A 43,706-nucleotide genomic window follows, 5' to 3' on the forward strand; every position below is an offset into this window, starting at 1 on the left:
CGGGCGGGGCCGGGGCCGGGGGCGTGGGCGGGGCTGGGGGGTGGTGGACCGGGTTGCGGTGGGGCAGCGTCGCGCGGCGGAACGAACAGCAAGGTCGCGTTCGCGCTTGTCGGGGCAGCTTCGCGCAAGAACCCCGACAGCTCGGCGTGGATCGTTGCCGCGTCGCTCACTCGCTGTTCGGGCGCAGGTGCCAAGATACGCAGGATCAAGCTCTGAAGCCCCGGCGGCAGCTCGCGGGCGATCGCCTCGGGCAGCGGCGGCACGCCTTGGCTCAGGCGATCGATCGCGCTGCGCAGCCCGAGCCCAGCGAATGGGCCACGCCCGCACAACAGCCGATAGAGCAGCAGCCCGAGCAGCCAGCGGTTGGAGCTCGCGTCGTCGGGGTGACCGGCCGCGGCGGCTGGCGTCAGCCATTCGCGACGCAGCTCCGCGCTTGGAGATGGATCGTTGGGTGCGTCGACGCGCGGGTGAACCAGCACCTCGGCGAGCACCCACACGCTCGGCTCGATGACCACGTTCGTGGGTCGCAGCAAGCCAGGGAACAGCCCGCGGGACTCGGCGCCCGCCAGCGCGCGGGCCAGCTCGGCCACCAACACGACGACCGGTCGCCACGTCAGGGGCAGACCTTCATGGGTCCCGAGCAGGGCGGGCAGCTTGGTCTCGATCCGCGCCCGGACCAGCCACGCCGTCCCGTCTGATGGGTCCCGCCCGCCCTCGATGAACCCGCCGATCCCCGCGCGCCCGAGCTCGAGCAATTCATCGGCCGCGGTCTGGTGGCTGAGGGGGAGTCGCCACAATTCACGCCCGTCCGCGCAGGCCGAGCGCTGGGCCACGCGGATCGGCTCGAGCGAGCGCTCGCTCACGGGGGGCGGGGCCACTGGTCCACCGTGCCCGAGCTTGTCACCGTTCGGCAAGCCATCATCTGTGCTCATCGGGCCAGCCAACGCCAACGGAACGACGATGCTTTCGAGCGGTGCAAGCCGATCACTGGCAACCGGCGTTGGGCCCCCCGCATGGCGCCCCGCCCCGCCCAGACCACCTCCCCAGGCTCAGCCGAAGCCGCGGGAGCCTTGACTGTCACCAGTCCGCGGGCTGCGCTCGTGGTGTACAAAGGATCGGGACCCGAGGTCGACACGGACCCGGATCACGCCATGCCCGAAGCCGATCCCGAGCGCCGCACCCTCGCCTACGCTGGGGCTGACAACAGCCCAGCTGCCACCTCCGACCCCGGCTCCGACCCCGGCTCCGACCCCGATTCCGCAGGCCCCGAGCCAGCGCTGGCTCGCGCGGGAACGGGGGGCGCGCTCGAGCCCGAGCCCCGTCGGATCGGTGATTTCCTGGTCCGCCGCCTGATCGGCGAAGGCGGCATGGGCAAGGTCTACGAGGCCGAAGAGCGCCTCTCCAAGCGCCGGGTCGCGCTCAAGGTGCTGCGCAGCGAGCTGTCCCGCAGCGAGGTCGGTCGCCGGCAGTTCGTCAACGAGATGGGGATCCTCGCCAGCCTCGACGATCCGCACGTGGTCCGCTGCCTGCACTGCACGGAGGTCGACGGCGAGCTGATCATGGCGCTCGAGTTCCTCGAGGGCGAGACCCTGCGCGAGCGAATGCTCCGCGATCGCGCGCTGGCGTGGGACGAAGTGGTGGCGATCGCCTGGCAGGTGGCCGCCGCGCTCGAAGCCGCGCACGCGGGCGAGCAGCCAATTATCCATCGTGATCTCAAGCCCGAGAACGTGATGTTGCTCGACGGCGGGCGCGTGAAGGTCATGGACTTCGGGATCGCCAAGATCGTCCAGGCCGCGGCCGGCAACACCACCCACAGCGTTGGCACCCTTCAATACATGAGCCCCGAGCAGATCGACGCGCGCCCGCTCAGCCCGCGCTCGGATCTGTACGCGCTTGGCCTCGTGATGTGGGAGCTGCTCGCCGGGCGTCCGCCCTTCGAGGCCGAGTCGCCGCGGGTGTTGCTCGACAAGCTGTGCACCGAGCCAGCCCCGCAGCTGCCAGCCGAAGCCCGGCGGGGGCTGCCGCGCGGGGTCGAGCAGCTGGTCATGCAGCTGCTCGAGAAGGCCCCCGAAGCGCGGCCGGCCAGCGCGAGCGTGGTGCTCGAGTGTCTCGAGCCGTTTCGGCCGGCCGAGCTGTCTACCGCGAGCGCGCCCCGATCCACGACTCGCCCGGGTCGCAGCGTGTCCAGCGAGGTCGCGCAGCCAACCCCGGCCCCGGTGAGTGCGGCCGCGAGCAGCCCCAGCAGCCCCAGCAGCTCGGGCGCGCAGGAGCTCACGCCCAAGCGCTTCGACACGGTCGCTGTCGTCGAGCAGGCGGCGGCCGCCCGCGAGATCCCGACCAAGCTCGCCGCCACGATCATCGTCAGCCTCTCGCTCGCCGCCGGTCTCGTGACCTGGCTGGTCCGTCTCCTCGCCACCTGAATTTTGCAGCCAAACCCAGGAAGTCAGCATGCGCGTCGCAATCGTCGGAGTCCTCGCAGCCCTCGGAATGTCCCTCACCAGCACCGCGGTGTGGTCGTTGACCGCTCCGGGGCAGCGCGACGCCACGAGCGCGTCCAACCCCGTGAATCAGGGCGACACGCCGCGTTCCAATGATCCCAAGCCCGAAGATCCGCCGCCGCCCAAGCTTGTCGACAAGTCGACCTTCGTGACCGGCAAGACCCTCATGGTCGAGGGCCGGCTCGGTCACAGCCGCATGCTCGCCGACGCCCGCGGCGAGACCTTCTTGTTCGTCGACGTTCGTAGCGAGCTCGATCAGGTCAATCAGGCCGGCGCACGCTCGGGCTTCGAGCCGCTCAACCTCGCGGTCGTCATTGATCACTCGGGCTCCATGAAGGGCCAGCGCGAGCGCAACGCCATTGACGCCGCCGCTGGCATGATCCGGCGGCTGCGCGACGGTGACACGGTCTCGGTCGTGTCCTACGCCGAGCAGGCCAAGGTGGTGATCCCGGTCACCACGATCTCGAGCGCGAGCCGGGAACGCCTGATCCGCGAGATGCTCGACGGCGTCAACGATCCCCCCAGCGGCAACACCTGTATCTCGTGCGGTATCGATCTGGGCATGCGCACGCTCTCGGGTCGGCGCGCGGGCATCGATCGGATGTTGCTGCTGTCCGACGGCGAGGCCAACCGCGGCGTCCAAGACGAGGGTGGCATGCGGGTCGTCGCTCGCCAGGCTCGCAACCGCGGGGCCACGATCTCGTCGATCGGCGTCGACGTCGACTACAACGAGCGCCTGATGTCGGCGATCGCCCGCGAGGCCAACGGCCGTCACTACTTCTCGGAGACCGGCGAGAACCTCGAGCAGATCTTCGACGAAGAGCTGGACTCGTTGGTCACGGCGATCGCCAAGGACGGCAAGCTGGTCGTCGAGCTCGCGCCCGGCGTGCGGGTGGCCGAGGTGCTCGATCGCAGCTACCAGCAGGTCGATCGGCGCGTGATCGTGCCAATGGGCACCTTCGCGGTCGGCGAAGAAAAGACCTTCTTGATCCGCCTCGAGGTCCCGCCAAGCCCGGTCGGCGAGCGGCCGGTCGCCGCGGTCACCTTCAGCTATGACGATCTCGCGGGCCGCGAGCCGGGCGAGTGCTTTGGTGAGCTCGCCGCCAACATGACCGCCACGCCCAGCGAGGTGTCGCCGCTCGACGCGATCGTGCTTGGCCGCTTGAGCCGCAGCGAGACCGCGCGCACCCTCGAGCAGGCCAACGTCTTGTTCGCGCAGGGCCGCACCGCGGAGGCCCAGGCCACCGTCGACGCCCACCTGTCAGAGATCAAGGAGCGCCGCGAGGCCGCGGGCTTGCTGACCAAGGCCAAGGACTTCTTCGATCCCTTTGGCCGCGATCTCGACGACGAATTCAACAAGCAGGCGGGCGTGCTCGACGAGGCCAACGCCGGCTTCGTCGAGGCCGAGTCCGCGCCCGAGCCGGCGGCCGCGAGCCGTCCGGGCAAGGCCCAGGTCAGGCGCAACGCCGCGCAGGCCGACGCCTTCTCGCTGTGACAGCGCCGGGCCGGCCGTGGTCGGCCGTGGTCAGCCGTGGTCAGCCGTGGTCAGGGGATCGGTGCAGCGCCGCGTCCTCGAAGGCCGGCACCGAGTCATCGAAGTTGATGCACGCGGGCAGCCAACCGGCCCCGAGCCAGGCTCCAAGAAACCGACGGGTACCGGGCCCCGTGCGCGGGAGCGAGGCGTGCCAGGTCCGCTCCTCGACCAACACCGCGGTTCCGGGTGGACCCGAGAGGGCGACTTGTCCGGGCCACTGCTGGTGCAGATCGTTGGGAAACGGACACTCCAAGGGGTCGCTGAGCTTGCGCGGATAGACCAGCAACGAGCCGGTCTCGGGTCCGAGCTCGTGAAGGTAGATCAGCAAGCTCAGCCGACCGATCCGGTCTGGATCAACCCGGCCGGGGCGCTCGGCCTCTGGCATGTCCTCGTCGGGACCGCCGATGTGGCGATGCCAGGCATGGATCGGCCGCGTGTCGTCGGAGATCGTCGCCCCCGTGGTCTCGATGCGCAGGTCGTCGCCGAGCACGTGACGGACCGCGTCGAGCACCTTCGGGTGAAGAAACCCCGAGGTCAGCGTGGGCGCGTGCGCGAGCAGCTTGGCGAGGGTCACCCCGACCGGTGTCGTGAAGCCGTTCACGGTGGGGTGTGGGTGTTGGCGGCGTCCCGAGCAGCTCATGGGTGGGCGCCCGAGCTCGCTGTACAGACGATCGAGCTCGGCCGTGGCCTGGCGCAGGTAGGCTTCGGAGTAGACGCCCGGTAGCACCGCATAGCCCACATGGCGCAGCGCAGCCTCGTATGCGGCGGGATCGCTCACGGGCGGATGGTAGCTTCGGACCGCTGAGGGGTCCATGGTCGGATCAGGCGCTAGCTCAGGGATCGGGGAGCGCCCAGGCTTGGCGTAGGTCGTCTAGCGTGGGGCCTGGCAGGCTGACGATCACGGCGCCCGGTTCGAGCCACGCGGCGAGCTGCTCGAGTCGATCCGCGGCCATCGCCGTGCAGCCGGTCACCGGGCTATCGGGGTCACTCCAGCGGTGCAAGAAGATGCAGCTGCCGGCTGAAGCGACGCGCGCCCGATTGTGCTCGACCACGATCGCCAGCTCGTAGTAGCGGCGCATGGGCTCGGCGCTGCTCCAGTCTTGGGGGGTCGTCGCGCCGTCGACGATCTCGTTGTAGTGGGCAGACGCGGGATCGTCGACGCAGCGCAAGGTAGCGGACTCGCTGGCGTAGGGCAGCTTGGTGGTCGCGGTCTCGGACCGACCCCAGGCCCCGCCGATCCTGAACACGCCCGCCGCCGACCGCCCGTCCCCCTCTTGCTTGGTCGGCCCGCGTGACCCGAGGGGCGGCCCGTCACCGTGGAGCCCGCGACCCCAGCCCAGGCCGGCGTGGCCAAGCACGATCGGGAACGCGTCACCAACCCTCTGCCATGGACCGCCGACGGTGTCCCGCTGGTATCGCTGGGCCTGCCCGCGAAAGCTGTCCCAATCCTCGCCCCGGACCACCAGCAGCTGCCGGACCTCGGCCGCGATCGGACCGGCGTGCTCGGGGCTCGGCGGCACGCGAAAGCGATCGGTGAGCTCGACGTGACCAAGCAGCTCCATGAACGAGGTTTGATAGCCGTCCGTCCAGTTGTTGGCGACGAGCAGCTGACCGTCAGCGGCCCGGCGATCTCCAATTACGCCGATGTGATCGGGCCCCTTGCGGCTGGCGATCGTCTCCATGAACACCACGTCACCCGGCCGCGGCGGCTGCGTGGCGTCGAGCTGGGTCCAGTGCGCGCGAAACCACGGCAGCAGCGTGCGGACCCGGCGATGATCGATGTCGGCGTTGGCTCGCTCGACCATCGGGTAGCGGTGGGGGGCGCGGGCGATGTCTTCGTGGATCTCGGCCTGCAGATCGATGCCCGCGTTGCGCAGCGCTCGCACGATCACGTCGGTGCAGGCGCCGAGTTCGCGGGGGACGTCGCCGCCGGGAAACGGGATGCTCACGTAGCTCTGGTCGTAGCGCGCAGCGTTGAGCGTCGTCTTGATCGCGCCGATGTCGATGTCGAGCGGATCGGGAATTCCGTCGTCGTCGAGGTCGCCCGGGCCAGGCTTCGCGGCTTGCGCGAGTGCACGCAATTGCTCGGGCGTGCGCACCAGCGGGGCCAGCTCGGCATGATCACCGCGCCGCAATCGCACGCTGTGCTCGCCCACGCTCAGCTCCTGACCGCCCGCCTCGAGCAGCGGATAGACCTTCGTTGGCCAGCCGTCGACATGAAGCACGAGGATTGCGTGACGCGGATCGACAACGGCCAGGATCACCTGGTCGGGGCCAATATCGGCGGGTAGATCAATCTGCACCCGCGCGTCGAGGTCCTCGAACACGCCCCGATCTGCGACGGCGAGGGCCGACTCCGCGCTCGCTAGATCACCGGTGTGAATTGGGTCCGCGTCCGGGCCAGCGTCGGGCGGTGCTGCGCTTGGCGCTGGTCGGATTGCGGAGGTCGGCTGCTGCTGGTGTGGCTGCTCGTGGGCCCGCCGACAGCCAAGCGCGAGCAAGATGGAGCTCAGCCACAGCACGCGCTTCGATGGCGGTGACCACATTGAAATAGCCTAGCAGCCCGTGGTGCTAGCAGTTCACGCGAGGCCCGCGCGTCGATTGATTGACCCAGCATGGTCATGGGCAGCTCGCGCGTCGCTGTAAATTACCAACCCGCAGACAATCGGCGTTATTGTCCGATCCTCACGACGCTGGACTACCGTCCCCCGCTCCAAGGACCTGACCTGACATGAATCGACTGCACCTCGATCGCTCTTTGATCTCTCTCGCCACGCTCGGCCTCGTGCTGATGCCGCTCGCCTGTACCGGCGACGCCGACGATGGCATGTCGCAGTTTTCCAGCCTGACTTACACGGGCGGCAGCGCCAGCGGAGACGGCGACGGTGACGAAGACACGGACACGGACACGGGTACGGACACGGACGAGCCCCCGCCCAACTGCGGCGACGGCATCGTCGACACGGGTGAGGAGTGCGACCTTGGGCAGGCCAACAGCGAGGGTGGCCAGTGCACGACCCTGTGCACGATCGCCGCGTGTGGCGATGGCTTCGTGTTCGAGGGCTACGAAGAGTGCGACGACGGCAACGCGAGCAACACCGACGACTGCACGAACGAGTGCCAGACCGCGGTGTGCGGTGACGGCTATGTCCACGACGGCGTGGAGATCTGCGACGACGGCAACGACGACGAGTCGGACGAGTGCACCAGCGCGTGCACGAACAGCACCTGCGGCGACGGCGTGGTCCAGGTCGGTGAGCAGTGCGACGATGGCAACGACAACGACGCCGACGACTGCCCGGGCTCGTGCCAGTTTGCGTTCTGCGGCGACGGCTACCTGCGCGCTGGCGTCGAGCAGTGTGACGACGGCAACATGGACAGCGACGACGCTTGCATCGCCGGAACCTGCGTGGACGCGTTTTGCGGCGATGGCTACCTCTACGAGGGCGTTGAAGAGTGCGACGACGCCAACATGGACGACACCGACGCGTGCCCAACCAGCTGCATCCCGGCGTTTTGTGGCGACGGCTTCACGTTCGTAGGCATGGAGGAGTGCGATGACGCCAACATGGTCGACGACGACTTTTGCATGAACGACTGCTCGTCAAATGGCTGGTACGACGACTTCGAGTCCAACAACCTGCTGACCTTGCCGTGGGCGACCAACGGCAGCGCGAACTGGGCAACCAGCGGCACCCAGCCGCACGAGGGCGCCTACGTGGCCGCGAGCGGGACGATCACGCACAACCAGAACACCAACCTCGAGGTCACGCTCATGGCCCCGCAGGCTGGTGAGGTCAGCTTCTGGTACCGCGTGAGCAGCGAGAACAACTTCGACTACTTGCGCTTCTATATCGACAACGTTCAGCAGGGCAACGGCTGGTCAGGCGTCGTGGGGTGGACCAAGGCCGTGTACCCGATCGGCGCTGGCAACCACACCTTCCGGTGGACCTACAGCAAGGATGGCTCGGTCAACTCCAACGAAGACAAGGTCTACATCGACGAGGTCTACGTCGGTCCTCCTCCGTGAGGGGTGCCTCGTCACGGCTGCGGCGGGCAGGGGAACTCGGCCTCGAGCTCGCCTGCGTCGAACAGCGCATCGCATGAGCCATTGCACAGCTCGATGCTATCGAGCGCGCCGTTCGGGTCGGTAAACACCCACCCGTCCCCGTCGGCGCAGCTGTCGACTCGCGGGATCGTTTGACCGCCGATCACGATCGTCAGCTCGTCGATGCTCGCCGCTTCCATGTCGAGCTTGACGGTGCAGCTGACCGCAGATGCGATCTCATCGAGCGCGGCCAGCAGCGCGGTCGCGTCGGTCGCGTCGTAAAAGCCGACCTCGCCATCGAGCGCGACGCCGCCGACCTGCGCGACCTCGTCGAGCTTCATTCGCGGGTTGGTGGCGGGCGAGATGCTCTCGGACTCGATATCGATGCCGATCACATAGGTGGGGATGTGGGCGCGATCCCACGCGTCGGCGACGACCAGCGGCAGGTTCTCGTCGTAGACGCCGAACCGGGCGTCGCCTGGCTGGGATAGGTCGCAGTTGGCGGCGCCGTCGGTGACCAGGATCATCGCCGCGGGCAGCTCACCCAGCGACTCGAGTGCTGCCAGCGCCGTCGAGATCCCCGCGGCGGCCGGCGTCGCGCCGTATAGGCCGAGGTCATCGGCAGCGGGAATTGACGCGAGGATCGCATTGGCGTTGTCCAGCGCAGGGGCGACCTCGGGCTGGTCCGATACCACGCACGCGCTGTCGTAGCTCGAGGTGGCGTCGATCGAAGGAAACAGCGTGAGGCCGAGCTTCATGCCGTCTTGATACTGATTGGTGATCGCGGCGACGGTCGCGTGGAGGCTGTGCCAGCGGGTGACCTTTGGGGTGTCCGAGTTGTCGTCGTCGTCCCATTTGTGGTTGACCATGCTGCGAGACTTATCGAGCACCAGGATCACGTTTGGCGGTATATTGGATGCGATCGCAGTGGTCGATTCACAGCTTGGGCCGCTGTCGTCGCCGCCGTCGTCGCCGCTGTCGTCGCCGTCGCCGTCGCCGCTGTCGTCGCCGTCGCCGCCGGGCAGATCAGGCGGCAGCGGCTCGGTGTCGCCAGATTCCTCGATGGCGATGCCATCGCCGTCGAGCGGTGTGTCATCCCGTTCCTCATTGCACGCAGTGATCAGCGTGGCTCCAGCGAGGGCGAATAACGATGTGGTCAAACTGCGTGATAGATCTGGCATTGGGCCAATTCCTCTCGAACTCTAGCCATGGAAAAGCAAGGTCTGGGCCATCTTGCATTCCATCGTTGAATGCACTTCTCGTTCGCAATGTGATGGTGTCACTAGTCGCTCGCGCTTCGTTATTGCTCGGTTGGCAATTGCGGTCGCCACTCGACTGGCGAATGAAAACTGGACTAACCATGGTGGGAATTCCCGCCGGTTCTAGAGCGCGAGGAGACCGTGGTGGTGCAATGCATCGTGTCGCCTCGTGCCGGCGCGGTGGTCGCCCGCAGCCAAAGAGACCCACGTCGACTGGCGGTCACGGGTGGAGGCACTCATCTTGTCACTCAATGCCATAGTGAGCGGGGAATCGGCTGGCGGCCGCCGCCGCTCATGTGCTCGAGCACCGCGCAGACCACGAATTCCAGCTGATTTGCGGTTTTTGTGATCGGTTCAGCCCGATCTGACACTACCTGTCTAGTCACCGGCGTGCTTCCGTCGATGGCTGTAGGTGTTTGTCACCACGTTCGAGACACACAGAAGAGACGGCTTCGCGGCCGTCTCTTCACTTTTGCGTGCGGGCGAGTCCCCGGGGTGCTGGAAGGGTCATGGATACCCGCCAAGCAGCACGTGACGGTCGATCAGATCAGCGAGCGTCACGGCCGTGACCGCGAGGATCTCGTCATCGAGGGTCTCGCCCATGGCTTCGCACGCGCCGAACAGCGCCTCTCGCAGGGTCTTGCCCGCGATCAGCAGCTCGAGCATGTGCGCCGAACGTGGCTTGATGTCGACGAAGCGGGGCTGCTCATCGGCGTGGCGGTACGCGATCACGGCGTGCCCCTTGGGTGTCAGCTCGGGCTCGGCCTCGGGGTCGTACTTGGTCGGCAGGCGATGGACGGCCCAGCGATAGCGGACCAGCTCGACCGTGGCGTTGCAGACGATCGGCTGCTCGAGCTGGATGCCAACCTCTGTCTGGGGGTGGACCTCGCGCGGATCATTGCGGAGCGCGCGAATGCAGATCTGATGGGCGGCGAGCTCGCCAATCCACGCCGGAACCGATGGATCCGCGTCCCAGCGCGGGCGCGCCCAGCTCAGGAACTCGGCTGGGACGTCGCGCAGGTACACTGTCTTGGGTCCTGGATCGGCGATCCACGCGTCTAGATCAGCGCGCAGCCGGTCATCGCCGAGCCGCTGCGCGGCGCCGCCGATGAAGGTTCGAACGGTCTTGAACAGCCGGCCGTGGACCATGTGATGGTAGGCGAGCAGCCGCTGAGGGCCACAGGCCAACATGCCCGCGCGGGTCTGTTCGTCGAGTCCGAGCCCGGCGAGTGCAGCGCTGGGATCCTGGACGATGCGATCATGGATCGCGCGATCCCGGATGACCTGGCCGAGCGCGGACCGGATCTGATCGGGCTCAACCGACACTGGCGACCTCGGGCTCGATGCAGGCGCGGGCGCGGCGGGCGAGGGCGAGGTCGTAGCTGGCCTGCAGCGCGGCGACTTCATCGAGCAGCTCGGAGAGCGGCGGTATCTTCTTGTCGCGCTCGAGCAACACCGGCACCGGGCCCGTTCGCTCGACGACGAACGCCATCAGCTCGTGAACCGTGGGTTCGGCGGTCGCGCCGTGGTCGTCGAGGAACATGTCGAAGCGCTCCCAGTGGGTGTGGCCAGCGACGTGAAGCTGAACCACGCGGTCCAGTGGGTAGTCGGCGACCATCTCGCGCACGTCGAACCCAAAGTTCTTGGAGTTGACGTGCACGTTGTTGACGTCGAACAGCAGGCCGCAGTCGGCCAGTTCGCACACCATCGTCATGAACGCGGCCTCGCTCATCTGCGGCTGGCCCATCGGGAGGTAGTACGAGATGTTCTCGACCGCGAGCGGGCGCTCGAGGCGATCTTGCGCTTCACGGATCCGGTCAGCGACGCGGTGCGCGGTGGCTTCGTCGAGCGGGAGCGGCAGCAGATCGTGCAGCACGGCCCCCTGTTCGGTCGAGAAGCACAGGTGGTCGCTGTGCCAGCTGCCGCCGTGGCGAGCCAAGAACCCGCGCAGATCTTTAAAGTAGTTGGGGCAAAACGGCTCGATCGAGCCAAGCGACATCATGAGGCCGTGGGTGATCAACCGGTTGCGGGCCGCGATGTCCTCGAACAGGCGGACCATGCGGCCGCCGCGGTTCATGTAGTTCTCGGGGCTGACCTCGAAGAAGGCGACGCGGTCGTCGGCGAGCCCCTTTTGGACGTCGGCCATGAACTCGGCGCGCAGCCCCAAGCCGACGCCCGTTGGCGTGCTGGGGTTGTGAAGTCGTTCACGCATGTTGGTCATTGGCGGCAAAATTGAGAAAAGCGCCCGGGCCGAAACGACGACCACGGGCGCAAGTCAGCGGTCACAGACCGCGGTTGTCAAATCCAGTTGACTCAGGCAGCGCCGCTGCAAGAGGCTTCGTCCGACTCGCCGCTGCAGGAGGCTTCTTCGTCGCCACCGGCGCCATCGGCCGGGGCGTCTTCGCCGCTGCAGGAGGCCTCGGCGTCGTCGCCCTTGCAGGAAGCTTCGCCTTCGCCCTCGGCGGGGCCAGCCGAATCACCGGCCTCGACCTCGTCAGGGTTGGTGGTCTCGCCTTCCTTCTTGCAGCCAGTGAGGGTGAGGGTGCCTGCGCTAAGGATGGCCAGGGTGGCCACGATGTCCTTGAGGTTTGCCATTACGTTTGTCCTGATCCTTCGTCGATATGCCCGGGGGGTGAGTTGCACTCGAACGGAGTTCGTCGGTGGGGGTCCCCGGGTCGCTGAGATTGGGCGGATGCATATCATGGTCGCGGGCGTGCGTCACTGAACAACTGAATAGAAAATGTGCAAAAGCTCGCCTACCTGAGCCAAGGTTTTCGCGGTCGCGGCCAAACCGGCGAATTTAGTGCGCTGCTAGCCCTCTGGAGGATGTATGCGGGACCGCACGTTCGTTCATGGCTGTTGATTTTTGGAAGCGAACAGGCCCTCGCGGAGCCGGACATTGTCAATTGGGTTGGCGAGCAGACGTATATCGCTGGAGTCGATCTCGACCGCCAAGCGGTGCAGCTGCTCGACATCTGGTGGCGTGGACTTTGCTTGGAGGTGCCGAGCGACGATCTTGGACGGCGAGATCTCGCCGCGGAGCTCGCCTGCGGCACGCCAGCGCGCGACCTCGGCGTCCATCATCTCGAGCAACTCCTCGGCCGGCCAGCGCCGATGCTCGAGGGCGAGCTTCTGCAGCATCACGCACAGATCGTCGAGCGACCGCCGGCCACCCGATGCCGCGCGGATGCTGACGTCGAGATCGAAGGCGATCGCGGCGCCACCCCAGTACACGCGCCTGTAGCCGCCGCTGCTGCGCATGTTGTCGCTCGCGTGGGCGAGCGTGCGAAGCCCTCCACCGCCGCGGCGAAACCCGCGGGCCAGCGCGGCGAGGGCCAGACGGATCTGTTCGTCGTGGGCACGGTCTTCGCGGCTGTCAGCCGTGTTGGCGTTGTCCTCGGGCGGCGAAGACTCGCCGTCGCCGAGCAGACCTTGGCGCGCGCGAAGGATCTCTGTGTAGTAGGTGACGAAGCCCTCGGACATCCATGGGTCGGCGACCAACGGCATGCCGAGGTGCAAGAGCTCGTGGGTGGCGACCCACTCGCCTGGGAGCTCGGCATCGGTCGCGTCGCTGTTGAGGATCAGCATCACGCTGCCCCCTCCACCGCGGCGCGCCATGCCAAACATCACCGGGGCGTCACCCCAGCCCGCGGTGGGGACCACGACCACCGACACGCGCTCGCGTGGGAACCGACCATGCAGCTCGGCCGAGCTCAGCGCCGCGGTCCGCAACCACGCTTCGATGCCAGCGTCGCTGGCCGCTCGCTGGCCATCGAGGACGGCGACCTCGAACTCGCACTGCGCAACCGTGAACTCGATCGGTCGATACCGGCCCAAGGCGATCCACGCGTTCCAGCCGAAGGTGGTGTGATCGAGGCGCCGCCAGCCGTCAGCGCCGTCGGCCTCGCCAGCTGGTATGTGGGGCCACGGTACGGTGGCGGCGACGCCCTTGGGCAGCTCGAAGCGGGCCCGGGCGTTGATGTTGGCTGGGACCACGGCCGGGTACCAGAGCCAGCGATCGGGCGCGAGCATGATCGAGTCGCCGCGTCGTGTCGTGTCGCGTCCACCCGCGCGGACCGCTGCTTCGAGGTCGATCTCGAGATCGAGGCAGCCATGCTCACCTAGGGTCTCGACCACGAGATTCTGTCCGTCCCGCGCGAGCACCGGGCCGCCGCGGACCCGCGCGGAAGCCACAAACGACATCGCGTCACCCATGCTGCGCAGGCGGGTTGGCCGAGGGCCTTCGATGCACAGCCCCAAGTGCAGCTGCTCGAGCGCTTCGTCAACGCGGATCTCGTAGGACCAGCGGGCCGCGGCGCCCGTGCGCTCGGTGTCATCTTCCGCGGGTTGCGGGGGCTCGCTGGCCAGCTTGGGCGCGCAGCTGCACACGAACACGACGACCAGCAACAACAGCCATGAGGATGCGGCGCGGCAGGTGAAGCGCTGGGCTGAGGTCCACATTGGCGTGCGCCGCCGGAGTTTAGCAGCCGTGGCGCGCGAATCATGTGGGAGCATGCGCGCGTGAGCGGGACGACGCCCAGGCAAGTGACGCGCGAGCACGCGCTGGCCGTGCTGATCGTGCTGAGCGCGATCAACTTCGTCAACTACATCGATCGCTATGTGCTCGCGGCCGTGCTCGAGAGCGTGCGCGTGGACTTTGGCCTGGGCGACGCCGACGCCGGTCTGCTCGGGTTGATGTTCATGGTCGTGTACATGATCGCCTCGCCGTTCACGGGCTGGCTGGGTGATCGAAGCACGCGCAAGTACTTGGTCGCGGGCGGCGTCGCGCTGTGGAGCCTGGCGACGGTCGGCAGCGGCTACGCCGAGTCGTACGGGGAGCTCATGGTCTCGCGCGCGCTGGTCGGGATCGGCGAGGCTGGCTACGCGACCGTGGCTCCGGCGATGATCGCGGATCTGTTCGCGCCGCAAAAGCGCGGCCGGATGCTTGCCTACTTCTATTTGGCGATCCCGATGGGCTCGGCGCTGGGCTATGTGCTTGGTGGAGCTGTCGCCGGCAACTGGGAGGCCTTCGTCAGTCCCGAGCTGTTGCAGCTGCTGGGCTTGGCAGAGGCGGCAGATCCAGGCTGGCGGCTCGCGTTCTTGTTTGCCGGGGCGCCTGGGTTGTTGTTTGCGATCGCGGCCATGGCGTTGCCCGAGCCCGTTCGGGGCGGCATGGATGGCGACGCGGGCAAGGGCGAGGCCGGGCTCGACAATCCGTGGCTGGGGATCAAGCGATTGTTTCGCAGCCCAGGGTGGCGGGCGACGACCGGCGGCATGGTGCTGATGACCTTCACGCTTGGCGGGCTGGCGTTCTGGATGCCTACCTTTTTTCAGCGGGCGCACGGCATGGGCGCGGGCGAGGCGGGCACGGTGTTTGGTGGCGTCACGGTCGTGGCGGGCCTGATCGCGACCTTGGTTGGCGGGTGGCTGGGCGATCGAGCGTTCGCGCGCGGGCAGGGCGGGTACCTGCGCGTCAGTGGTTGGGGGCTGCTGCTCGGCGCGCCCGTGGTCCTGGGCATGGGGCTGCTGGGGCTGCGCGTCCCCGTGCTGGCGCTGACCTTCGTGGCCGAGTTCTTCTTGTTTCTAAACACCGGGCCGCTCAACGCGGCGCTGGTTGGGTGCGTGCCCGCGAACCTGCGCGCGAGCTCGATCGCCGTTAACGTGCTGATGATCCACGCGCTTGGGGACGCGATCTCGCCGTACTTGATCGGGGCCGTCTCGGAGGGGGTCGGGCCGGCGTTGGCGGGCAGCGTGTTTGGTGCCACCGCCGAGATCGCGGGCTTGCGCTTGGCCTTGATGGTGACCGCGGTGCCGCTGGCGATTGGTGGGTTGTGGTTGCTGCGTGGGGCGGGGGCGCTCGATCGCAACCCGCAGGGGCTCGCGGCGCGCGACTAAGGAGTTGGCGTCCAGGCCTGGTACTTCGCCGCTGGCTCCGGCCCCGCGAACACCTGCAGCCCGATCATCTCTGCGTCACCATTTTGAAAGCTGACCTCGGCGTTGGCCGGCATGTAGATCGTGGTGCCGGGCCCGAGCTCGTGGGTCTCACCGTCGATCGTCATGGTCCCGCTGCCCTCGAGCACGTGGATGTACTCCTCCGTTGGATCCCGGTGGACGGGAACGGCGGCGCCCGCGTCCATGCGCAGCCGGCCAAGGTAGGCGTTTTGGCCAAGCGCGAGGTGAGTGATCGTCGCCGTGCCGTTGGGCGCGACAAAGGAGGGCGCGTCGGCGAGCGCGACCACGGTGGCCTGGACGGCGCTCGGCTCGGCTGGCGCTGGATCGTTGGCGCCGCCGCCCTCCGCCGGGGCATCGGTCGCCGCCGAGGTCTGCAGCGCCACGCTGGTGCATGCGCCAAGCAAGAAAGTCAGGACCAGAGCGGCGGGGGACGAGGGGGAACGCATGGCGCAGCTTAGCGGCAAGCCCAGACGCTTGTCGCGGTATGGTGCGCCCGTGACGTTTCACCGCGCGACCCGGTGCTTGGGGCTGGCACTCCCGCTGGTGTGGGGGACGGCGAGCTCGGCGTTGGCGAGCCCGCCAGTGGACTCGCCAACGCCCCGCCCGCTGATCGCCGGTGGCGAGCAAGTCCCCACCTGCGGGTGGCCGACAGCGGTCGCCGTTGGGGGTGGGGGACAGTGCACGGGCACGTTGATCCATCCGCAGCTGGTCGTCTATGCGGCGCACTGCGGCGCGGGCAACAAGACCATCCGATTTGGTGAAGATGCGTTCGCGGGCGGCCGCGAGGTCGCGGTCGAGACCTGTCGGGTGTACCCGGGCTACGCGGGCGATCAGGATCAGGGCCACGACGTGGCGTACTGCAAGCTGCAGGCGCCGATCACCGAGTTCGCCGTGACGCCGCCGCTGTTCGGATGCGAGACCCAGCTGCTCGAGGTTGGCACCGAGGTCGCGCTCGCCGGCTTCGGCCAGGTCCTCGACGGCGATGGCAGCTCGGGGATCAAGCACTGGGGCGCGACGAGCTTGGTCGCCGTCACGCCAACCAAGAACACGACGCTGGTCGGCAACCCCAACCTCGCGAACACGCCGTCGATCTGCTCGGGCGACTCGGGCGGCCCCGCGTTCTTGCGGCTCGCCGATGGGGGCTGGCGGACCTTCGGGATCGCCTCGACGGTGGTCGGCCCGTGCGGCGGCTACGGGACCCACGCGAGCCTGCATGGGGCGATTGGCTGGATCGAACAAGACAGCGGGATCGACGTGACCCCGTGTCACGCGGCCGACGGCAGCTGGGCGCCCGGTCCTGCGTGCGCGGCCGCAAACAGCCAAGCACCCGGGGTTGGCAGCGGCAGCTGGGACGACTGGTGCAGCGGCACCCCAAGCGGGCCAGCGGCGACCACCTGCGGCCCGGCGTGGGATCAGTTCGACGCCAAGCTGCCGCCAAGCGTCCAGATCCTCGCGCCAAGCTCGGGCGATACCTTCTTGGAGGGCGCGGTGATCGATGTGCAGGTCGCCGCGGTCAAGCATCCCGACGGGTTCGCGGTCGCGCGCGTACATCTCGAGATCGACGAGGTCGCGAGCGTGACGGACGACAATGATCCCTGGTTGTTTGGTGGCGTGGGCTTGGCGGCGGGGTCCCACACGCTAGTTGCGATCGCCGAAGACTGGGCGGGCAACCGCGTCGAGTCGTCACCGATCACGATTGGGTTTGGCGACGTCGAGTGGCCGCCCGAGACCACGGACACCGACGCGGGCTCCGAAGACGACACGCCCGGGACCGACGGTGGGTCGGCGTGCGACTGCGCGACCTCGACGCGGGAAGATGTGCCGTTTGCGCTCTTGCTGTGGGTCTGTGTGGGTCTCGCGGTCCGTCGACGACTGGACAAGAACACGCGGTGAAATCCGCGTGGGCCTTGGTGCGCCCTGTTACGTGATAATTACAGTGTTTTGAGGTTGAGCCTCAAATACCCCATTATTCGCCGTAGCCATCATGCGTCTGCGTCCTACTCAACTACATAAACTCTCGTCGGTCGCGTTCCTCTCGTTCCTGTTGCTGCCCGTCGCGGCGCACGCAGGTGAACCGGAGATCGGAACCCCGGACCAGCCGCCGCCAAACCCCCATGTGTGGAACGGCGCCGAGACGGAGCCGTGCGCGTGGCCGTCGGTTGTGAAGGTGACCGGTGGTGGCTCGCTGTGCACCGGCTCGCTGATCCATCCCCGGGTCGTCATGTATGCGGCGCACTGCGGCGCGGAGGGCAAGACCATTGGCTTTGGTGACAGCGACAACAGCACCAAGAACAAGTCGACCGAGTACTGCAAGACCAACCCAAGCTACAACGGCGGGCAGAGCAGCGACTGGGCCTACTGCGTGCTCAACGAACCCATGACCGACGTCCCGATCACGCCGGTCGGGTTTGGCTGCGAGGTCGGCCAGTACTACGGTAACGGCGAGACGGTCGCCGTGGTCGGGTTTGGCAACAACGACGGTGACGACGGGGCTGGTCGCAAGCGCTGGGGCTGGACCTACATCTCGAACGCGAGCAACGGCCGGTTCGACGTGGGCGGCCAGGGCACCGAGACCATCTGCTCGGGCGACTCGGGCGGGCCGGCGTTCATTCGTTACGACGACGGGAGCTGGCACGTCTACGGCATCGCCTCGACCAAGAACGACAACACCTGCAGCGCGGCCAAGGGCACCCACTCGATGGCCGCCAACGCCGTCAAGTGGATCGAGCAAGACTCGGGCATCGACGTGACGGTCTGTCACGACATCAACGGCAACTGGGAGCCCGGTCCGCTGTGCGGGAACTTCTTCGATGGTGAGCCCGGCCTGTCGTACGGCTCGTGGAACACCTGGTGCGAGGACGCGACCGCGCTCGAGTGGAGCGCGACGTGCGGCTCGGACTTTGGCGAGACGGCGGAGCTCAACCCGCCCGTGCTCGAGGTCGTGGTCCCGTTTGATGGAGAGATCTTCGACGCCGAGCCGGCGATGTTCGACATCACGGTGACCGCCGAAGACGACAGCGGCCTGCCCGTTGACGTGCAGATCGAGATCGAGGGCATGCTGCAGGGCGCGGTCGTCAGCGAGAGCCCCGCGGTGTTCGCCGGCGCCGTGTTCTACTGCGGCGAGTACACGATCCTCGCCCACGGGACGGATTTTTGGGGCAACGTCAGCCAGTCGGAGCCGGTCACCTTCACGGTCGAGGGCGACTGCATGGACATGGGCGACGGCGACGGCGACGGTGATCCCGGGGACGGCGACGGTGATCCTGGCGACGGCGACTCCGGAGGGGAGACCGGAGCGGGTGACGCGGGCGGCGAAGAGTTCGGGGACACCGGGTTTGGGGCCGACGACGGGGGCACGATCACGCAGCTGACCTGCAGCTGTGAGATCGATCGCCGCGCGCCCGCGGGCGGTGCGTGGCTCGGGTTGGGGCTCTTGGGTCTCGGCCTGCTGCGTCGGCGTCGCTAAAGCGGTAATCTCCGCCGCCCCGATGGCTCCGTCCCCGTCACAGCGCGTCAACCAGCGCCTCGCGCACGCGTGCGACCGGCTCACCCCGAGCGACGGTCCACGCTGGGACCTCGGCTTCGATCTAGCCAGCGCCGCCGTCGGTGCGGTGGTCTTGCTGCTGATCGCCATGACCTTTGGTGACTACGGGATCACCTGGGACGAGACCTGGCACCTCAACTACGGGCGCCACGTGATCCACTGGTACGCCTCGCTGTTCGCCGACGAGGCCGCGCTGACCTACCGGGCGGACTACCTGTACGGCGGCAGCTTCGATGGCCTGGGCTACCTCGCCCGGCAGATCTCACCGCTGGGCAAGTACCCCACGATCCACCTGTTTGGGGCGCTGGTCGCCTGCTTTGGGCTGCTGGGGACCTGGAAGTTCGCGCGCTTGCTCGGCGGGCCCGCGGCCGGGTTCGTGGGCCTGGTGATGCTGGTGCTGACGCCGGTCTGGTACGGGCACATGTTCAACAACCCGAAGGACATGCCCTTCGCGGTTGGCTACGTGTGGGCGCTCTACTATGAGGTGCGGATCCTGATCAGCATGCCGGCCGTGCCGCGGCGCGAGTGGGCCAAGGCATCGCTGGCGCTCGGCGTCGCGATGAGCGTGCGCATCGCGGGGCTGCTGACGCTCTGCTACCTGTTCATGCTCGTGGGCCTGTGGGTGCTGTGGCGCGCCCGCGAAGCTCGGGACGCGCGGCTGATCCCCCGCTACCTGCTGCGCTTCTCGCCCAAGTTGATCGGGACCACGATGGGCGCGTGGGCGCTGATGTTGGTGTTCTGGCCGTGGGCGCAGCTGTCCCCGCTGCGGCGGCCGCTGATCGCCCTCTCGACCATGTCCGCGTTCAACCTGCACGAGCGCGGCATGCCCTTCGGCAGCCGGCGGATCTCTTCGTTGTCGCCGCCGGGTGACTACCTGCTGCGCTACTTTGGCTTCAAGCTGCCCGAGCTGGTGCTGCTCTTGGTGGTGGGCGCGCTTGGGGCGTTCATCGTGCGGGCGGTGCGGCTGCGCAAGCAGACCAAGCGCAAGCAGCAAGCCGCCGATTCCGGCGAGGTGGTCGAGGGCGCGAGCAAGGACGAGCGTCGGCGGGTCGCAATCGGCGGCTTCTTGGTGTTCGCGATCTTGTTCCCGCCGCTCTACACGATCGCCAAGCGCTCCCCGCTCTACGACGGCCTGCGCCACTTCTTGTTCTTGGTGCCGATCTTCACCGTCATCGCGAGCGTGACCTTGACCCGGCTGGTGCGGTTGCTCGCGGCGCGCTCACGGGCTGCGTCGTGGAGCGTGCAGGCGCTGGTGTTGGCCTACTGGGTGCGCATGATCCTCGCGATGGTGCACCTGCACCCGCACCAGTACTTGTTCTTCAACGCCTTCGTGGGCCGGTTGCCCGGGGCGTACCTGCACTACTCCACGGACTACTACGGCAACACCTACAAAGAGGCGTTCGAGACCCTGCGGGAGCACCTGTGGCGGACCGAGCGCGAGCGCTACTTGGCCGGGCCCTACGTGGTCTCGGCGTGTATGCCCGACTTCATCGCGCGCGAGTACTTGGGGTCGAATTTCATTCTTCACCAGAGCGGTGGCCCCCCGGCGGAGTTCTGGCTCGGCTACACCCGCAACAATTGTTACCTCAAGCACGACGAGCACCCGGAGCTCACCCGGGTCGAGCGCGAAGGCACGCTGCTCGTGTTGATCCGAGACTTGCGCAGCGATGAGCGGCGCGGCGAGGTCTCGACGTCACGGCCTGCGACGCGGGCCAAGCCCAAGCCAAAGCCGAAGCGGCCCCCCGCGAAGCGGCCGCCAGCCAAGTCCACGCCGAAGACCGCGCCGAAGACCGCGCCCAAGACCGCGCCCAAGCCAACCCCAACGACCGTGCCCAAGACCAAGACCAAGCCGAAGCCACAGCCCAAGTCGTCTGCTGACGCGGCGAACCAGGACCGCTGATGGGAGCGCCGATGGCCAGTCCCGCACAAACACCCGTCAAGCTCGTGGCGCAGCCTGGTTGGGACGAGCTGTGTCGCGCGGCCGACGACCTCCACGCGGCCGAGCTGCTCCTCGAAGATCCGCTCGCGCCCGCGCGCACGGCGGTTCCGCATCTCCAGGGGTTTTGGGAGGCCATGCTGGCGGCGGGTCGCGCAGCGCAGATCGGAGCCCCGAACGCGGCCGATCCCGGGGAGTGGCTGGGCGGCGAGATCGCTGGGCTCGACGCACGCACGCGCGAGCAGCTCGCGGCCCACTGGCGGGGCCTGTCCGCACAGGCCCCGGTCGCGCAGCTCGAGCGGCACGCTCGCGCGGCGCGTCAGCTGCTGCAGACCCTCGAGCCGGTCATTGGCGGCGGCCCGCTTCGCACCCGCAAGCGCAGGATCTTGTGGACCTGCGTCGGGCTGCTGATGCTGTTCACGCCGCTGGCGATCTACGTGGCGCTGACCGCCGAGATCGAGGGCGAGGGCCCGTGGCGGGCCAGCTATTTCGCCGACCGCAAGCTCGAGGGCTCGCCGATCCACCAGCGCGAGCTGAGCGTCGACCACGACTGGGGCAAGGACGCGCCACACGAGGCCGTGCCCCCCGACAAATTCTCGGTTCGTTGGGACACCTGCCTGCGGATCGACGACGAGCAGACCGCACCCGTGATCCTCCAGATCAACGCCAACGACGGGGCCCGGGTGTTCGTCAACGGCGAGTCGCTGATCGACGGATGGGAGCGCGACTCGGGCACGCGTCGACGCGGCATCGGGACCGGCGAGGTCACCCTGGCGCCCGGCCTGCATCACCTGCGGGTCGAGTACTACGAGAGCATGGGGTCGGCCTCGATGAAGCTCGCGGCGGCGTTTGACGACAACGCACCAGGGCCGCTGTCGCCGGATCGGCTCGTGTACCCCGGCGACGCGTTCGACGAAGACGACCCCTGCGCGGCGGTGGAGTAGGGGTGTCCGCGCGCGACCAGGATCCTCGTCGCCACCTGCTGGCGCTGTTGTTGCTGCTTGTGTGCGGGGCGCTGCTGTGGACCAGCGAGCGCGACCGCAGCGTGACGGCGGACGAGCAGCTGCACATGATCCGCGGTCACGCGTTTTGGTGGACCCACGACACCCGCCTGAGCTACGCCCACCCGCCGCTGGCCAACGCGATCACCAGCTTGCCCTACGCCGGCCGCGCCAAAGATCCGTGGGGTCTGGGCGTCCATCCCGACGGCGAGCCCCGTGAGCTCCGCGCGCGCTCGCTCGACCCCGAGCTCACCCACGCCGAGGCGATACCGCTGCTGTCGGGCTGGGATGACGAGCAGCCGCTGTACGTCTCGACCGGGTATTTTCGTCACGACTTTCCAACCGCCAGGGCCGAGCTCACGGGTGGCCGGCGGATGATGATGTTGTGGACCCTGGCGCTGGGGCTGTTCATCTATGTGTGGTGTGAGCGGCGCTGGGGTTGGTTGGCGGCGATCATCTCGCTTGGGCTCTACACCGTGCACCCGACGCTGCTTGCTCACGGGCGCTTGGTGACGACCGACATGCCGATGACCGCGATGGCCTTCGCCAGCGTCGCGGCGCTGATCGGCTGGATCGAGCGGCCGGGCTGGGATCGGGTCGCGCTGTTTGGTCTGGCGAGCACGCTGATGGTGCTGAGCAAGCACAGCGGGGTCGCGTTTGTGGTGGTCATGAGCGCGATCGTGCTGGGCGCGGCGTTGGGCGGCTTCGGTGGGTTTGCGCCCGCGGCCACGAGCAGCGCGGCGAGCGGGCGTGCCCGCGCGCGACGGGTCGCGCTGGTGGGCGCCCAGCTGGTGCTGGTCGCCGCCGTGATGATCTTGGCGCTCGACGCGATCTACATGTTCGACCGGGTTGGGCTCAGCGTCGCGCAGATCCTCGCCGAGCCGGAGCCGCACAATTGGATCAGCGACAAGTTCGACGACCAGATGCTCGAGCGCAGCCCGCTAGCGAAGCTGCCGTCGAGCTGGCGCCTGCCGTTTCCGTATACGTGGCTGGTGGGGGTTGCGACCGTGTCGGTCCAAAACGGGATGGGCCACGGCCACTATTTCTTTGGCATGCGGGCCCACGCCGGGCATCCGCTGTACTTCCCGGTGATGATCTTTGCGAAGACGCCAACCGGGCTGCTGGTGCTGCTGGTGGCGGGCGCGGGGCTGGTCATCGCGCGGGCGCGCGCGGGCCTGCGTCCAAGTCTGGGAACCAGCGTGCTCGTGCTGTTCAGCGCCGTCACGCTCGCGAGCGCGTGCGCGTCGAGCATCAACATTGGGGTTCGTCACGTGTTGCCGCTGATGCCGATCATGATCGTGCTCGCCGGCCGCACGGGGCAGCTGCTGATCGAGCGCGCTTCGGGGGTCCCCAGGTGGTTGGCGGCGGGTCGCCGGGCTCCGGCGTTGGTGCTCGCGTGCTTGCTGGGTTGCGCCGGCGGGGCAGCGTGGACCTTTCCTGCCTGGCTTGGTGACTTCAACGCGGTGGTTGGCGGGCCCGCGGGCGGGCACCGGATCAGCGTGATCGGAGAGGACTGGGGCCAGGATCTGGGCGACCTCGCGACCCTCGCGGAGCAGCAGGGCTGGACGCAGATCACCTACAACACGAGCTTCCCCCTGCGTCGCGAGGAGCTCGAGTCTCGCGGGTTGAAGGTGCGCAAGATCGGCTGCGACAAGCCCTACGCGGGGCCCGATCCGGTCGTGATCCATCTGAGTGACTGGGTCCGGCGGCGCCAGTGTTTCGCGTGGCTTGGTGAGCGCGCGCCGAGCTTCGTCGTCAACGAACACCTGCTGGTGTTCACGCCCGAGTGAGCCCTTGCGACGAGTACCTTAGCGAGTGCTGCGACGGCGGTGGGCCGGATGCCTCTCAGACCGGGAGGGTGCGGGCTCTGGGCGGGCAGGCAACGCAAAAAATAGGCGGCCGCCACCGGTTGGTGGGGCCGCCTCGCGTGGTTGGGATCCGACTCAGCCGAGCGGGTTGCCGTCGAAGTCGCCGATCTTCAATGGATTGGAGTGCTTGGACTCGGTGGGCTTGGGCTTGGGCTTGGGCGTCGATTTGGGCGTGGACTTGGTCGACTTGGGCGTGGACTTGGTCGACTTGGGCTTGGTCACCTTGACCGGCTCCGGCTCCGGCTCTGGCTCGGGCTCGACTTCCGGCTCTGGCTCCGGCTCCGGCTCCGGCGCGGCTTCCGGCGCCAGCTCGTCGACATTGTCAGCTTCACTCGCCTGCGCCTCAGTGACCGCGATGAGGTCCGCGGGGTCGGCAGCCCGGGCGACGGCGTCTTCTTCGCCGATGAAGGTGAACCCGAGGAACGCCACCAGCGCGGTCGCTGCTGCTGGGATGCTCCACTCGAGGAGCCGACGCCCGGGCCGCTCGACGACTGGCATGGACTCGATCGTGGCGAGCCGCAGGCGCTTGGCTTCGAGCTCGGCTTGGTAGCGAGCGAGCCGCTCGTGGTGGAGCGCTTGGGCCTGGGCGGTCATCTTGGCCCGGGTGCGCGCTTGGGTCATGCGCAGGTTGTCTTGCTGGCGCTGCACACGTGCGCTGGCTCGGGGGCGCTCGGCGAGCAGGCGCCCACGAAGGTTGTTGATATCGCTAGCTTGCTGGTCGAGGCGTCGCAGCGCGCCATGTTTGGCGCTGGCAAAGGCGGCTCGGTCGCGCTCGAGTCGGTCGAGCTCGGCGATTGCGAGCACGACCGAGCAATCTTGGGTGTCATGCTTCATCGTCATCGCATACTCCGACGGGTCGCAGTTCGAATCGGTTCAGATCAAATCGATATTGGTGGCTAATTCAAGCTACGAGCGCCGGTGTGTCTCGGTGCCGTTGGGAGCATGATCACGGCGTGTAAAGCGACCGGTTGATTCCCCTAATTCGTTGAAATTGGCTGCGCAGTGGATCTTCGGGGGTGGCTAGAGTATCCGCCGCTGGCCAGTGAAATGCGTCGGCGCGCGCGAGGGCCTGTCCTCATTGAAACCAATGACGGCTCAGCGAGCGCGCAATTATATACACATACCATGGCAGGCCTCGCGCCGCCCGAGCGCGTTCCCTCGCCGGGCAGAGTTGGGTACAACCGGGGCGATGTCCGTGGCCGACCCGCTCTCGATGTCCGCCCTCGAGCTCGCCGCTGCGATCCGAAGCCGGCGGCTGAGCGCGCGCGAGGCCGTGGGCGCCCACGTCGACCACGCGCGGGCGGTCAACCCCACCCTCAACGCGATCGTGGTGGATCGCTACGAGGCGGCGCTGCACGAGGCCGAGCTGGCCGACGCGCGCCTCGAGCGGGCGGGCGCAGACGTCGAAGCTCTGCCGCCGCTGCTTGGGGTTCCATGCACAATCAAGGAGTCCTTCGCCTACGCCGGCTTGCCGAACAGCTCGGGGCTGCTGCGGCGCCGCGACGTGATCGCCAGTGAAGACGCGACCACGGTCGCGCGGCTCAAGCAGGCCGGGGCGATCTGCATCGGGCTGACCAACGTGTCCGAGCTGTGCATGTGGATGGAGAGCAACAACCGGGTCTACGGTCGGTCCAACAACCCCTACGATCCGCGCTGCATCGTTGGCGGCAGCTCGGGTGGCGAGGGGGCGATCGTGGGCGCTGGCGCCTCGCCGTTTGGGCTTGGGGCAGACATCGGCGGCTCGATCCGCATGCCCGCGTTCTTCTGCGGCGTGTTCGGCCACAAGTCTACCGGCGGGCTCGTGCCGGGCACGGGCATGCATCCGCTGTCCGAGAACGAGGCGCTGCGCTACCTCGCAACCGGACCGATCACCCGCCGGGCCACGGATCTGATGCCCTTGCTGCGGATCCTCGCGGGGCCAGATGGCCACGACCACGGCGTGATGCCGCTCGAGCTGCGTGACCCCGAGTCGGTCGATCTGGGCGCGCTCGAGGTGTCTGTCGTCGAGGACAACGGCAAGACCCCCGTTGACCACGAGCTGCTCGAGTCGCTCGAGCAGGCCGCGGACATCCTCGAGGGGCTTGGCGCCAAGGTCCAGCGTCGGCGCATGCCGGAGCTTGGCCGCGGGTTTGATCTGTGGTCCTCGGCGATGGCGCTGGCCGCGGACACACCCTTTCGGGAGCTGCTTGGTGAGGGGCAGGCGATCCCGGTCGGGCGCGAGCTGCTGCGCTGGGTGTTTGGTCGTTCGCAGCACACCTTGCCCGCGCTGGTGCTCGCGGCGGTCGAGGACTTCCGCCCGATCATCCCCGCGATCGAGGAGCAGCGCCGGCTGGTCGCAGAGGCCATGGCCCTGCGCGCGCAGATCGACGCGCAGCTGGGCGCGCGCGGCGTGCTGCTGTTTCCGACCCACCCCCGCCCAGCGCCGCGCCACTACGCTCCGCTGCTGCGGCCCTTCGATTGGGTCTACACTGCGATCTTCAACGTCATGGAGCTGCCCGTCACACAAGTGCCCATGGGGCTGAGCCAAGCCGGGCTGCCGCTGGGGCTGCAGGTCGTGGGTGGCAGCGGCAACGATCACGTGACGATCGCGGCCGCGTGCGCGCTCGAGCGTGAGCACGGCGGCTGGGTGCGGCCGCCTGCAGGTCCCGCCGTGGGGAGCTTGGCGTGAGCGAAGCACCGCGACGCGCCTGGCCAGCGATGCTGTGCCTGGGCCTGATCACGCTGGTGCTCGTTGGGGCGCCGTGGGCCTTCAAGTTGTTCAGCGCACCAGCGATCGGCCAGCCCTGTGGCGGCGGCTTTGACTGTGAGGCGCTCGATGGCCGCTGCGTCGTCGGTGAGAAGGGCAGCTACTGCACGGTCGTCTGCGAGGCGGACGAGGACTGCCCCGGCGGCGGCTACTGCGGGCTGCCGCCGCACGACACGTGGCGGCTGTGGTTCGCCGCGAGCCCAATGAGCGAGCGCGTGTGCGTGCCGCATGACACGAAGAAGCCTCGGCCCAAGCCAGCCCCCAAGCCAATCCCCAAACCAGGCAAGTAGCTTGTCAGGGGCCCGTCACGCCTGGCGCAGCTCGGTGAGCAGCTCGCGGTAGCGCTGCCAGCGAGCGGGCGCGAGCCGACCCTCGGCGACGGCGGCCTTGATCGCGCAGTCGGGCTCTGCGTCGTGGCGGCAGTCGTTGAACCGACACGCGCCTTGGTACTGATGCAGCTCGGTGAAGCCGGGGAAGAACGCGGCCAGCTGCGCCACGCTGATGTCGACCAAGCCAAAGTCGCGAAACCCCGGCGTGTCGATCAGCTCGCCGCCATCGGGCAGGCGGTGCAGCGTGGCCGTGGTCGTGGTGTGGCGGCCGAGCCCGGAGTAGCTGTTGATCTCGCCCACGGGCAGGGCGAGCTCGGGGAGCAGGGTGTTGACCAGCGAGCTCTTGCCAACCCCCGAGGTCCCGACGAACGCGGCGCGCCGTGGTCGAGCGACGGCCTGATCGGCAGGCTGATCGAGCGAGCGATTGGCGAAGAACGACCGCAGCTCCTGCAGACCACTAGCGAGCTCGGGTGCGTCGGCGTGCTTGGCACAGACCACGAACACGGGGATGTCGAGGCCGCCGGGGCCGTCGATCCAGGTCTCGCGCACGCGGGCGACCAGCTCCTCGGTCGCGGGCAGATCCGCCTTGTTGATGACCAAGAACGGCTCGATGTTGGCGGCCAGGGCCGAGATCAGGGCCCGATCCACGAAGCCCGAAGGCGACGCGGGCACGGCCGCGACCACGATCCCGAGCACGTCGAGGTTGGCGGCGACGACGTGGGTGCGACCCATCGCGTCGCGCCGCCGCAGCTCGGTGTCTCGCGCGAGCCGATGCAGGCGCTCGCCCACGACGTCGACGCGGTCACCGACGACGTGACCCGAACGCCGACGGACCTTGACCGAGCGACGCTCACCCGACGCGAGCCGGATGTCGACCGCGACGCCAAAGTGCGCGACGAGGGTCCCAGTCTCGATCTCGCTCGCCGGTGCGCCCTGGGTCTGGGGATCGATCTCGCTCGTGCGCCAGGCTTGCGCTTGCGTGGTCCGAGCTTGGCGCCGCTTGCTCTGTCGTGCCGTCAACGGGGCCGCAGTATAGAGCACAGATTGGCGGCCTCCCACCCGGGGCCCAGCTATGCCACCCGGGGGGTCCCTATGGAATCGGAGCGCTGGCAAGGTACGCGCCGCTGTGCAGCGCGTTCTGAAGGCCGAGCACGACCTCGGCGGGTGCGGAGCCGTCGGTGGCGCCGTGGATCAAGCCGGTCAGACCCGTCTGGGTGCCGTACCACAAGATCACCTGATCACCCTTGGGGCTGACGCGCGGGCTGTGGTCCAGGGTGATGCCTTGCGCGCTCTCGACGTCGGGGAGCGCGACCTCGACGGTGGCGCCCGAGGGATCGCCGAACGCCGCGACGTAGAGCTTGGTGGCCCCGCTCTGGATGCCCGCGACGGCGAGCTGGCTGCCATCGGCCGACCACCCGTAGCCAGCGTTGTCGTTGGGGGTGGAGTCGAAGTAGCCCAGCGCTTGATCGACGCGGACCTCGACGGGTTGGTCCGCGCTCAAGTCGACGTAGTTGATGTAGCTCAGGTTTGCGGTCTGCGAGCGGTAGGTGAGCAGCTGCAGGTCTTGGTTGAAAGAGATGTCTTCGAACTCGGTGCCCGGTGGGTTGTCCGCGAGCTCGAGCCGCTCGACGACCATGCCATCTTCGAAGGTGACCAGCGCGATGCCGACGGTCTTGGGGTCCGAGAGCATCGTGTTGGTGTAGGCGTACCAGATCCGGCCTTGGGCATCGAAGCCGTGACCGATCGTGGTTGGGCCGCCGGGTAGCAGCAGGTTGGTCATCGCGTTCGCGCCCGGCTCGGTGATCAGATGCGGCAGCTCGAACGACGTGGGCCCGGTGAACTCGATCAGCCGCAGCTCGCGATAGCCGTTCGCGCCGTTGGTGCTGACCAGCATCTGGGTGTTGTCATCCGAGACCACGATCGACGAGATGTGGCCAAGCGAGGGCGCGAGGTTGACCGGCGGCGCGGTTGGATCCGCGAGCGACACACCGAGCGGGCTGAGCACGTTGACCTCGATCTCCTCGCGGTACACGAGCCGCTGGTCGTCGAGGTGGGTGAACATGAACGCCGGGACGTTGGTGGCGGGGACGCCCTCGAAGGTCAGGTGGTCGATGAAGATCGACTCACTCAGCTGCGGGTGCAGGGGCAGCAGGTACAGCTGCCACACGTCGTTTGGTTCAACGTCGATCAGCACGGCCGCGTGGCTCGAGTCGGGGCTGCGGGCCAGGACCAGCGCGGAGCCGCCGGGGTCGAGCGGCGGGGTGATGTCGAACGACGACGTGAGCGCGCCCTCGGCGTCGTAGCTGCACCACAGCAGCAGATTGGGGCCCACGTTGGGATCCTCTGTCACGCTCATCAACGCGTTGGCCCCTTCGTCTCCAAACCACATGCTGTGCAGCCAATTGCCATCTTGCTGGACCAACGGCGAGAGCTTGAACACGCCCTGCGGGTCCACGCGCAGCTGGTAGATGTCGCCGTCGTGGCTGACGGCCTCGGCCCCAAACGGCGTCGCTCCAAACACGCCAGCGAGCGCGGTCCCGGTTGCGATGTACTCGGGCTCGGGCACGGCGTGTGGATCGTTGAGCTCGAGGGCGACCAGCACCGAGTCGTGCGAGCCCGCCGCGACGTAGCGCAGCTGCTCGACGTCTTCGGGGTCGCCGGTCTCGGTCTCGTCTGTGTCGCTGGTGTCGGTCTCGGTCTCGTCTGTGTCGCTGGTGTCGGTGTCGGTTGAGGTCGACGTGGAGTTCGGGCCCGAGTAGCCGAGGCTCTCGTCCACGTTGGAGTTGTCCGAGCAAGCCGCGACCGTGAGGCAAATTAATAAAGATGACAGCGACGCGCGAACCATGGCGCCATCATATCGCAACCCTCGACGCCAAGACTGGCGCGCGCGCGGCCTGACCGTGGTCTCAGTCGACGATCTGGCCGGCGCTCGCGAGCGCGATGGCCTCGACCCGCTGGACCTCGACGAAGCCCTGCGAGCTGACCGGGTTGAGCCCGTCGCTGGCCTCCATCGAGGCGTCGGCTGGGTTGTAGAGCGAGTGCGGGCAGTCGCGCAGGGCCTTGAAGAACACGTTGCCCTTGTACAGGCCCAGCTCGACGGTCGCGCTGGCGTACTCGGCGAGCACGTCGACGGCGGCCAGGATCGCGCGCGCCTGCGGATCGTAGAGGCGCCCGTCGTAGATCTGCTGCGCGTAGTTTTGCGACATGGTGTGGAACAGCTGGGTCGAGCGGCGATCCATCACAGCCTGGTAGACCGAGCGCAGCCCAGTGCCGAGCAGCTCGAGACCTGGGGCCTCGTACACGCCGCGGCTCTTGGTGCCGATGATCCGGTTCTCGAGGGCGTTGCGCATGCCGATGCCGTTGCGCCCGCCGATCTCGTTGGCCTTGTACATGCACTGCAGTGGGTCCAGCGACTCACCATTGATCGCCACGCAGTCGCCCTTGTCGAACTTTAGCGTGACGGTCTCGACGGCCTCGGGGGCGGACTGGGGCCACACGCACATGAGCGGCTCGACGATGCTCATGGGGGTCTCGAGATCCTCGAGGTCCTCGGCCTCGTGCGAGAGCCCAGCGAGGTTGGCGTCGGTCGAGTAGCGCTTGCGCGGGCCAACGTCGACCTCGATCCCCTGCGTGGCGAGGAACTCGATCATCTGCTTGCGCCCCGGAAATTGCTCGAGCAGCCCGGGGTCGCGCCACGGCGCGTAGACCTTCATGGTCGGGGCCAGCACGTTGGTGTAGCGCTCGAAGCGGAGCTGATCGTTGCCGCGGCCGGTCGCGCCGTGGGCGAGCACCGTGCACCCGCGATCCCGCATCGGGCCAAGCAGGCCGTGAACCGTGACCGCGCGGGCGATGCCGGTCGTGTTCCAGTAGCCGCCGTCGTACATCGCCTGGGTTCGGATCATGCGGAAGCACGCGCGGGCCATGTCGTGCTTGAGATCGACGATCACCGTCTCGACGCCGGTCGGGCGCATCTTCTCGCGCACGTGTTCGATGTCGCTCTCGTCGGGCTGCGCGAGGTCAGCCACGAAGGCGATGCACTCGACGCCGGCTTGCTTGAGCCGGGTGGCCACTGTCTTGCTATCGAGCCCGCCCGAGACGCAGATCCCGACTTTTTTTCCCTCGAGTTGATGGAGCAGCACGGCGCAGACGCTACATGGTGACCCGCATCCTTCCAAACCTGGATTTGCGGAATTTTGCGGTTTTGGGTGGGGTGTCCATGCAACTTTGTGCATATATGCGGAGATGGATGCATGACCTTGACGGGGGCTGGCGGCGGCTCTATGAACCGAATCCGAATTCAGGTTCGGTTCATGACGAGCGAGGGCAAAGCGCAGCCAGAGCTGCACGGCGGACCGCCGCGGCGGGCTGTCACAGGGACGGTGGCAGGGACTGTGACAGGGGCCGGGAAGCTTCGTCCCGCGCGCCAGCGCCGAAGCCAGCGCAGCCTCGAGCGGATCATCGAGGCGCTCGACGAGCTGCTCGAGGCCAAGACCTTCGAGGAGATCACCGTCAGCGAGGTCTGCAAGCAGGCCGGCGTCGCGGTGGGCACCTTTTACGATCGCGTTGGCAACAAGGACGCGCTGCTCGAGCACCTGCGCGCGCGCGTGTACGCAGAGATCGTCGCGCAGATCGATCGGGCGTTCGCCCGCGAGCGCTTCGTCGATCTCGAGCTGCGCGAGCTCCTGCAGATCAACGCGCGTGAGATGGTCGCCATGCACCGCACCCGGCGAGGGGCGATCCGGGCGATCATCGTCGAGGCCCGCCGCAGCGCAGCGTTCGCCGCCCACGCTCGCCAGCTCAACGCCGCGTTGATGCAGCGCGTGACCGCGGCGTGGCTGAGCAAGCGCGCGGAGTTTCGCCCTGACAACCCGCAGCTGCTCGCCCGCTCGGCGTTCTTGATGGCCGCCGGGTTCCTGCGCGAGACCGTGATCTGGGGTGATCTGTGGCCCGGCGAGACCGACCCCGATCGGGTCGCCGCCGATCTCGAGCTCATGCTCACCAATTTTTTGTTGCCCGTCTGACTGAAGGAGACCAACCATGCGAACTGCACAAGAGTGGCTCGACGCCTACGGACAGAGTCATCAAAACCCGACCAACAAGACGATCCACTGGATCTGCATCCCTGCGATCGTGATGAGCATCTTTGGCCTGCTGGGCGCGGTGCCGAGCCCCTTCGAGTCGCCGTGGCTGCACTGGGGCACGCTGTTGGCGATCGGCGCGGTGGGCTACTACGCGCTGATCTCGATCCCGCTGGCGATCGGGATGGCCGCCGTCAGCGGCGTGATGCTGCTGCTCGTGCAGGCCTTGGCAGCGCTGCCGATTCCGCTGTGGGCCAGCTCGTTGGGGATCTTCGTGGTCGCGTGGATCTTTCAATTCATCGGGCACAAGATCGAAGGCCAAAAGCCGTCCTTCTTCGAGGATCTGCAGTTCTTGATGATCGGTCCGATGTGGCTGCTGGCGGCGCTCTACCGCCGAGCCGGCATTGGGTATTAGGCTGTACATGACCCCCACATAGACCTTGGACTTCGCCGACTGCAGCCGCTTCGCGTCTGGCATGTAGAGCTCTGCATGGGCATCGCCTCGCAGCCTGAGCGGGTGCGGGGTTCGATGTGCTGATCGGACAGCGCGCACGACCCGTGAGGGTCCCTCCGGGCACGGAGGGCTCAAGACGCTAATTTGCGTTGTCATGGATCGCTGTCGGCGAGGTTGGGCTGGTGGCTTCGGTCGGGCACTCGCAACGCCCTCTTATTGTGCCCGGAGGGACCCTCACGGGTCTTCTGTGCGCTTGTCGTCGTTCGAGACGGCGGCTACGCGCTCGGGATCGGGCAGTTCTTGGTCAACCACTGCTCCGCTCGAGTGGGCGACCTTCCGCGCCTGCTGGCATCCACTGGTTCGCGGGCGTACCTCCGCACGCCTGGCTCCGGTTGCGAGCGGGTTGTCATCGGCGGCTTCTTGGGCGACGGGACGCGACGGGACGCGACGCGACGGGACGCGACGCGATGGGACGGGACGCGACGCGATGGGACGCGACGGGACGCGACGGGACGCGACGCGACGGGACGGGACGGTACGGGACGGGACGGGACGGGACGGGACGGGACGGGACGGGATGCGTCGCCACGCCGCTGCACGCCGCTCGGATGCTCGCGTGCGACAGCGGCCGGGTCGACGTCGTGCTCGGGGAGCGCTGTCACTGCACCTGCGCGACCACCCGAGAGCATTCGAACGACCACCGCAACCAGCATTTGTTGGACCCCAAGACGCCCCTCGATCCCGAGCGCGTAGCCGCCGTCTCGAACGACGAGAAGCGCACAGAAGACCCGTGAGGGTCTCTCCGGGCACAATAAGAGGGCGTTGCGAGTGCGTCACCGAAGCCACAGCCCGACCTTGCCAACAGCGATCCATGACAACGCAAATTAGCGTCTTGAGCCCTCCGTGCCCGGAGAGACCCTCACGGGTCGTGCGCGCTGTCCGATCAGCACATCAACCCCCGCAGACCCCAATACACCGAATTTGGACAGCGGGGCGCCCGAGGACGAAGCGCCGGGTCAGGAGCTGGTCCAGGTTGACGCGACCGCCACGCCCTCTCGGCCGCATGGATCCCTCACCAGTATCTCCACGCGCCGGTGGGTGGCGACGCCCCAATTCCCGAGGGTGACCAACACGCCTTCTTCCTCGAACCACCCTTCCTCGGTGAGCGTGATCGTGCGCGAGCCGACCACGAGCGTGCGCTCGTTGTCGAGCGACCAGTTCTGTGGGTTCCCACACTGCGTCTCGCACACGCTCAGCGCGATGTCGATCCGGAGCGAGGAATGCTGGAGATCAGGGTTCTTCACGCGCACGCCCAGCCAGATGTGCTGGGCGCCCTGAAAGCCATCGTAGACCTCGGGCATCTCTCCGGTCGTGAGCGGCGAGTACACAGCTTGGCCCTCTCCGAGCTCGAGCTCGAGCGCGCCCGTCAGCTCGCAGGTCGGATCCTCGACAAAGGCGCCGCTGTCGTTGGCGCAGCTGTTGACGTCGTCTTCACAAGGCGGGCCATCGGGCCCCACGCAGCCCGCGAGCGCTCCCCCGAGCAGGAGCGACAACGCGGCGAGCATCGACGAACGCACTGTCGGAATCATACGTCAACGCGAGGAAGCGCCGCAGCACGCGGCCACGCGGGGCGCGAAGAGTCGAAAATGGCAGGCCGCGGCGCCCAGCCGCGATAGCCTTCCTGCGTGGTGCGTCCTGACGAACGGGGAGCGCGCGTGGCGAAAGCCAGGCGAGTGTGTCGTTCACGCTGCATCGTTCCAGCGGGTTCAAGTCCCGTCTCGGTAAACGCCGGTGTGCCGAGTAGCAGGCCCCAGGCGGGAGGAGAGATCCTCCTGGCCCAAGCGGGGTGTCGAAAGCCTCTTCGGAGGGAGCAAGATCGCGGGCCGCAGCATCAAGCGAATTCTGCAGCCTCGTCAGAGAAACAATGGGGCAGCCGAGCCGCTCACGTCACGGCGAAGGCCAGGTCCGACAGGCAAGAGACCGGAGATGAAAGCCTGTGGGATGCCCTCGGGGTAGGGGAAGTGGCACGCGATCGAGGAGCGATGCGGAACAGGGGAGACCCGTCTGAGTGGCCGTTGTCGCGGCGAGGCGTCCGAATAAGTCGAAGGCGAAATCGGGCGTTGCTCAGCGGGAGTCCGAGGGGGTCGAAGTACTGATGATGGTCGTGCAACACAACGCGGCCGGAGGGAGGGACCCCTGCGATGGTCATGTCGGTGGCGGAGGTAAGCGTGAGGGCATGGCTGGGCATGAGACCCAGTCCAACAACCCCGGCGGGTGCAACAAGCCCGACGACAAAGTGCGACAACTCCAAAGGCGACTGTGGGCCGCAGCCAAGCGGTCCCCGGATAGGCGGTTTCATGCTCTTTATGACCGCATCTTCAGGCGTGACGTCCTGGAGGAAGCATGGAATCGAGTGAGGCGGAACAAGGGCGCGGCGGGGGTCGACAACCAGACCTTGGCCGAGCTCGAGCAGTACGGAGTCGGGCGCGTCTTGGACGAACTCGAGGCTGAACTGAAGGCGGGGACGTACAGGCCGCAGGCGGTTTTGCGGTGTTACATCCCGAAGGCCGATGGTAAGCAGCGGCCCCTGGGTATCCCGACGGTACGGGATCGCGTGGTGCAGATGGCGACGAAGCTGGTCGTGGAGCCGATCTTCGAGGCGGGTTTTCTCCCGTGCTCGTACGGCTTTCGGCCACGTCGCAGCGCCACGGATGCACTGGAGACGCTCCGCAAGCTTGGTGCGCGCGGAGGGAATCACGTGCTCGAAGTCGACATCCGCGACTTCTTCGGCAGCATCAATCACGAACTGCTGATGAAGCTGGTGTCACGTCGGATCTCGGACAGGCGGGTGCTGAAGCTGCTTCGACTCTGGCTCACGGCAGGCGTGATCGAAGATGGGCGACGAACCGAGCTGGTCTCGGGTACGCCGCAAGGTGGGGTAATTTCCCCGCTGCTGTCGAACATCTACCTGCATGTGCTCGACGAGGTGTGGACGCGGCGGTATGCCCATCTGGGCACGCTGGTGCGCTATGCCGACGACTTCGTCATCATGTGCCGGACGAAGAAGGCGTGCGAGGAGGCCGAACGACGGGTCCGAGAGATCCTGAAGCGGCTGAAGCTGGAGGTCCATCCCGACAAGACGAGGCGAGTCGAGTTGAGCTGGGGCAAGCAAGGTTTCGACTTCCTCGGCTGCCACTTGCGCAAGGTGCTGTCAGGCAAGATCTGGGAGCGGGAGCGCAAGCGCGTGTACTTCCTGCAACGCTGGCCGAGCCAGCGGAGCATGAAGCGCGTACGGCAGCGCGTGAAGGAGCTGACGTCACGCAAGTGGAACTGGGTGAAGGACCTGCGGGTCCTGATCAAACAGATCAACCCAGTGCTGCGAGGGTGGGGGAACTACTTCCGCACGGGCAACGCGGCGGAGAAATTCAACCAGGTGGATACGTACGCCTGGGTGCGTCTGCGACGCTTCCTCGTCAAGCGCAAGGGTCGAAACCTGCGCGCGGGCGAGGCCGAAAAGTGGACGCGAGAGTTCTTCGTCGCGCTGGGTCTTCATCGTCTACGTGGTACAGTCCGCTATCCGGGGGTCGCGTAATGCGGCGGTCCGAGAGGCCACTGGTAAGCCGTGTGCGGGAAAACCGCACGCACGGTTTGAACGGGGGCCCTACCGGCATCCCACATCTCACTGTTGGAGAAAGGTAGGGTCTACCAATGCGCTGCCTCGCTCCGCTCTTGCTTGCCGTGTTCGCGCTCGCGTGCGCGGCCGAGCCCGCCGACGTCAGCACGACCGGCCCTGTCTCCGACTGCTTTGGCTGCGCCTGCGGGCCCGATCTTCCCTGCGGGGAAGGTCTCGAGTGCATCAGCAATGTCTGCTCGCTGATCGAGGAGACCGGCGACGAGCTGCCTCCGAGCGCGTGCGGTTGGAACCCCATCGAGTCTTGGTACGACTGCGGTTTTCAGGGCGCGGACCCAGGCGGCGAGTTTCCCCGCGAGTGTCCGGCGGGCCTGACCGCCGACACACCATGTCCCGCCGCGCTGCCGTTCGAGGGCTGCTGCGAGGACGCGGGCGACGTCTGGTACTGCCAGGACGGCATGGTCGTGGCGACGTCGTGCTGACGGGGGACTTGGCCTCGGGGATCATGCGCGAACGGCCCAGACGGACCCCGGCGCGCGCGATTTAGCGGTTCGGCGCTCTAGAGCGCCGACCAGTTTGAATTCACGACGCCAGGCACATCTGGGGCCGCTCCTGCCGTTGTCGACTCGGCGCTCGCAGTATGCCGGATACAGCTTCGGCCTCGCTCCTAGTCAGGAACGGCCCCAGACGCACCTGACGACGCGACTCCAAACTGATCGGCGCTCTAGGCGTGGGTGTTGGCGGGGACTTCGAGGGGGATCTGGGCGTAGCACCAGGCTTCGAGCTCGCCGACGAGGCGGGCGAGGCCGCTGCGATCGAGGGGGAGCTCGGCCAGGGCGACCTCTTTGGCGAGCAGGCGCTGCTCTTCGAGATCGATGTGGAAGCTGACGCTGGTGGCGGGGGCGGATGGGGTGCTCACGTGGATGCGAACCCGCAGGCCGCCGGGGGCGGGGCCGTCTGGTTCTGGACCGGTGACCTTGGCCCGGACCGAGGCTGACGCGCGATCTTTGGCAGACCGACGGGCGCGCTCGTCGTGATGTAGCGCGAGCGCGAACACGGAGTCGATCAGCGCGAGTACGAGTGGCGGCACGGCAGAGAGCTTGGCACCAACGAGCAGTGGTTGCACGGGCCCCCGCAAAATGGACTGGCCCATTGTGGTGATGGATCGCGCGAGTCCGGCCACTGGCGGCGCGCAGTGTCTTCGAGCTCGGGCGAGGCTTTCTCGCCCGCGCGCGGACACTTTCCTAGACCGGTTTACCCTGGCAGCGAACGCTTCGTGCGATCGTCGCTACATCAGTAGGGGCGCTCGCCCACGTAGTTGCCAGCGGGAGAGTAGTTGCAGACCGCCATGATCCACTCGCCCCCACCAAACGGGCTGTTGCGCGAGCACACGGCCACGCCGCAGCCGATCTCGGTCGAGTCGCGCCACACGACCTGGGTGTAGTGACCACAGACTTGGCCGGCGGCGCAGCGGTTGCTGGCGTAGTTGTAGTGGTCGGCCTCCGACGCCCAGCTGGCGACGATCTCTTCCGCACTCGAGCTGTGCGAGCGCGCGCTCAGGTTCTCGCCGTACGAACCCTGGCTGTGCTCGAAGTCGCAGCGATCTGCCCAGGCCTGCGCGGTGGCGGCGAGCTGCTTGGACCAGCGAACGGGTGGCAAGGGCGGGTTCGCGGCCGGCGACACGCGTGCGCGGTGGAGGTTGTGCGCGGTGACGAAGCCGTCGGCGAAGGGATCACTCGCTGGGGTTGGCGAAGGGGCTGGCGAAGGGCCTGGTCGGGGATGTGCCTGCGAGTCGGCTTTGGAGGGGTGACCACGATGGCGTCGCGCGGGGGTGTGCGCGCGGTCGAAGTCGCGCCGGTTGCCCGTCGAGTCGCGCGCGTATTGGCTCGACGCAGCGAAGCCCGAACTCTCGATCGAGGACTCGGGCTGCAGAGGGTTTGGCTGGTGTTGTCGCGCACACCCAGCGGCGACGACGATAGCGAGCGCCAACAGGGCAGGGGTCGACAGGCGCGCGGGGCTCGGTGATGCGGGCATTGGATGACTGGACGTGAAGGGACCCAAACAGCTTCTCACACGGGCAAAAATGCCGGGGTTCCCGGGGCCGCTGCGCGCTGGCGGCCGGGGGATCCACTGCGAAGCGGTCGAGCGAGCAGGGTGACACTCTGGCCAGTGTGCGGTGTTGGAGGACCGTGCGCTGCCCCCCACGCTCGCCGGTGCTCGGGATCATCGCAGCTTGGCTCGGTCTCGGGCTCGGGCTTGGACTCGCGCCGTGCGGCTGTGACTCGGGCGCGAGCGTCGAGCGCGAGCGCGAGCGCCTCGATCCCAGTCCGCAGCGCGTCGACCTGCGTGAGCGAGCGGTGCTCGAGGGCGACGTGGTCGAGCGCCTCGACGCTGGTTGCTACGTGTATCTGCGCCTGTCGATCACCCACGACAGCGCCGCGCCGTGGTTGGCCCCGCACACGCAGCTGCGCTGGGTCGCCGTCGACGGTCGCTCACCTGGCCTGGGCGAGCGGGTCCAGGCGCGCAGCCTGGGGCGTCGCAGTCGTGTGTGGGAGCCCAGGCTCGAGCGTGACTTCGAGGTCCTCGAGTATGTGGCGCTGCTGCAGTGAGCGCCCGCGGGCGCGGTCGGGCCCGAAGCCGCTGCGCGAGAGTGGCGCCCGAGTGTAGGGCGTAGCGCTTGATTCGGCCTGGGGGTCATTGCGACCCAGCCCCTGGCGAGAGGCGGCTTGGCGAGTATAACGGGCGGCGCCGATGCCCGAGCTGCCCATGAACGGCGAGTACGTGCTGGTCGCCAGCGTCGCGGCTTTGTTCGTGGGGCCGCTGATCTACCGGTTCGCCGGGCGCGACGGTCGGGCGTACTCGCTGTTTGACGGCATGGTTGTCGTGGCGGTGCTCGGGCTCGCGTTGCTCGAGATCGTGCCGCTCGGTGTCGAGCTGGCGGGCTGGCCGGCGTTGCTGGCCATGGTCGCGGGCGTGCTGCTGCCGAACCTCGCGGAGCGTCGCTTCGGCGGCAAGTCGACCCACCGGGTCGCAACTTGGGCGGCGCTGATCGGCACGGCCCTGCACGCGTTCACCGACGGCCTCGCGCTCGCTGTCGGTGGCCACGTTCACGCGGGCAGTCACGCGATGGAGTGGGCGGTCGTGCTGCACCGCGTCCCCGAGGGACTGGCGGTGTGGTGGATGTTGACCAGCCCCGACGACGGGGACGAGTCGGGCCAGCGCGCGGGGATCCTCGCGCTGGTGACGATCGCGACCGCGACCGGGCTTGGGTATCTGTTCGCTGGCAGCACGACGGTGCTCGACGACAGCCGGGTCGTTGGCGTGTTCGCGGCCTTCGTTGGCGGGTTGTTGCTGCACGTGGTCAGCCACGGGATCGGCAGCACGCGCTCGCGCCGGGCGGCCGAGCACCGCTACTGGCCAGGCATTGGCGGGCTGCTGGGGCTGGCGCTGGTGGTCGCCGTGGTCGTGGTCCCGGCCACCCGAGATGGGCACGGGGCCGAGATCGTGGACGCGTTCTGGGATCTGCTGCTCGAGAGCGCGCCAGCGCTGTTGCTCGCGTATGGCGTGGCAGGCCTGATTGGCAGCGTGATGGGCGAGGCCCCGGCGCGGTGGCTGCGGCGCGGTGGGGCCACGATGCAGTCCCTGCGCGGGGTCGTGTTTGGGTTGCCGCTGCCGCTGTGCTCGTGCGGGGTGGTGCCGGTGTATCGCTCGCTGGTGGACCGCCGTGTGCCGGCCACGGCGGCGCTGGCGTTTCTGGTTGCAACCCCGGAGCTCGGGCTGGACGCGGTGTTGCTGTCGGTGCCCTTGCTGGGGTTGGACATGGCGCTGCTCCGGGTTGGCGTGGCGTTCGTGCTCGCGCTGTTCGTGGGCGTGGTCGTTGGCGGATGGGTCGAGCGCCGCGAGCTCCGGGCGCGTGGCGTGGATGCAGGTGGGGCAGGCGGCGCAGATGGGGCGAGCGAGCCAGAACCCCCGCCGCCAGACACGAGGCCCCTGCGCGAGCGGCTGGTGGCGGGACTGCACACGGGGTACGGCTCGATCCTCGACAGCACGGGCCCGTGGATCCTCGTTGGGCTGTTGCTCGCGGCGTTCTTGCAGCCGTGGGTGGACGCAGAGTTCTTCACCCAGCTCGGGCCGATGCTGCAGGTCGTCGCGTTTGGGCTGCTGGGGCTGCCGGTCTATGTGTGCGCGACGGGGGCCACGCCGCTGGTGGCCGTGCTGATCGCAAAGGGGCTCTCACCAGGGGCGGCGCTGGCGTTCCTGCTGACGGGGCCCGCGACCAACGCAACGACCTTTGGGGTGCTCGAGCAGCTGCATGGGCGCAAGGTGGCGCTGGCGTTCGCGGGGGCGATGATCGTCGCGGTGCTGGGGTTGGGGTGGGGGGTCAACTTGGTGTGGCCAGCAGCGGGCGCGGAGGCAGCGGTCGCGCATGTGCACGACAGCCACGGCGTGTTGGCGATTGCCAGCGCCGGGGTCTTGGGCGTGCTGTTCTTGGCGTCGCTCGTTCGCCAGGGGCCGCGCGGGTTTCTTGGGCGGCTCTGGGAGCTAGGTGGGCACGACCATGATCATCACGATCATGGTGATCACGATCATGACGATCATGACGATCATGACGACGGTGATCACGGGCCAGGGAAGGACGAGCCGAAGGCCGCTGGTGGTTGCTGCGGGGGGCACTGAGGGGTCGTTCGCGGGGGTGACGTTGCCACACCGGACACGCCACACACCGCGAACGAACTCGAGCGATCCCGCCGCTCAGTCGTCGTCGTCGTCGTCGTCGTCGTAATCGTCGTCGTCGTCGTCGTCGTCGTCGTCGTACTCGGCTTCGTCGTCGTACTCGGCTTCGTCCTCGACCTCCTCGACCTCGATCTCCTCGAACTCGAAGATCCGCCCCACTTCATCCGCCGAAGCCGTCACCGCATATCGGCCGTCTGGCGACACGTCCAGATCGAACATCCCCTTGGTCGGCACTTCAAAGCTATCGAGCAAGCGCCCGGTCTCTGCGTCGTACAGGCCGATGCCACCTTCGTAGATGCACACGATCTGCTCGTAGCCAGGTCGCAGCGTGGCCCCACCCAGGCCCTTTTCCACGATCGGGAGCACCGTCGTGTAGCCCCAGGTCGAGGCCGACCAGATCGTGACCGGGCCTCGCCAGCCGCGGGACACCACCCACTCACCGCCGCGGTCGAGCTCCAACGCGCCAACGGTGCCCGGACCGGCCTCTTGCTCCCACGCGAGCTCGCCGGTCTCGATCGACCAAAAGCAGAGGGTGTCGCCGCCGCGGCCCGACACGATGTGCTCTTGATCCGCGGCGAATACAAACGACATGCCGCGGGGGCCCACGTCGTAGCGGTGGATCAGCTCGCCGGTCTCGCGCGACCACAGACAAATGGTCTCGTCGCGCGAGCCCGAGGCGATCAGGCTGCCGTCGGCCGAGCTGCCAAGCGTGAGCACCGGGCCCACGTGCTCGTCGAGCTCGAGCAGGAGCTTGCCGCGGGGCCACGACCAGACCCGGAGGCCGCCGCCAGCGTCCCCGCTGACGAGCTCGCCGGCGGCCGTGAACGCGAGCGTGGTGACGGCGCGCTCATGGTCCTCGAGGCTGCGCTCGAGCTTGCCGCCGCGCAGCGACCAGATCGCTATGGTCGTGTCGCGGCCGCCCGTGACGACGCGCCGGCCCTCGGGTCCAAACCGCGCACACAAGACTTGGCCTTCGTGGCCGGCGAGCGTGTTGCGCAGCTTCACGAGGGATCCCTCCCGAGCGGCGCGTGGGTCGGTGCTGTCCTGCTTCTGTTCAACTGAAGTTCCTCGAGTTCAAGGGCGGGTGACCAGCCACGACCGGTCAGCCGGCCGAGATGATACACGCGGAACCGCGCATCGCCGCTCGCCTTTTTTTGCGGTCCTGCACCCCGTCGTGCCGGCTACAGTGGGGGGTGTCGCGCGTTTCGATCATCGGTCTGGGAATTTGTCTGTTCGTGAGTTTGGGCTGCGATCGCAAGTGGGACTTCGAGTGCACGGCCGCGTGGAGTCACGATGGCGCCGAGGTCTGGCGCAACGTCTATACCTACCCGCAGATGGCCGACGAGCACGCCGCCACCGCCCGCTGCAAAGAAGAGATGCTCGAGGCCAAGCCCAAGAAGGCAAACTCGGCGGTCTGCCACTGCGTGGGCCAGGAGTGATCAGGCTTGCGCAGCTCGTCACTCTTGGATGAGCCGCAGCGAGGCCCCGAGCTTGTCCCGAAACCCGTCGTCGACCCCGGCGGCGGTCCACATCCAGCCGGGCTGGCCGGCCTGGGGGTTGAACCACTCGGCCATGAACGCCTGGACCTGCTCGGGCTCGAGCTCGAGCATTCCCTGCGCGTCCTTGGCGAGGGCGACGAAGATCTCACGGTCGTCACCGGCGAGGTCGATCGACTCGCTCCACAGCGAGGTCCAGTCTTCACCCGACAAGCTGGCCTCGACCACGCGGGCGCCCAGCCACAAGTTGGCGGCTTGGTCGAGCCGCTCACGCGGCTGGGGGGAGGCGCTGAACGCCTGCATGCGGGCGATGATGCGCTGCAAGCTGGCGATCGGGTCGTTTGACGAGACGCGGACCTTGATCGCCAAGATGCTGATCGGACCCGCGACGAGCAGCCGCACGTCGAGCTCCTCTTGCATGACCCGCTGACACAGGCGCGCGAGGGTGCGCGACTCAATGGTTGGCGTGGGGATCACCCGGCCGAGCATGACGACCGCCCGGTTGCCGCGCTCGGGCTTGCCGGCGTGGAAGTACAGGCTGGCGGGCGCCTGCTCGGTCAGCAAGAAGGTGTCTGCGAGCCGCTTTGGCGCCGGCGCGCGCAGCCGGGCGGTGACGTTGGGCTTGCCCGATCCGAACCCGATCGGGCCCTTCCAGCGGGTGCCGAGCCGGGCGACGGCCTCGGTCATGCCTTCGTCCTCCGGGTCGCGGCCCGAGTGGACCACGACCACGGCGTCGCGCGGATCGGTGAGCAGCGACCAGCCCTTTTCCAGCCGGTTCCTGGATAGATCGAGCAGGTCTTGCTTGGAGGCGTACTCGTGCGCGAGCGGGAGCTCGAGCAGCTTGCTGGCCAGCGCGGCCCCAGCCAGCGCCGAGGGTCCCGCCTCGCGGTGGCGGGCCAAGACCTTGCCCTGGGCGACCGCGAGCAGCTTGGGGTTGCCGGCGTCGGCGAAGGTGTTGGACAGCGCGGCGAGCAGCTCTTCGGCGTCCGCGTCGCGGCCGTGGATGGCGATCTCGATCCGGCCGGGCCGGCTGCCCAGCTCGAGCCGCGCGTCGGGGATCCGACGCAGGCGCGAGGACAAGCGCAGCTCCAGCGCCTCGAGTGCGGCCGTGGTCGCGGCGGCGCTGAGCTTGTCGGCGTCGATGGCGGTGGGTAGCAACACGCGCACGTGGAACGCGGGGCTGTCGGTCTCGCGCAGCCAGTGCAGGATTGCGCCGTTGTCGAGCTGGGCGACGAGCGGCGGCTCCCACGGGGGGGCGAGCACGCTGTTGGGATCGATCGGCTCGCGATCGCTGCCCGACTCGAACACGATCGGGGCGAGGGTTTCTTTGTTGCAACGGCAGCCCCCGGCGAGGCCACCGACGACCGCCAACCCAACGAGCAAGCCCGCGCGGGTCCGTGCCCAGACGTTCACGAGCCGCCTCCCGTGGGGGGGGCGCTGTCGCCAGCGGGCTTTTTGTCGGCGGGCTTTTTGTCAGCGGACTTTTTGTCGGCGGGCTTTTTGTCAGCGGGCTTTTTGCCGGCAGCGCCCGCCGGCTTGTCCGCCGAACCGCTCGGGTTTGCGGGCGCCGCCGCGCCGGGCTGGGGCACGGCGTCCGC

The 43,706-nt window shown here is 67.9% G+C and carries 36 protein-coding genes; 18 read left to right on the top strand and 18 right to left on the bottom strand.

Features of this window, described 5'->3' with window-relative positions; genetic code table 11:
• On the bottom strand, positions 1 to 932 hold a 932-nt coding region (locus DB30_RS32180; protein ID WP_146661562.1), incomplete at its 3' end, for a serine/threonine-protein kinase.
• A 168-nt stretch (positions 933 to 1,100) separates the two neighbouring features.
• Here DB30_RS32180 and DB30_RS32185 point away from each other — a divergent pair.
• Both DB30_RS32185 and DB30_RS32190 read left to right on the top strand, forming a co-directional pair.
• Positions 1,101 to 2,420 (top strand): serine/threonine-protein kinase, encoded by a 1,320-nt coding sequence (locus DB30_RS32185; RefSeq protein ID WP_052556265.1) that lies wholly within the window; start codon positions 1,101 to 1,103, stop codon positions 2,418 to 2,420.
• A 67-nt stretch (positions 2,421 to 2,487) separates the two neighbouring features.
• Positions 2,488 to 3,993: a vWA domain-containing protein gene (locus DB30_RS32190; protein ID WP_165704049.1), complete on the top strand. Its 1,506-nt coding sequence runs from the start codon at positions 2,488 to 2,490 to the stop codon at positions 3,991 to 3,993.
• Between the two features lie 40 nt (positions 3,994 to 4,033).
• On the opposite strand, the gene DB30_RS32195 is transcribed toward DB30_RS32190, so the two are convergent.
• Both DB30_RS32195 and DB30_RS32200 read right to left on the bottom strand, forming a co-directional pair.
• Entirely contained in the window at positions 4,034 to 4,810 is a 777-nt protein-coding gene (locus DB30_RS32195) for a phytanoyl-CoA dioxygenase family protein (RefSeq protein WP_165704050.1), read from the bottom strand.
• Positions 4,811 to 4,865: 55 nt separating this feature from the next.
• Entirely contained in the window at positions 4,866 to 6,578 is a 1,713-nt protein-coding gene (locus DB30_RS32200) for a DUF1287 domain-containing protein (protein ID WP_146661563.1), read from the bottom strand.
• 185 nt (positions 6,579 to 6,763) lie between these two features.
• Here DB30_RS32200 and DB30_RS32205 point away from each other — a divergent pair, with 185 nt between their 5' ends.
• Positions 6,764 to 8,062 (top strand): DUF4215 domain-containing protein, encoded by a 1,299-nt coding sequence (locus DB30_RS32205; protein WP_052556274.1) that lies wholly within the window; start codon positions 6,764 to 6,766, stop codon positions 8,060 to 8,062.
• An 11-nt stretch (positions 8,063 to 8,073) separates the two neighbouring features.
• On the opposite strand, the gene DB30_RS32210 is transcribed toward DB30_RS32205, so the two are convergent.
• The 5 genes from DB30_RS32210 to DB30_RS32230 form a co-directional block, all read right to left on the bottom strand.
• The gene (locus tag DB30_RS32210; protein ID WP_052556275.1) at positions 8,074 to 9,240 is read right to left on the bottom strand and encodes a vWA domain-containing protein; all 1,167 of its coding nucleotides are present in this window, start codon (positions 9,238 to 9,240) and stop codon (positions 8,074 to 8,076) included.
• A 606-nt stretch (positions 9,241 to 9,846) separates the two neighbouring features.
• On the bottom strand, positions 9,847 to 10,665 hold the full coding sequence (locus DB30_RS32215; protein WP_052556277.1) for an HvfC family peptide modification chaperone: 819 nt from the start codon (positions 10,663 to 10,665) through the stop codon (positions 9,847 to 9,849).
• The gene (locus tag DB30_RS32220; RefSeq protein ID WP_146661565.1) at positions 10,655 to 11,551 is read right to left on the bottom strand and encodes an MbnB/TglH/ChrH family RiPP precursor modification enzyme; all 897 of its coding nucleotides are present in this window, start codon (positions 11,549 to 11,551) and stop codon (positions 10,655 to 10,657) included. Before DB30_RS32220 ends, DB30_RS32215 begins: the two co-directional genes overlap by 11 nt.
• Positions 11,552 to 11,652: 101 nt before the next feature.
• The gene (locus DB30_RS32225) at positions 11,653 to 11,934 is read right to left on the bottom strand and encodes a hypothetical protein (protein ID WP_052556281.1); all 282 of its coding nucleotides are present in this window, start codon (positions 11,932 to 11,934) and stop codon (positions 11,653 to 11,655) included.
• 255 nt (positions 11,935 to 12,189) lie between these two features.
• A complete protein-coding gene (locus DB30_RS32230) occupies positions 12,190 to 13,800 on the bottom strand; it encodes a hypothetical protein (RefSeq protein ID WP_052556284.1) in 1,611 nt (536 codons plus the stop codon).
• Positions 13,801 to 13,860: 60 nt separating this feature from the next.
• Between DB30_RS32230 and DB30_RS32235 the strand changes: the two genes are divergently transcribed.
• A complete protein-coding gene (locus DB30_RS32235) occupies positions 13,861 to 15,234 on the top strand; it encodes a spinster family MFS transporter (protein WP_240480382.1) in 1,374 nt (457 codons plus the stop codon).
• On the opposite strand, the gene DB30_RS41830 is transcribed toward DB30_RS32235, so the two are convergent.
• Positions 15,231 to 15,737, bottom strand: coding sequence for a cupin domain-containing protein (locus DB30_RS41830; RefSeq protein ID WP_205633118.1), 507 nt, complete (start codon positions 15,735 to 15,737; stop codon positions 15,231 to 15,233). The genes DB30_RS32235 and DB30_RS41830 overlap by 4 nt on opposite strands.
• 49 nt (positions 15,738 to 15,786) lie before the next feature.
• On the opposite strand from DB30_RS41830, the gene DB30_RS32245 reads away from it, so the two are divergent.
• The 5 genes from DB30_RS32245 to DB30_RS32265 all read left to right on the top strand — a co-directional run bounded on the left by DB30_RS32245 (position 15,787) and on the right by DB30_RS32265 (position 23,562).
• The gene (locus DB30_RS32245) at positions 15,787 to 17,184 is read left to right on the top strand and encodes a trypsin-like serine protease (RefSeq protein WP_052556290.1); all 1,398 of its coding nucleotides are present in this window, start codon (positions 15,787 to 15,789) and stop codon (positions 17,182 to 17,184) included.
• Positions 17,185 to 17,275: 91 nt separating this feature from the next.
• Positions 17,276 to 18,757 carry a trypsin-like serine protease gene (locus tag DB30_RS32250; RefSeq protein ID WP_146661570.1) on the top strand — a complete coding sequence of 494 codons (1,482 nt, stop codon included), beginning with the start codon at positions 17,276 to 17,278 and terminating at the stop codon, positions 18,755 to 18,757.
• Positions 18,758 to 18,779: 22 nt separating this feature from the next.
• The gene (locus tag DB30_RS32255) at positions 18,780 to 20,735 is read left to right on the top strand and encodes a hypothetical protein (protein WP_052556295.1); all 1,956 of its coding nucleotides are present in this window, start codon (positions 18,780 to 18,782) and stop codon (positions 20,733 to 20,735) included.
• Between the two features lie 11 nt (positions 20,736 to 20,746).
• Entirely contained in the window at positions 20,747 to 21,715 is a 969-nt protein-coding gene (locus DB30_RS32260; RefSeq protein ID WP_165704051.1) for a PA14 domain-containing protein, read from the top strand.
• 2 nt (positions 21,716 to 21,717) lie between these two features.
• The gene (locus tag DB30_RS32265) at positions 21,718 to 23,562 is read left to right on the top strand and encodes a glycosyltransferase family 39 protein (RefSeq protein ID WP_052556299.1); all 1,845 of its coding nucleotides are present in this window, start codon (positions 21,718 to 21,720) and stop codon (positions 23,560 to 23,562) included.
• 153 nt (positions 23,563 to 23,715) lie between these two features.
• Here DB30_RS32265 and DB30_RS41835 read toward each other — a convergent pair whose 3' ends face one another.
• Positions 23,716 to 24,474: a hypothetical protein gene (locus DB30_RS41835; RefSeq protein WP_205633119.1), complete on the bottom strand. Its 759-nt coding sequence runs from the start codon at positions 24,472 to 24,474 to the stop codon at positions 23,716 to 23,718.
• A 355-nt stretch (positions 24,475 to 24,829) separates the two neighbouring features.
• On the opposite strand from DB30_RS41835, the gene DB30_RS32275 reads away from it, so the two are divergent.
• Both DB30_RS32275 and DB30_RS32280 read left to right on the top strand, forming a co-directional pair.
• Positions 24,830 to 26,308, top strand: coding sequence for an amidase (locus tag DB30_RS32275; RefSeq protein ID WP_052556303.1), 1,479 nt, complete (start codon positions 24,830 to 24,832; stop codon positions 26,306 to 26,308).
• Positions 26,305 to 26,676, top strand: a complete 372-nt coding sequence (locus DB30_RS32280; protein ID WP_146661573.1) for a hypothetical protein — start codon at positions 26,305 to 26,307, stop codon at positions 26,674 to 26,676. Before DB30_RS32275 ends, DB30_RS32280 begins: the two co-directional genes overlap by 4 nt.
• A gap of 15 nt (positions 26,677 to 26,691) precedes the next feature.
• Here DB30_RS32280 and rsgA read toward each other — a convergent pair whose 3' ends face one another.
• The 3 genes from rsgA to argG all read right to left on the bottom strand — a co-directional run bounded on the left by rsgA (position 26,692) and on the right by argG (position 30,854).
• Positions 26,692 to 27,735 carry a ribosome small subunit-dependent GTPase A gene (rsgA, locus tag DB30_RS32285; protein ID WP_205633120.1) on the bottom strand — a complete coding sequence of 348 codons (1,044 nt, stop codon included), beginning with the start codon at positions 27,733 to 27,735 and terminating at the stop codon, positions 26,692 to 26,694.
• A gap of 70 nt (positions 27,736 to 27,805) precedes the next feature.
• Positions 27,806 to 29,560, bottom strand: coding sequence for a hypothetical protein (locus DB30_RS32290; protein ID WP_146661574.1), 1,755 nt, complete (start codon positions 29,558 to 29,560; stop codon positions 27,806 to 27,808).
• A 61-nt stretch (positions 29,561 to 29,621) separates the two neighbouring features.
• The gene (gene argG / locus DB30_RS32295) at positions 29,622 to 30,854 is read right to left on the bottom strand and encodes an argininosuccinate synthase (protein ID WP_052556310.1); all 1,233 of its coding nucleotides are present in this window, start codon (positions 30,852 to 30,854) and stop codon (positions 29,622 to 29,624) included.
• Positions 30,855 to 31,106: 252 nt separating this feature from the next.
• Here argG and DB30_RS32300 point away from each other — a divergent pair, with 252 nt between their 5' ends.
• Positions 31,107 to 31,736 (top strand): TetR/AcrR family transcriptional regulator, encoded by a 630-nt coding sequence (locus DB30_RS32300; protein ID WP_052556312.1) that lies wholly within the window; start codon positions 31,107 to 31,109, stop codon positions 31,734 to 31,736.
• 16 nt (positions 31,737 to 31,752) lie between these two features.
• Positions 31,753 to 32,208, top strand: a complete 456-nt coding sequence (locus tag DB30_RS32305; RefSeq protein WP_052556314.1) for an Mpo1 family 2-hydroxy fatty acid dioxygenase — start codon at positions 31,753 to 31,755, stop codon at positions 32,206 to 32,208.
• Between the two features lie 1,055 nt (positions 32,209 to 33,263).
• Here DB30_RS32305 and DB30_RS32315 read toward each other — a convergent pair.
• Positions 33,264 to 33,824 (bottom strand): hypothetical protein, encoded by a 561-nt coding sequence (locus DB30_RS32315; protein WP_146661578.1) that lies wholly within the window; start codon positions 33,822 to 33,824, stop codon positions 33,264 to 33,266.
• 659 nt (positions 33,825 to 34,483) lie between these two features.
• On the opposite strand from DB30_RS32315, the gene ltrA reads away from it, so the two are divergent.
• Positions 34,484 to 35,839, top strand: coding sequence for a group II intron reverse transcriptase/maturase (gene ltrA / locus DB30_RS32320; RefSeq protein WP_146661580.1), 1,356 nt, complete (start codon positions 34,484 to 34,486; stop codon positions 35,837 to 35,839).
• 116 nt (positions 35,840 to 35,955) lie between these two features.
• Positions 35,956 to 36,360, top strand: coding sequence for a hypothetical protein (locus DB30_RS32325; RefSeq protein WP_146661583.1), 405 nt, complete (start codon positions 35,956 to 35,958; stop codon positions 36,358 to 36,360).
• A 242-nt stretch (positions 36,361 to 36,602) separates the two neighbouring features.
• Here DB30_RS32325 and DB30_RS32330 read toward each other — a convergent pair whose 3' ends face one another.
• On the bottom strand, positions 36,603 to 36,968 hold the full coding sequence (locus tag DB30_RS32330) for a hypothetical protein (RefSeq protein WP_146661585.1): 366 nt from the start codon (positions 36,966 to 36,968) through the stop codon (positions 36,603 to 36,605).
• Positions 36,969 to 37,171: 203 nt separating this feature from the next.
• The gene (locus DB30_RS42885) at positions 37,172 to 37,912 is read right to left on the bottom strand and encodes a CAP domain-containing protein (RefSeq protein WP_146661587.1); all 741 of its coding nucleotides are present in this window, start codon (positions 37,910 to 37,912) and stop codon (positions 37,172 to 37,174) included.
• A gap of 155 nt (positions 37,913 to 38,067) precedes the next feature.
• Here DB30_RS42885 and DB30_RS32340 point away from each other — a divergent pair, with 155 nt between their 5' ends.
• Both DB30_RS32340 and DB30_RS32345 read left to right on the top strand, forming a co-directional pair.
• A complete protein-coding gene (locus DB30_RS32340) occupies positions 38,068 to 38,487 on the top strand; it encodes a hypothetical protein (protein ID WP_165704053.1) in 420 nt (139 codons plus the stop codon).
• Positions 38,488 to 38,629: 142 nt separating this feature from the next.
• Entirely contained in the window at positions 38,630 to 40,555 is a 1,926-nt protein-coding gene (locus DB30_RS32345) for a permease (RefSeq protein WP_052556330.1), read from the top strand.
• A 75-nt stretch (positions 40,556 to 40,630) separates the two neighbouring features.
• Here the strand turns inward: DB30_RS32345 and DB30_RS32350 are convergent, their stop codons facing one another.
• The gene (locus tag DB30_RS32350; protein ID WP_052556332.1) at positions 40,631 to 41,617 is read right to left on the bottom strand and encodes a WD40 repeat domain-containing protein; all 987 of its coding nucleotides are present in this window, start codon (positions 41,615 to 41,617) and stop codon (positions 40,631 to 40,633) included.
• Positions 41,618 to 41,805: 188 nt separating this feature from the next.
• On the opposite strand from DB30_RS32350, the gene DB30_RS32355 reads away from it, so the two are divergent.
• Positions 41,806 to 42,051, top strand: coding sequence for a hypothetical protein (locus DB30_RS32355; protein ID WP_146661589.1), 246 nt, complete (start codon positions 41,806 to 41,808; stop codon positions 42,049 to 42,051).
• Positions 42,052 to 42,069: 18 nt separating this feature from the next.
• Here DB30_RS32355 and DB30_RS32360 read toward each other — a convergent pair whose 3' ends face one another.
• On the bottom strand, positions 42,070 to 43,521 hold the full coding sequence (locus DB30_RS32360) for a hypothetical protein (RefSeq protein ID WP_052556337.1): 1,452 nt from the start codon (positions 43,519 to 43,521) through the stop codon (positions 42,070 to 42,072).
• Between the last annotated feature and the right edge of the window lie 185 nt (positions 43,522 to 43,706).

Origin of the sequence: Enhygromyxa salina (assembly GCF_000737335.2) — a bacterium.
In the GTDB taxonomy this organism is placed as follows: Bacteria; Myxococcota_A; Polyangia; order Nannocystales; family Nannocystaceae; genus Plesiocystis; species Plesiocystis salina_C.

Excerpts from the sequence above, each read along its gene's own strand:
- DB30_RS32190 (WP_165704049.1), top strand. The coding sequence starts at position 2,488 with ATGTCCCTCACCAGCACCGCGGTGTGGTCGTTGACCGCTCCGGGGCAG.
- DB30_RS32200 (WP_146661563.1), bottom strand. The coding sequence starts at position 6,578 with ATGTGGTCACCGCCATCGAAGCGCGTGCTGTGGCTGAGCTCCATCTTG.
- DB30_RS32205 (WP_052556274.1), top strand. The coding sequence starts at position 6,764 with ATGAATCGACTGCACCTCGATCGCTCTTTGATCTCTCTCGCCACGCTC.
- DB30_RS32220 (WP_146661565.1), bottom strand. The coding sequence starts at position 11,551 with ATGCGTGAACGACTTCACAACCCCAGCACGCCAACGGGCGTCGGCTTG.
- DB30_RS32225 (WP_052556281.1), bottom strand. The coding sequence starts at position 11,934 with ATGGCAAACCTCAAGGACATCGTGGCCACCCTGGCCATCCTTAGCGCA.
- DB30_RS32230 (WP_052556284.1), bottom strand. The coding sequence starts at position 13,800 with ATGTGGACCTCAGCCCAGCGCTTCACCTGCCGCGCCGCATCCTCATGG.
- DB30_RS41830 (WP_205633118.1), bottom strand. The coding sequence starts at position 15,737 with ATGCGTTCCCCCTCGTCCCCCGCCGCTCTGGTCCTGACTTTCTTGCTT.
- DB30_RS32250 (WP_146661570.1), top strand. The coding sequence starts at position 17,276 with ATGCGTCTGCGTCCTACTCAACTACATAAACTCTCGTCGGTCGCGTTC.
- DB30_RS32255 (WP_052556295.1), top strand. The coding sequence starts at position 18,780 with ATGGCTCCGTCCCCGTCACAGCGCGTCAACCAGCGCCTCGCGCACGCG.
- DB30_RS32260 (WP_165704051.1), top strand. The coding sequence starts at position 20,747 with ATGGCCAGTCCCGCACAAACACCCGTCAAGCTCGTGGCGCAGCCTGGT.
- DB30_RS41835 (WP_205633119.1), bottom strand. The coding sequence starts at position 24,474 with ATGAAGCATGACACCCAAGATTGCTCGGTCGTGCTCGCAATCGCCGAG.
- DB30_RS32275 (WP_052556303.1), top strand. The coding sequence starts at position 24,830 with ATGTCCGTGGCCGACCCGCTCTCGATGTCCGCCCTCGAGCTCGCCGCT.
- DB30_RS32290 (WP_146661574.1), bottom strand. The coding sequence starts at position 29,560 with ATGGTTCGCGCGTCGCTGTCATCTTTATTAATTTGCCTCACGGTCGCG.
- DB30_RS32305 (WP_052556314.1), top strand. The coding sequence starts at position 31,753 with ATGCGAACTGCACAAGAGTGGCTCGACGCCTACGGACAGAGTCATCAA.
- ltrA (WP_146661580.1), top strand. The coding sequence starts at position 34,484 with ATGGCTGGGCATGAGACCCAGTCCAACAACCCCGGCGGGTGCAACAAG.
- DB30_RS32325 (WP_146661583.1), top strand. The coding sequence starts at position 35,956 with ATGCGCTGCCTCGCTCCGCTCTTGCTTGCCGTGTTCGCGCTCGCGTGC.
- DB30_RS42885 (WP_146661587.1), bottom strand. The coding sequence starts at position 37,912 with ATGCCCGCATCACCGAGCCCCGCGCGCCTGTCGACCCCTGCCCTGTTG.
- DB30_RS32345 (WP_052556330.1), top strand. The coding sequence starts at position 38,630 with ATGCCCGAGCTGCCCATGAACGGCGAGTACGTGCTGGTCGCCAGCGTC.